This window comes from Legionella sp. 227, assembly GCF_043161935.1.
Lineage (GTDB): Bacteria > Pseudomonadota > Gammaproteobacteria > Legionellales > Legionellaceae > Legionella > Legionella sheltonii.
In genome coordinates this window covers 3,253,427-3,311,097 of sequence record NZ_CP171154.1, presented here as the reverse complement: position 1 = coordinate 3,311,097, position 57,671 = coordinate 3,253,427, and the positions used below count along the sequence as shown (strand labels likewise).

The following is a 57,671-nucleotide window of genomic DNA, read 5'->3' as shown; positions in this document are numbered from 1 at the left end:
CTGGATTCCAGAATGGTTTGATATTGGCTGGGGAGGTAAAAAATCCACAGCGAAATATCCCCATTGCGATATTGGGGGCTGTACTGATCGGTTTTATTTTGTACTTTATGTTGCAATTGAGTTTTATCGCAGCAGTTCCTCAGAAATTCCTAACTAATGGCTGGCATGCCCTGAGTTATCCAGGTGATAGCGGACCTTTAGTGGGCTTAGCTTTACTTTCAGGACTTAGTGTTGTGGCAACTTTACTGTTAATTGATGCTGCTTTTTCACCCTTTGGAACAACGCTTGTTTATACAGCCGCAACTTCGCGCATTTTATATGGGATGGCACTAAATGATCATTTACCCAAAATCTTTTTAAAGGTAAATCGACATAAGATCCCTTATGTGACACTGTATGCAAATTTATTGGTTGGAATGCTTTCATTTCTACCATTTCCTGGGTGGCAAAAGTTGGTGGCTTTTCTTTCTTCAGCAAGTATTTTGTCCTATAGTATCGGGCCTATATGTCTTTTAGCAATGCGTAAATTACAGCCACAAACACCAAGACCTTTTAGACTTTCCGGTGCCTTAGTTTGCTCTCATATTGCATTTTATTTTTGCAATTTAATGCTGTATTGGTGCGGATTTTCGATCATATGGAAACTGGATATTGCGTTACTTATTGGTATTCTGATTTATTGCGTTTACCATCGAAAAAATTCTTGGGATAATAGTGCACTTTTATATTGGTTTTTATTTTATATGATGACGATACTGGTTATCTCCTATTTGGGTGTTTTTGGAGGTATTGGTATTTTAAAGTTTCCCTTCGACTTGTTGAGTTTATTACCCTTAAGTATCTTTATTCTTTATTCATCTCAAAAATTGTTGAGTCCTGAGCGTCATGAACATATTGTCTCTCCCTCAGAAGAACCCATTGTAGTGTTAGAGGAGAAGATTCTTACTTAAAGTCATTATATTTAAGGGGTGTAGGATTCTGAATGGGAAGTATCCCTAACATTCTTAGTCATAGGGGTTGCACTTCGGCGCTGAATGGGTAAAGCTATACTTCATGTCACTTATTAGGGTAAATGTCGTGCGCTATTCTAATTATTTGTGGGCCTTTGCTGCTTTTTTCTTTAACCAAATGGGCTATTCTCAGACGCTTTCGGAAAAAATAGATGGGATTATTGCACAACAATTACCCCATGCAACGGTTGGCATCCTTATTAAAGATGCCCAGACCGGACAAGTCGTTTACAGTCGAAATGCTGATAAGCTACTATCTCCAGCCAGTGGTATGAAGATACTTACAGCTGCAGCAGCGCTTTATCAATTAAAACCAGACTATCGTTTTATAACAACACTGTCTCGGAAAAATCAGGATTACTATATTCAATTTACAGGTTCACCCTCTTTTACAGTCGGGAATTTGAATTCTTTGTTACAAAATTTGCAAAAAAATAGCGAAAAGGTAATCAATGGCAATGTGGTAATTGATAGCTCACAATATCAATCTCCGAATTATCCAAGTGGAACCTCTTATGATGATTTGGGGTGGTACTATGCTGCTCCAGATACAGCGGCAATATTGAATGAAAATAAAGTGACGTATGAATTAATTAGTGCGAAAGAATTAGGCAAGCCTGCCGAGGTTAAACCAAAAACTCTACCCAAAGCTTTAACCCTTATCAATGAAGTCGTTACTGTGAGTAAAGAAGAGGAAAAGAACCATTGTAGCCTAAATCTTGAAATTAAACCCCAAAATACAATGCGATTATATGGCTGCATGATTCAAGAAAAAAATCCAAAGTTAATAGAGCTTGCAATTCCCGACCCTATTTTATTGGTAAAACAAGTAGTCAAAAAAGCTATTGATAAAAGCAGCCTTGTTTTGAAAGGAAAGATCCTTACCGGTATATCCCCATCGGATACTGCTTTTCTTGCGAGTTTTCAATCTAAAACCCTTAATCAATTAATAAAGCATATGTTACAGCAATCCGATAATCTCTATGCGAACAGTATAACCAAAAAATTAGGTTACACGCTCACAGGAAAGGGAACTCATAAAGAAGGTGCTTTCGCGATTAAAAAAATACTATCTGAACATACACACCTGGATTTGTCTCAAATGGAGATCGTCGATGGAGAAGGAACTCGCTATAATTTGGTGACAGCGGAACAAATGGTAATCCTACTTAATGACCTTTATCAGGATAAGGACTTGAACAGAATTTTTTTCGAGTCATTACCTCAAGCTGGTGTTTCAGGCACTCTCATGGACCGAATGAAGAAGACCATGCTTGAGAAAAAAGTGTATGCCAAAACGGGTTCAATGCATGATATCTCTTCCTTATCGGGCTACATGATTAATCCAAATCAAAAGACATTTATTTTTTCTATTATTATCAATGGCTTAAATCAACCCTTAGAAAAAGCCAAGTCACTTGAAGAAAAAATATTATTGGCCTTGGATGAATACAGTTTAGAAGGTAGCCCCACTTAATTGTTTTAGGTCTAGCCGCAGTTTGTTCTGACATTAGGGCTTTGTCTAAAAAATTAGACAAAGCTGTATTGATGACTAGTTAAAAATAAATGGTTTATACGTAAAGAACCCGTTGGCACAAGTATCTCTTTAAGCACTCTCTTCTTATATATAATTTGTTCTTTGGCTTATACTAAATTTATAGCCAAGGAAAAGAATATGAATGAAAAGGTACACTATAAAACGTTTTCTTACTTAGTTGGAAATATTTGTTTCTTTATTGGCTTTTTGGATGTGTTAATATGGTGTTTCGATTCTCATTTATTTTTTGAGCTACCTGGATATGTCTATATGAAGCCAACTACGGCTTTGTGCTTTATTTTAGGAGGCTCATCATTAGTTTGTTTAAATAGAAATTTAATTAATTCCAGCCGAACGCTTAGTGGCATTCTCTTATTATTTTCTGGGCTTATTTTGATTGAACATATTTTGAATATGAATCTAGGTATTGACGCATCCATTATTAAAATTGTTCGCCTACATTTAAATCAATATCCAGGGCCTATGGCGTCTAGTGTTGCTTTTGGTTTTCTCATTATTTCTCTTTGTCTTATTATTGTTTCATTTCATTTTACAATTGCTTGGCTTTGGCTGAGCTTATTTGGGGTCTTCTTTACTTTAAGTTTGGGATTTATAGCCAGTACTAATTATTATATGGATTTCGCTACATTTTTTGGCGCTGGCAGATGGATGAAAATTTCTATTTATACTTCTGCTGGATTGATTCTTTTAAGTTTAGGGATTATTTCTTATATTAATTCAAAAAATATAAAGCATGCACTAGTTTCTCTTCCGTTAATCACGGTTTTTATCATTTTAAATATCACCATTTTAGGATGGCAGTTCACTAAAAGAAATCAAGAAAACTCATTAAACATGTTATTACAGTTGAAAATTGAAAATATAAAGGATGTAATTGAGTCTCATATTCAAGATCTTACTTCTGCTTTTTCTAGAATCACATATCGATGGATTAATCGACAAACAACGCCTGAAAATGAATGGCGTGCGGATGTGATGCATTATATTCACGATCAACCCGGATACAGAGCAATCGAATGGGTTGATAACAAATATACTGTACGATGGGTTGCACCAGAAGAAGGGAACGAATCAATCAAAAAATTCGACCTTTTTACCAATCCTGAGCGGCGTCAAGAAATGTTAAAAAGTTTGGCGAGCAATGAGCCGCAACTAAGTACCCAGTTTGATCTCATTGAGGGAGATAGAGTAATCCTTTTATTAAGCCCAATACTTAAAGAAAATGAGTTTCAAGGGTTTATGGTCGGGTTTTTAAGTACGAATTTGTTTTTAGAGGACATTTTAAAGAAAACAGAGATACAAGGATACAATTTGAACATCTCTGATGCTTCAGGACTTCTGTATAGTAATGTACAAGGCGATCATAAATTTTATGATGGTTGGAAACTGCGTGTCATACTGCCTTTGTACGGACAAAATTGGAAAATCACGCTTTGGCCTTCTACTGCACTTCATGATCAGGTGCTAACCTCCTTTTTCCCGACCATGATCTTAATTACTGGGATGGTTATGGCGCTTCTTTCTGGATTTTTAGTTTATATGCTGCAATTTATAAAAGGGAATTCGGAAAAATTAAATCGAACACAAACAGAATTGGCTAATGCTCGTGAACGTTTGCAAGGGATCATTGAAGGAAGCAATGATTTAGTTGCTGCAATTGATTTGAATTATGATTTTATTGCATTTAATACAATGTACAAATGTGAAATTTATCGTATTTTCAAAATTGATTTAGAAATAGGCATGAATTTCAGAGTTCTTTTACAAAAAATGAGTAAAGAAAATCAAAAAAAGGCCATGTCGCTTTGGGAAAAAGCGATGAAAGGTTCGACATTTACGGTGATTGAGTCATTTAAAGATGACCGACATGAGGGATTGGATTTTGAAATACATTATAACCCTATCCATGATTCAGAGGGAAAACTTATCGGGGTGAGCCATTTTGCAATTAACGTTCACCAGCGTATTCAAAATGAAAGAAATCTCGAAAAGTCCAAACATGAACTTGAAAATGTTGTTAAAAGTCTTGAAATGCAAAATAAAGAACTTGAGTTATTAAAGGAGTTAATGAGCTTGTTGCAATCAAGTCTTTCCATGAGCGATGCGGTTGAAATAATTAAAAATTACAGTAAACGAATTTTATCTGGCACTTCAGGAATCGTTTATCTTGTCTCCTCAGATAATTTAGATTTAGTGAGCAGGGTATTAAGCTGGGGTGAGCCTATTTCCAATTTATTCCTCTTTAAACCCAAAGATTGTCTCTCATTATTAAGGCATCAATCCTATTATATTTCTGATACAACAGAAGGAGTCTTGTGTAATCATATCAAAAAGGCCGAGAAAAAACCTGTAAGTTATGTGTGTTTGCCTTTATTTGCCCAAAATGAAATGCTAGGGCTATTTTATGTGGAATTTGGTCTAAATACTGATAAACAGCGATTTATTGCTTTAGCGCAAATTATTGCAGAACAGTCTGCATTAAGCATATACAATATTAAGCTTAGGGAGTTTTTAAAAGCTCAGTCTACTCAAGATAGTTTAACCGGTGTTTATAACCGTCGGTTTTTTGAAGAATATCTCCAAAATGAATTACTAAAGTCTAAAAATAATCCATTTCCATTTGCTCTTTTATTAATTGATATTGATTTTTTTAAAAAAATAAACGATACCTATGGTCACTTGATTGGTGATCAGGTTCTTTTTGAATTTGCAGCAAAAATAAGGCAAATCTGTTCTCAAGATGATTTGGTATCACGTTGGGGCGGTGAGGAATTTATTATTTTCTTAAAAACCAATAGCTTAGATGCTGCTAAAGCGAAAGCAGAAGCACTACGTGAATCCATTGAACAGTTCTCTATTGACGTGAATCAAGATGAGCCTATTTCGGTTACAATCTCCATTGGGATATCTTTTTATCCTTATGATGGGAAAAGGGTAGATGACTTGATATCAAAAGCGGATGAAGCACTTTATCAGGCAAAAAAGATGGGGCGTAATAAAGTCGTGGCAAGTACAAGTGTGCATCAAAATAGAAATCGTTAAAAGCTAAGCTTCGAATGGAGGACGTTATTAGGTTTCTCTTGTTATTAATAAAAAATTCTGGATAATCTGCCAAAAATATTATTCTAAGGTAGAAATCGGTGAATACTGAAAAACTATTTTCTTATGGCACATTACGATATGAATCGGTGCAATTAAGTAATTTTGGCAGAAAATTACAAGGAACCAAAGATAGTCTCCCAGGATTTGGAATGTCTAAAGTAAAAATAAAAGACTCAAGAGTCATTGCTACAAGTGGCGAAGAGGAGCATCCGATTATTACTTATACTGGAAAATCGGTGGATAGTGTAGAGGGGATGGTTTTTGATGTAAGCGCCGAGGAGTTAAAAAAAGCAGATTCTTACGAAGTGGCAGACTATAAACGGATTCAGGTTAAACTTGCTTCGGGGCTATATGCTTGGGTATATGTTCATGTTGAGAGTATTGATTTAACTTATTCTGATAATTAAAGCTGCAGTTCTTGCTTTTTGGGTTAACGAACGTTTGCTGCACCTTTTCATCGCTCAATTCAAAGATAAATCCTTATTTAAGTGATCCTACATAACGAATCATTAAGCTCACAGAGAGACTTAATGATTCGTTATGTCTTAATGGGCTATACGATGCTCGTCTTTGACCCACCGCATCAAAAAGGCTCCAATTATTTGGTATAAAGGCAAAATAGCCAAAGCAATATGGTAACTAAATAATGAAAAATCATGAGAAGGCCCGGCATTACTGAATGCATCAAGAAGTTTCCCTATTGCAGGCTCAGTTATTGCATCCAGAAAAGCGTCACTCGCATTGATTAAGGAGGTTACTGTGCCCGCCAGATATAATGGATTTGATTCTTTTCCAATGACAAATACTATGGGAAATGCGCCTAAACTAAAACCAAATAGAAAAAGCAATACACTCAATAGCCAGATTGGCATTGGGTGTGCGTAAATAACCAAGCTAATACATAATGCAGAAACCAAGGTGCTGTAAAACATAAAAGAACAACGATTTTGTATGCGGTTAATGAATAATGCGAATACAGGGCATGCAATTGCTAATCCTACAAAAACTAAAGAAATAAGGGAGGGAGCAACCAATTTATCTAAATGATATGCTTTCTGTAAAAAAGGGTTTCCCCATAAGCCACAAAAAATAACAATGGGAGAGAATGCTAAACCACTAAACCCTGTTAATAACCAGTTTTGTTTGTTTTTTACAATAAGTGCAATATCTTTCCATAAATGAGGGTTTTTAGAGGCATGCTGAGGTTCTGAATCGGATGCTTCAATGGAAGAGGATGGTTTGTCTTTAACAATAATTAGGAATAAGAACGACAAAATTATTCCCATCCAAGCTACATTTGCTAAACTGGCCCTCCAGCCTATCTGGCTAACTAACCAGGCCAGTGGCATTTGCCCAAAAATGGCACCAATCATTGCGGCAGTAACAAGTAATGACGTCAATAAGGCATAGTATTTTTTGGGAAACCATACTGCCGATAATTTAAAATAGGCGATGGAAGCAAAAGAAACACCAACACCCGTTAAAGAACGCCCCAAAATCGCAGTATTTAAATCCTGGGCTTGAGAAAAAATATAAATACCAATCGCACAACAAAAAATGGCCCCTGTTGTAATCCATCGTGTTCCATAACGATCGAGAACAATTCCTACAAATAGTGGTACGATAAGATACGTCCAGAAATACACTCCTGATAAAACACCAAGGCCTAGTCCCTGTAAGTGAAACGCATCCATCAATTGTTGAGGCATTACACTTGGAAAATTTTGGAGAATGTATTTATAAAATAAAAATGCAGCACATAAACTAATGATAAAGATAGCGCGATAAGTGATTTTTTTCTGCGATGCCTCTGCATCAAGTGTGTTTCCCATGGTGAATCTCCTCAAGATTGTTAGTCGTATCGCTTGATTATTTAGCCTTCTCCCTAGAGAAGCCGAATAATCAAAACACAACTCTAGGGCGAGGAAAGGAAGGCCACGACCACCACCACAACAGAAACGATAGAAGTAATAACACGCACCAACCCGAAAGAGTTGTTTAAAGAAAATTGATGTTGTGTGTTATTGTTCATGTATATTACGGAGTGTGAAATAAATTATTTATTACGAGATAGTAACAATTTGTATTAGATCTTGTCAAATGGATTATCAAAATTTATTTGATTATGCGTGGATTTCAAATTATTTCAATAACTCATTTTTATTTAAATGCTTCCTTTTAAGTGGATTGAGCGGTTGTAAATCTGTCTGATTTTTATAGGATATTTTTTATGGAAATCCGAGGCATAAATGCCTCGGATAATTGATTTAGTAGATAATGAATTGTTACTTTTTATATTTTAACTCGGAATCCAATTCAGGTGCGGGAATATCCGGCATCTGTTTTTTGGCTCTATAAAGCCAATCAAGTCTTAGTTCCGGCTCCATAATTTGAGCAGGTTTCACTTCATTGAGTAGTTCATCCAATTCAACTTTAGGTGCAGGTGCATGGGGTGGTACCAAGCATTTTAAATTAGGCATCATAAGCGAATAACTACACTTGGGTTCAAGTTTGGGCGCCGTTTTTGGGGTTGGCCTGGGTGACATTGACAACGTAGCGATTTCTTCCTGAGGTTGACTTAATAAGGCGCGTTGTGCTTCAGCACTGGATAATGCATGAAGTTGTTCAACCTTAGTTGCTTTAACTTCATTAAGGCGGTCAATGAAATTACTTTTCTTAGTGAGAAGAGGTTGTCTGCGCTGATCCAGTGAGTCAAGTTGTTGTTGCCTTCTTTCATAATAATCTGCATTGACGCAACAAATATCAGATTTCAACCTTTCGTAATTTAGTTTTGCTTGCAACCAATCATCTGCGCTCAAGCGATCTGGCTGTATATCTTCAGAAAGGACAACATAGGAGTTACCGTGTTTTCGGTAACGGGCTTTCTCATTTGGATCAATGATTAAATAAGCTTGAGTAAAATCGGTGACCGGCTCCAACTGGGAGTTGAGGAGAATTTTCTCTTTTCTCAAAAGTTGTTGTGCTTGTAAGTATGCACGTTCTTGTAATCTTAACCCTTCTAATTCACGTTCACGAAACGTCATTGGAATTTGTATTTCATTGGAGCGTTGTAACTCGTCTAAACGGGCTCTTACTTGTGCAATTAATTGCTGAACTACTTGTTCTGAACTTTGAGGCGGTTGTACAAATTGATTTTTGAAAAAGTCGATTCGATTTTGCAGCATTCGAATTCTTCTATCAGTAGGTGATTCAATCGCTTGTAGTCTACTGACATCGCCTAAGGGAGAAGTTTGGGCTGTATGTTGTGCTCTAAGCGCTGCAAGTTGTGAAGATAAAGAAGCGATTTGTTGGTTTGAATAGCTAATAAAATGAGTTATTGGTTGATTATTGAATAGGGGGGCTTGCAGGAAGACATTAAGTTCCTCCAAATGGTCAGTCATATGGACATGAGTTTCTTCCATTAACAATGCTTCTTCTTCAAGAGCATTCAATTCTTCTTCTACCTCATTCAGTTGTTCTTCGAGGGATTGCTCTTCTTCTTCTAAAGCTTTGAGTGCCTTGCTATATGCTTGAATATTAGCGTCAACAATCTGTAATGCAAGGAAGCTATCTTTTTGTCCTTCAACAATTTTTGGTTCTTTAAGTTTTTGATCGATTTGCTGTTGAATAATTTCGTTAACGTGTTTTGCAAGTTTTTTATCCTTTGCAATGAACGTCATAAGAAGGAAAAGCAAACGTTGTTGTTTGAGCTGCTCCTCTGCATTTCGTTCCCTAATTAATTGAAGTTGTGCCTCTTCTTTTACAAGCTCTTGCACTATCATATTTATTGTTTCGTTACCACCGGCTGTTTTAAGAAACTCGGTCACCTGTTTTGCATTGCGCAGTCCAAATCGAGAAAGAAATTGAGTTGCTAAATAAGGATCTTCCTCTGAAGTATTCGGATGCTCATTCCGTTCTATATTAGCAAACCATTGCTCTAATTGACTGGAGGTTAAAGTCATTGGGGTCGATTTTGGGGAGGACGATGTGGTAGGCACAGAATAACTCCAATATTAAATATCTGTTCAAATTATAAACTTTTTTGAATATGAAGTAAAGTAGTCATTTTACTAATACGCTGAGAAATCAAGATGTTATTCTTGAGTCTGTTGATTCATCATGTATTTAAACTGTTTTACATTCTTAGGTGCTATTTTTATGGCTCTTTTCCACAAGAGAGATGAAAAGCCAATGAGAAGCAAACAAACAATAATAAATAAATCATAATACAAAAGGGAACCATATTTTAACGATTCAGGAGGTATAAAACTAACCGCTAGTGAAATTGTAATGCCTATGAATCCAAAAATGGAGGAGGTAATAATTAGCCAATAAAATCGTTTTTTTTCTTGCCACGCTAAGCGGATTGCACCTGCAAACATACACCCGTACATGAATAAATACATTTGAGTTGCTAAAGTAATCATGAACCAGTATGACGCATTAATACTCGGGAATAATAAAAAAAGAGTGCTTATAAAAGATACGCCACATGCTTGGATCAGCAAAAATTTAGTAGAGGATTGATGCATCGTATTGGTGAGTTCATTGCTTGCAAATAACAGACCTTTGAGGGGAGAGATAAGCCAATTATTGGCACAGCCTATACATCCGAGAACAATTAATACATTGACAATCAAACTTAGGTTGGCAAATTGAATTTGAGTAAAAAATACTTCAAACAATGCGGGAATACCACTAATAAGATTCAATTGCTGTGGGGAAAGAACCATCGCTAAAGTCAAGGAGCCAAAGAGCATTGTAGTAAAAATAATAAGTACTGAGAGTGCAATGGCTTTAGGCAAAGCCGCTGGCTTACATTCTTGGGTATGAACCCCAGCAATTTCAATACCGCAAAAAGATAGAATAATAGCAGTTAGAGATGTCCATGAGTCTTGATGGGAAGAGGGGATAAGTTTTAAAGGTTGAGGATGAAATATCATCCAAAAAGCACCTATAGCCAAAATTAAAACAAAAGGGAGCAACAGTCCAAATATAGAGCAAAAAACAGTCACTCGATGAGACAAGTAAAAACCTTTAAGATTCACCCAGGTTAAGCACCAGATGAAGAGATTAATCAGCGAGAAAAGTAGTATTTTGTTTTCAATAAAATATGGGTTAATACAGTATAAAAGTGTGCCCGCGATAAAACTGAAAAATGTAGGATAGATAAGGATATTTTGCATCCACTGAAACCAAATAGCGATAAAGCCAGCATTTTTACCCAAACTTTTTTTTACCCACCCATAAATTCCCTCATGAGATTTAGAGGAAAACCATCCTGCAACAATTGCACTGGGTAATAAGAAAAAAAATAAAGCCAGCCCAAAATACCAAAAAATATCTGTTCCAACTAATGCGGCAGCAGGTAAATTCCGAATACTATCTACTGAACCGACAGTCATCAAAGTTAAACTAAAAACGGTGAGTTTTTTATTCATTAAAATCTCAACGACAAACAACTCAAACCACCATCAATTTTACGGAATTCACCTACATCTACAGTGACCACCTTAAAACCTAAATTGCGTACCATTTCAGTGGTTTGATGAAACCCTTGAGGCATAATGACCGAATCATTGACTCTAATACAATTCGCTGCATAAGCTTCATTATCGGAAACAACTAATTGTTTAAATGACTTAAAAGCAGGATGATTAACTAATTCACCATGGGCAAGCAGGTATCCATTGCCTAAAGAGGAAACACCTGTTTTTAAATGTAGGAATTTTTTAAGCTCGATCAATACACTTTTATAACCATACTGTGCTAATAAGAAAGACAATTGTTGCGCTCCTTCCAGATTAGTACGCTGTGAAATTCCTATATAAAAAACATCTTCAATTTGCATGACGTCGCCTGCTTCCAAGGTTCCTGGAGCTTCTATCTGATGGATACGTCCTTTATAAAAGGTTTGAATGCAGGGTTTAATTAAATCCACTTCGCCTTGTCTTGATAGGGCACCGGGTCGAGTTAGGATCGCAACTTTATCGGTAAGAAGCGCTGGGTCCTCTACGAAACATGAATCAGGGAAGTCGTCTGATGCAGGTAAGGCAGTAACTTCCAAACCACACTTTATCAGTGCATTCATGTAATTTTGATGTTGTTCTAGAGCTTTAATGTAATTTGGGCGACCTAATTCTATGGTTGATGTTAATCCATGAATCATGTTGGGGGATGGTGTGCGTACTATAGCTTGGTGAAACATAATAAATCCCTTTTATAAATAGAATTGGCATCGTTCGATATACTGATAGTCACAAATCTCATGCCTCAAATCAAGAGGATTCGTTTGTAGAAATAAATATTAAATGTTTGTAGCGGTTGTTCTTTGTATCCCGGATTAGCCAGCATAATCCGGGGATTTTTACTCGGGACGACGTATGTGCTATTGGAATATGCTGCGCTCATTCATGCTGCAGAATTATATTAGACTGCGATCACTGCCGCTCCGGTAAATCGTCCGTGACGCAGGTCATCCAGTGCTTTATTGACTTCAGTCAATGGATAAGTATGAATCTCAGTTATAACTGGAACTTGAGGCGCTAATGATAAAAACTCTTCTCCATCTTTTCTCGTGAGGTTTGCAACGGAGCAAAGTGAGCGCTCACCCCAGAGAAAATCATAGGGAAAACTAGGTATGTCACTCATATGAATTCCAGCACAAACTACGATCCCACCTTTTATTGTATTGCGAAGCGCAAGGGGGACGAGTGCGCCAACAGGTGCAAAAATGATTGCAGCATCAAGAAGATGAGGAGGGGATTTATCTGAATCTCCAGCCCATGTTGCTCCAAGTTTATAGGCAAACTCTTGGGCTTGCTGGTCTCCTGGGCTAGTAAAAGCATATATTTTACGTTTTTGATTGTTCGCTATTTGGATCAAGATATGAGCTGCTGCGCCGAAACCATATAATCCTAAGTGCTCAGCATTATTGGTTTTTAATAAAGCACGATAGCCAATTAATCCGGCACAAAATAGTGGTGCGGCTTGATAATCAGAATAGCCATTAGGAATAGGGAAACAAAACCGATGATTCGCAACACAATATTCTGCAAATCCACCGTCAATTTGATAACCAGTAAAACGAGCTTGATCACAAAGATTTTCACGTCCTGATAAACAAAATTGACAGGTCTCGCAACTTCCACCCAGCCAAGGAATACCGATTCGTTGGCCGATTTTAAAATGGGTCACTGAAGAACCGACGGTTTCAATGGTACCAACAATTTGATGACCAGGAATAAGAGGAAGTTTAGGGTTTTTTAATTCACCATCGACAACATGTAAATCGGTACGACAAATACCGCAGGCATGAACTTTTACGAGCACTTCATTGTTTTGAGGGACAGGTTTTTCTACTTGCTTATAGACCAATTTATGTCCCGATTTTTCTAAAACCATAGCATGCATCATCATTTCCTAATCTTTCCAGATATTAAGAAGTATCTATAAAAATAATATAGAAATATCAATTAAACTGTAGCCTAAATAATGAAAACTGTTTTTCTTGACAAATTACTTTTGTATATCAAACTTATTATGGTGTATTTTTTAATACGAATAAGAAATTATAATGAATGGAGTCAATAACATGAATACGCTATTAAAATGGAAGAAAGCAAATCCCTTAGCAGAACATTCTCAACATCCTTTTTTAAACCTGCAAAATGAAGTTGATAAAGCATTCCGAGATTTTTATGATATGTTTGGATCCAATAAGAGCTGGGAACAATTCGAGAACCTGAATTTAATGCCTTCAATGGATGTTGTAGAGGATAAAGATCATTTTACCATTCAGATGGAAATGCCAGGTATGGATGAGAAAGACATTAGCGTGTCTTTTAGCGGTAATATGCTTACTATTACAGGTGAAAAATCAACCTCTAAAAAAAATGAAAATAAAAAATATATTTCTCGAGAAATCAATTATGGTAAATATGAACGCTCGCTCTCTTTACCTTCAACAGTTGATATCGACAAGGCTAAGGCAAGTTTTAAAAAAGGGATGCTGTGGGTTGAGTTGCCTAAAAAATCGGAAGCAAAAGGGAAGTCTCGTGATATAAAAGTAGAACAAGCAAAATAAATAGCTAATAGCCCCATTATCCGTATGGGGCATTATTCTTCGCTTTGCATAGACTAATTATCCTTCGAAGCGGATTTTTATAAACATATATTATGACAGGCATGCACATGAGTTATATAAAAAATCGCGTCTTTGATGAACTAAAAATTGGAGAATCAGCGAGTCTAGTACGGACCTTAACTAAGGAAGATATTGAGCTTTTTGCGGTTATGTCTGGCGATGTAAATCCTGCACACGTCGATGCAGAATATGCTAAAAATGATATGTTTCATAAAATTATTGCTCATGGGATGTGGGGCGCATCACTTTTATCTACAGTTTTAGGAACAGAGCTTCCTGGTCCTGGGACTATTTATTTAGATCAAACTTTAAAGTTTGAACATCCGGTGACTTTAGGCGACACAGTCACCGTGACTCTTGAGGTAGTCAATAAAATACCAGAAAAACACATCGTTGAACTTGATTGTAAATGTATAAATCAGTTGGGAAAAATGGTCATTAGTGGTCTTGCACGGGTTATAGCGCCGACCGTCAAAATTAAAAGAAAACGCATTGAGCTACCTGAAATAGAACTTAAGCCAAAACAAGAACATTGGTATCATCGTTTAATCACTGCGAAAGATTCATTAAAACCACTTGTAACAGCTGTGGTGCATCCAGTAGATGTATTATCAATTAAAGGTGCAATTGCTTCCGCTGAAGAGGGATTAATTACCCCTGTTCTTGTTGGCCCTAAACAAAAAATTCTTGATGCTGCAAAAGAAGCCCACGTTGATATTTCAGCTTATGAACTAGTTGCCACAGAACACAGTAATGAAGCAGCTGAAATAGCGGTTAAACTGGCTGCAACAAAAAAAGTGGAAGCGATAATGAAGGGGAAAATTCATACTGAAGAACTGATGAAGCCCATTGTTTCCAAAGAGAATGGCTTGCGAACAGGACGTCGTATGAGTCATGTATTTTCTCTGGATGTACCTAATTATCCAAAACCAATTTTTCTAACTGACGCAGCAATTAATCTTTTCCCTAATCTAAGGGAAAAGTGTGACATTGTGCAAAATGCAATTGATTTGTTCCATGCACTTGAATTGGGTACCCCTAAAGTGGCTATTCTTTCTGCTATTGAAACGGTAAATGAAAAAATTCCATCGACTCTTGATGCGACCGCATTGTGCAAAATGGCTGAACGTGGGCAGATAACTGGCGGTGTTTTAGATGGTCCTTTAGCATTTGATAACGCTATTTCTATCGAGTCAGCACGTGAAAAAGGCATTTGCTCCCCAGTTGCTGGTAATGCAGACATCTTGGTTGTTCCCGATGTTGAATCAGGCAACATGCTTTACAAACAAATGACTTATTTATCTGGAATTGAAGCTGCAGGAATGGTACTAGGCGCACATGTTCCTATTATCCTCACCAGCCGTGGCAGCAATGAATTATCACGAAAAGCATCTTGCGTTATGGCCTTATTATATGCACGAAGAAAAAAATAATGAAATTAAATCAAACTGATGAAGTCATTCTAGTCATTAATGCAGGCTCTTCCAGTATTAAATTTAGCCTTTTTCTTTCTTCTTTAACGTTAATTTATCATGGTGAAATTGAAAGTATTTTTGATGATCCACAAATTACGGTTTCTAACGCGAAACATATTCAAATTGTTAAAAAAACGATTTTATCGTCTGGTTATGAATCGGCATTAAATTATTTATTTGAATGGATAGCGCAGTTACCCACTCATTACATTTTAAAAGCGGTTGGGCATCGGGTAGTTCATGGAGGAAATTTTTTTGATCATCCTGTCCTAATCAATGCGGATTCCATTGAAAAATTATCCTCATTAAATCCTTTGGCACCACTTCATCAACCATATAATGTTGCCATAATAGAAAGTATTATGAAGCTTTACCCTGAGATGCTGCAAGTTGCTTGTTTTGATACGTCATTTCATCGAACACAAGATAAACTGGCAACTCTTTTTGCTATACCTAGAGAGTTAAGTGAGGAAGGGATTGTTCGCTACGGTTTTCATGGTATTTCTTATGAATATATTGCTTCAGCATTGCCTGAACAAATAAAAAATAAAAAAGTAATCGTTGCTCATCTTGGAAATGGCGCCAGTATGTGTGCAATGGAGTATGGCAAAAGCGTTACAACTTCTATGGGGTTTACTGCATTAGATGGTTTAATTATGGGAACCCGCTGCGGGGGCATTGATCCTGGAGTAATTTTATATTTGCTCCAAGAAAAGAAATTATCTGTAGCAGAGGTAAATACCATTCTTTATAAAAAATCGGGTCTTTTAGGCGTTTCTGGGATCAGCAGTGACATGCGGGAGCTGCAATCAAGTACAGATGCCAAAGCTGCTGAAGCCATCGATTTATTTTGTTATCGAGCAGCACGAGAGTTATGCGCTTTAGCAAGTAGCTTACAAGGGTGCGATGCAATCATTTTCACTGCTGGGATAGGTGAACATTCTGCACTGGTAAGAAAAAAAATAGGTGAACGTTTGAGTTGGTTAGGTGTTCTGTTGGATGACCACGCAAATCAACAAAATGCAGCAGTGATTAGTCATAATCAAAGCAGAGTATTCGTGGGCGTCATTCCTACAAATGAAGAATATATGATCGCAAAACATACGTTAAATGTAGTATCGTGAGATTGAGCCAAAATGGTCGTAGAACATTACTTCTAGACTACTGTAAGGATCTCCAACCTGGAGACCAGAGGTACAATGAGGGATCGCTCGCTGCGCTCAAGATGCTGGTCATTGCTTACTGTAGCGTATTGCCAACCGATTCAAGTGTTAACCACATAAATTATCTGGAGTGTTATTTATGTTTCAGTGGTTTTTTAGATTACTTTTAGTCATTTCAGGATCAATTGCGAGCTGGTTTGTGGCACATGATGAACTCAAGTTTCCTATTGTTCAAATGGTCATTGCCGTCATTTTATTTACTCTTTTTATTGGGATTATTGCTTTTTGGCCTGAATTAAAAAATTGGTTTAAGCGAATTAGAAAAGATCATTAATTGGAAAAGGGCAATTTGAAATGTAGTTTTAAAATCGCCCATATGCATCAACACACCACCAAAATAAACACGTCAGCGGCATTTTATTGGTTGGGTTGTAGATATCAAACAAATGATCACAACTTGATCAATATAAATTAAATCCAACCATTATGAATTTGCACGGTTTTGTAAAAGGGAGTAATTTATTGAAAATAAAAAATAAATTTAGGAGAAATTAATGAAAAAACAACATTCACAGGGATTTTTGACACTCATAGCCGCAACTAAAAAGCATATTAAAGAAATCACACCAAAAGTCTTAAAAGAAAAAATTGAATCAAAAGAACCCATGTTTCTTATTGATGTACGTGAACTTAATGAATGGGAAACAGGGTATATTCCAACTGCAATACACTTAAGTAAGGGCATTATTGAGCGAGATATTGAAAAGAAAATTCCTAATTTAAATGATCAAATTGTTGTTTACTGTAGTGGGGGTTTTCGATGTGCGCTGGTTGCCGACAATTTACAAAAAATGGGGTATACCAATGTTTATTCATTAGATACCGGATTACAAGGTTGGCTTGATGAAGGGTATTCGATACAAAAATAAATTTTTGAATCTTTTTCTCTCATCACGATCGAAAATTCTCTCCTCTCCTCTCCTCTCTTAACACGGTTTATAGTTTTGAGCCTTTATAAGATCAAGATTGGAGAGGGAAAGTGAGTTGGAATATTAACAGCGTAAGATTACGATGGATAAAATTCGCCATTAAGGTATCTTGGGAAACCGTTAGGCCTCTTTAAATAGCAACCTTGGGAAAGAGGATTTACCTAAGCAAAACATGCCTCTCCCCGTTTCCAAAAAATCACGTTCGATGCTTGGGTTCAGTAACAATACGATTTTAGAAGAAGCTGTTTACTAAGAACGTTTTTTTGCAGTTCCAGCATTCATAAAGTGAATCGTATAAGTACTATTCCAATGCCAATGTGTTCTCTGACTTGTTGTAATAACAAAGGAATCAACTTTTTTGGCATCTAATTTATCATTCTTCTCGTAGAGCATAGAAAATTCGATTGTATTTTCAATGAGTGGCGTGAGAAGAAAAGCTGATTTTGCCATGTTTGCAACAAGTCTATAGCGTTTTGTTGCGCCATTTCTAAGATTTAAACTAATAAATAATGGCTGTGGTTTAAAGAAAATGGTAGCTAAAGTTCCCCAAATTGTCGGTTTCAAATCAATCGCAACAAAGAGTAGCTGACTCTTGGGTAAGGGAACCTGCTCACCTAGGGTATGGGTTTCGCTTTTTAATAAAGACAAGTTGACTTGATGAGGGTATTTTTTTTTATGCAGAAATAGGAAATTTCGGATTAAATGAGTCGGTTGATAATTGACTAACAACAAAGGCCAACTTGCGCCATCTTCCAAAGAGGGGATGCGTTGGTCAATGGGTTGTATTTTAAAAATAATATTATCAGGCTTATTTTTGCCTTGAAGATGTTTTTTATTATCTTTAGCTAAATGTTGATTAAAGACAGAATAACTTTGAAATACGGGACGTGGTGACCAACGGTTTTGTGACGAGATTAAATAAGTTTGATCATATGAGTAAATATCAGTCGTCCCGTGTAAAACAGGGAAGGCTGCTTGCTGACGTAAAAAATCCATAGTGAAAATAAAATTTTTTTTAAGCCAAGAAGGATCTTGTATTCTGCTTTTTAGGCCATGCCATGCTGAAGAGTATGAGGAGATGAGGTTATTTCGGATTGATATGCTGGTATAGTGGCTATTAATATAATACCAGCTACTTAATGAGATAAAAATGAGTAGAAGACTCACTCTGAAATTCAAAATAAAGGGTAAAAATAGTGTTGCCAATAAAATAGAAGTCCCAGGTATAAAGGCGTGACCTAAATGACGAGTAAAACCTGTTTTAAAGGAAACAAATAAAAACGCAAAATAAATTCCCAGCAAGAATATTTTAGCGGCAGCAGGTATTTGTTTTTGGGATGAAATAGCCAGGAAAATTAATAAGCAAGTAATTAAAAACACAATCACTTCATTCATATTTCCATCTGTGGACATTGCTTCAGTAAAACTTGAGGCAATACGTAGTGTGCTTGTGAGATAATCAGGTAAAGAAGTGAGTGGCTGTCCTGCTGCAAGCCAAAACGTAATCATCGAGATTACAGGAGAGGCAAGACATATCAATGCGAGTTTTGATTTATTCTGGGTGCAAAAAAAGCTGAAGCACAAAAAAAGCACAAGAATGCATATAATGAGCATAGACCCCTTAATTAGTGCAAGTAAGCCAAATGGGGTAAATAGAAAAAAAACCAGCAATAAAAGAGAGTTATTTGTTAGCCTATCACCATTTTCTGGAGAAATGATCCAGAAGCTCATTAACCCTGCAAGTAATGGATAGGAAAAAAATAATGAGTCTCGAGCGTATATCATGCCTAAAAGGGGGACGCAATATATGAGAAACCAGTACCATCGCTTTCCTTTCATTAAAAAAAGAAGGCAGATCCACAAAGATACAGCTAAGCCAATACACCCGATTATCATTAGGAAATCCGTAGCGGGGTGATAAGCTTTTGTGTAAACAGACGAATAGGGGCCGAGCGTAAAAATTATTTCCCGACCAAATGCTAATCCTTGAGCAACCGCTTGATTTAAACCAAGAGCCCAAGAAGGATCAATTCCTGGAGCTGGCATTTTCGGAGAAAAAGGAATGAACATGCACATGATAGTCAGTAACAGCATCAGCTTGCATAGAAAATCAAAAAACACGTTTGCTTTTTTGAGTACAATTATTTTTGATGTATTACTCAACGCACGCTTCCATAACTTTAATTTTAGGTAGTGTAACTTATTTTTTTATTAGAGAGTAAATTGAAGATTAGATGATTACCTTAAGTATTTTAAAAGAATTTGACTCAAAAATATTATCCTGGTGAGACTTTAGTCTCTTCTTGATCCTTAATTTGCTCATCACTGATCATCGTCCTAGCGCGATTCACACGGAGCAATGCATCTTGTAATACTTTATCAGTTTTACCCAGAGAGGCGTGGAAAAAAGAATTAGAAACTAATTTTTTATTTTCTGCTATTGCCGTTTCGATGGCGTGCTGGCAGGTTTTAAGTTGCTCAGAACTCAATTTTTCTTCGGGGTGAAGGGCGTCAAAGATAGTTTTTATTTTTGTTTTGGCACCTAGAACACAATTTAATTTACTTTCATTTGATACCGTGTCGAAAAGTCGTCTTAGTAGAGAATGCCTGTTTTTGGTAAGATGGGATTCAAACATCTTATCTATTATCTCTAACTCATGTTTGGAAAGCATAGAATTTGAATAATTGTTAGGTTTTATTCCATCAATAGAACGAATTGGCCTTACGGCAAAGAAATGGTTGTTGCCTTGTCTATAATAATCCGTATATTGCAATTGAGTTCCGGGGCCAAATAGTACTTCTTTTTCCCTTCTGAATTTTGATATTGCCCCTATTTTCTTGCCAAGGGTATCTGAAATTAGATCTTCATAAAATATAGTATATGTATTAGCTTTCCATTGTGAGAAGCTATTATTAGCACTTGTGCTTAAAAAACCTTTTTCAAAAAAGTCTGACTTTGTCTCTACTGCACCCATTCTTTGTTTAAAGAAATGAGAGTCTCTGTTTACTATTTCTTTTCGATAGCTTCTACTCGGTGTATTGGTTTCTTCTTTAGTCGAAATTAAAGTCGGTTTAGCCAGACCATGAGCTGCAATAGCAGAACTTAATAAAATCTCTGGAACCAGGTGCTTAAGGAAGCGTGCAGTATACGCATCATGTGAATCTTTTGTTTGGCCATATTTGCGTAAAAATTTCTGGATTTTAGAAAAAAAATTAGAAGAATAAAGTGTTATAGCCAGTTTTTCGGCATAATGAAGGTGTGAACATTCTCCTTCTTTATCCAATCTATTATAATCTTCTGATGTAGGTATGAATTCCATACCCTCAGAAATAAGAGTCGGTTTATTAAAAGCTTTTTTAACAGCGAAAACAGCGTATCTATCGAGCTGCTGTTCTGTAAATTCAATATGTTCAAAATCAGGATCATGTAACAATATTTGAGTGATATTAAAAAGCTCACCATCAATAGAAATTTCTAGTTCATTCAGCGCATTATAAGAACAGTTCATTGTTTTATAATCACTTAACAAGGCATGTAACATCCTTTCAAGTGCATAACTGGCATTATTTTTAAGTCTAGGACCATGTTTAGGTTTTCGGTCTGGTTTTTCATTCAGCACATTAAAAAATAAATTTGCACCCATTCTATTTGCTACATGTTGATATCCTACCGGATAATGCCATTTAGCTAGAAGAAGACATTTTTTTAAAGGTAGTTTTCCTTCTGAATGGTCATAAAATTCAATAATTTTGTTTAGAAAATCTTTTTCTGCATAGAGATCGTTAAGATTGCTACAAGTCCACAATGATTTATCAAGCTCGGATTCAATATTCGAGATTGCTTTTTTAATTTGTTTATATCCATACGGCAAATCATCTTCTTTTGTTTCACTCTCTGCTCGAACAGTTGTTGTCTTATAATAAGAAGAAAAACTTCCCTTCAGATGGGCGTCACATAGTTTCAATCTGATACCAAATTGCTCTTTAGCTGTCTCACTTACTGAGACATCTTTTTCACATTTTGTTACCATTTCTCTTAAAATATCTTTGAGGTAATATTCTTTATTTTGAAAAATAATTTTAGTGTCTTGCTCTATGCAGGCTTCTAAATGGGCTCTATCATAAAAAAGGTGAATTACTTTTCCATTGAGAAGAGCTTCTTCAGAAGAAAGAAATTTTTTAATAAAATCATCGAGCGAGATAGAGGCGTCAATAACAATAGCGTTCTGTGCATTTGGTTTGTAATTTATCTTGAGAACATTACAAATTTTTGTAAAACCATATAGACTTTGTCCTCATATATCATCAGGGGTATAGGTAGGAACGTATAATAGTTCATTGCTTTTATTGTCTTTTTTTATTTTAGTTATAGTGTCTTCAATCGACTGAAATAATTGAGTTAATGATTGTTTTTCTTCTGTCTTAAGTTGAAGTTCTTCTGCTTGAGGTGATATTTCAAGTAGTTCTGCTGCTTTCTTGATATTTTCAATGATTCTACTTGTATTTTCTTTAAATTTCTTCTTCTGTTCCTGATATTCTTTGCTACTATATTGTGATTCATTATTGGGCATTAATTCAATGGTTTCTAAGCCTTCATTAAAACCATAAAATAAGGCGGCAGCTAAACTGATGTAGCCTGAACTATTCCGCCAAATGGCAATTTTACTTTTTTTATCAAGATGGGTTGTTGCGGTATGAAGAGATAAAATCGCTAATATTGTTTCCGGTGTTAATAAATCTGCGATTCTTTTATCAAGTAATATCTTTCTGTTTAAAGCCGCACTTCCATAAAAGCTTTGATTAAAATAATCCTTGTTACAAATCGATTGGATTTTTTTAATATTTTCTTTTACTTCTGAGCTAATATGCAATTCTCTATTTATAAAAGGAAATTTTTTTCGCATTTCCTTTAAAAGTAGAGATATAGCAACCGTCATACCGTCTCCTGCTCACAATCCCTGATAAGCTTCATGTGTATTAAAGTATTTATTTCTTTTATTATACAGGTTGAACATTAAGTAATAATTAAGCGTTTTAATGGATCAATTTGGCGTTTGGATTTTTTGGTGGAAAAGCACTTTATAAGTGTGGAATTTTATGAGTGAACAGCTTCGAATCATGGTTTTATTGTAGAACAGTAGTATGGATTGATTTTCGTGACTTAACCGTCTCCCCGAGTGTAATAAGTGATCTACCGTCACAATACAGTGGTATAACATGGAGATCTTGCGTTGAGCTTAGGATGATGTTCAGCTGGGCTAATTGTTGTGGTTTAAAAAATTTGTTCCAAAAATTAGAACAGCAAAGTTAAACCTAAAGAAACAGTATTAGAAATATCCGGTGTAGAGCTTTCATTTTCGAGTGTTTTAAATGTTCCATAATTGTGTTCGTTTTCATATTCAACAAACAGACTTAAACCAGGAATAAGACGATAGTAGGGTCTTACTGTGTAGCGCATTTGATTCAAGCCACTGCCAATTTGGGCATTAACAACGGTTTTGGTCGCTAAAATACTGCGAATTCCTGTCCTGATTAAAAAATTATTGGTAATTAGCGTGTCGCGGGATAATTCAATATCAAATTTAATACTACCTCCATAAAAGTAAGTTCTTATATCGGTATCAATAAAAAAGGGCATTAATCCTTCCAGACCAAGTCCTGCTTGCCAATAGGGCTTATTAGCAGGTTGATTAAAATAGTTTGCTCCACCTTTAATGGCCCAAAATTGACTGATTAAATGCCAGTAAAAGATGTCTAAATCTGCGTTTTCCAGCACTCCCTTATACAGTTCAGCATCATTGGTAAATAATTGCAGTTTATTATAATCAGGGCCAAACATGCCTTTGTAGGTAAGGCGCTGTGAATTGTGAAAAGGATCAGCACCTACATCTAGAAAAGTTGATAACCAAAGGCCAGCGCCATGAGCCATGGGGTGTTTCACTAAATCCAGGTTAATCGGCTTAATGGCTTCGTCGACTCGTATTATGGGGCGGTTGTCATAAGAGGTGTCTTTAATAATATGTTCCGGCTGGGTTTTGTCTTCGGCTATTTCAATTATGGTTGTATATTGGAAGACGCGGTTCATTCCAGTCATCATGTGATAAAGCATATGACAATGGAAAAACCATTGGCCGCTTGCATCAGTATCTACATCCGCTGTGATTGTTCCTCCTGGTGGAATATCAAGCGTATGTTTTAGCGGATCAAAAGCGTCTTTTCCAGTACGAATAATAAACCAATGACCATGTATATGCATTGGATGATGCATCATGGATGGATTTGTAAATACAAAGCGATAACGTTTACCCGGTTTTAAAGGTATAGGTTTTGCTTTATAACCAGGTACTCCATTCACAAACCAAATATATTGCCCCATATAGCCAAATAATTCCAAATTAATGACTCCCTCTACCGGTTTATTGGGATCATTAGTCGGGACCGCAGCAGTCAAATCGCGATACTTTGTTTCCAATGAGGTCATATAGGATGAAGTGGTAGGGGCTATTGCATCGTTAAATCGAGTTGGTTCAGTAGGCATTTGCATGTTCATGGAGTGTCCCATAGGCATACTATGATCCATGTGCATGGTGTGCTTATGCTGTGAGTATAATGAGTGGACTTGTTCTTTTTGCATTACGGGTAAACTGCCTTGATAATGCCCGCCCATCATTATGTTCATCATTTCTCTTGTAACCGGGATGGGTTCAGGGAACGGTTTGACTTGAGCATAATCGACTGTTTGCTCATTAGTTGTTTTTAGAGCGCCATAGACACTACCCACAGTATCTTTGGAACCCGCATAAATAATATAAGGCTTATTTTTTTCTATTTTTACTAAAACATCATAGGTTTCAGCAGGAGAAATGGATAACTCCTTAATAGAATAAGGTTTTACGTCGTTTCCATCCGCTTGTATGACAGTCATCTTAGAATCAGGTATTTTAATACGGAAAATCGTGCTGCTTCCTGCATCAATAAATCGCAAGCGGACAATATCACCTATTTGAACTGGAGCAGTCCATGGATTGTTTTTAGGATGGCCGTTCATCAAAAATGCATCAAAGGCAACGTCACTAATGTCATAAATGCTCATCCGCATTTGCTGCATGCTTTTATAGTCGTCAAGAAGTCTTTGTCGTTCACTTTTTGATGCTTTTTGGTAATCATGAATAAATTTTGTCAGGGATGGTTGGAGAGGAAAGCGCGGAGCATAATAGTCGCCGGATTTTTTTAAATTAGCTAAAACTTGCTCCGGTTTGGTATTAGTCCAATCCGATAAAACGATGGTGTAATCTTTAGTGAAGGTGTAATGAGGTGGTTTCTTAGGATCAATCAAAAAAGCACCGTATAATCCCTGTTGCTCCTCTAAGCCAGCATGGGCATGATACCAGTAAGTACCTGATTGTTTTAAAATAAATTGGTAGTGAAAGGTACTACCTGGAGGAATTTCAGTTTGAGCCACACCTTCTACACCATCCATTTGCCAAGGAACCAAAACACCATGCCAATGGATCGCTGTTCCTTTATCAAGATGATTCGTAACATTTATGGTTACCTGATCACCCTCTTTAAAATGTAATGTGGGTGCAGGGATTTGATTATTTACTGCAATAGCTCTGGCTGGTTTATTAGTAAAGTAGACCGTTTTATAACCAATATCCAAATTGATAACTTTATGTGCTGCGAATGTAGAAAACGAAACTAAAAAAAATGAAATCAGGCAGGGTAAGGCAATCCAATGACATTTCTTAGATTGGACTTCATGAATATCTTTTAACATGATGCACTCCATGAATATTAAGGTTGATATTCTGTACCTAACTCCAGCCCTAAGGTTTTTCATTTTGGAAACATCCTTTTCCCTTATAACCTACTCCAGTAAAGGGTAATTTTGCTTAAATTTCATTAGCATATTCGTTATTTTGAGTAATTTCTACATAATAAAAATTTATAAATTGCAAATTTGTACCATAATTTTAGAGGGATATTATAAATTTGAAGAGACTCATTTATGTCATTATCCAGGGATGATAAGGGGCGTTTGATTGGTAAAACCGTACAAATTCATGGTTCTGTCGTAACTATTGCGTGTAAGGTTTTGCCCCCTCTACATCAAGCACTTAAAATTTTTCGAAAGGATGACAGTTATATTTTGGAAGTTCATAAACATATCGATCACGAGCATGTGATGGCTATTGCATTACATCGAACTTCAGGGCTACAACGAGGATTGGATGTATTTGATCTGGGAACCCCACTTGAAGTCCCGGTTTCTATACATTCATTAGGTAGACTTCTTGATGTGTTTGGTAAACCTTTAGATGACTTTGACGCAATACCCGCAAGCGAATCGCGCCCCATTTTATCAAAATCACCACCAATTGAAGGCATAACAACAACGCAAACAATTTTAGAAACCGGAATAAAAGTTATTGACTTACTTTGCCCCGTAGTTCAAGGGGGAAAGGTAGGATTATTTGGTGGTGCAGGAGTTGGCAAGACGGTACTCTTGATGGAGTTTATGCATGCGATTATCAAAATTCATCGTGGAGCTTCTGTTTTTGCAGGGATTGGAGAGCGAGTACGCGAGGGCCATGAATTATGGCGTGAAATGCAAGCAGCAGGATTAATGGATAATACGTTAATGGTATTTGGACAAATGGATGAATCTCCATGTGTTCGATTTCGAGTTGGATTATCCGCACTCACCCATGCAGAATATTTACGAGATACATTAGAACGTGATGTCTTGTTTTTGATTGATAATATTTACCGATTTGTCCAGGCTGGTAGCGAAATATCAGGACTGTTAGGAAGAATGTCGGCTAATGTAGGCTATCAACCGACGTTAATGACTGAAATAGCCGAAATCGAAGAACGTATTAGCTCTTCATCTAAGGGTGCAGTCACTTCAGTTCAAGCGGTTTATGTCCCTGCAGATGATATGAGCGATCCCGCAGTTGCAGGAATTATTACGCATTTGGACTCCATAGTTGTCTTGACCCGTTCGCAAGCAGGAAAAGGGATATATCCAGCAATTGATCCTTTGCTATCTAAAAGTAAATTTATGAATGTTGCTGTATTAGGGGAGCGCCATTATTCAATCGCACAGGCAGTAAGGGAACATCTGTCACATTATCGTGAGTTAGAAGACATTATTTCTATGATAGGAATCGATGAATTGTCGTCAGAAGATCAGAAAATTGTTTTAAGGGCTCGTAAATTGCAACGGTATCTCACGCAACCATTTCACGGTATGGTTGAGAGAACCGACATTCAGGGCGTATCCGTACCACTAGAAAAAACATTACTGGATTGTGAGGCTTTTTTAAAAGGTGATTTTGATTATTTGACTGAAGAGCAATGTTATATGAAAGGCTCCTTATCTGGAGTTTATTAAATGGCAACGTTTACGCTGCATTTACATAGTGCCCTGCAAGAGGAACAAGTTAATGGGTTAGTAAGTTTTGTTGGTGAGGATGATTCAGGACAATTTGGCTTATTTGCTCATCATACGCGAATGATGACTTGCTTAAATTACGGATTAGCCCGATTTCGTTATGAAGAGGGTAAAACAGAATATTTAGCAATACCCAGTGGTTTACTCTATTTTATTAATAACGAGCTTCATATTTTAACAAGGCATTACATACGATCCCCAAGCTGTCAGGATATTTTGTTTGCTATAGATCAACAGCTGCAAAGGGAAGAAAAAAAGTTAAAAACTATTAAAGAAAGCATTCATCGATTGGATCATGAAATGCTAAAGAGCTTATTAGAATTAAAGAACAAGGATTGGTATGACCTCTAAGAACTCCCAGAACAAACTCAGAAACAACGTAGAAAAATCCGTTGTTAAAATAGAAAAGTCAAAAAAAGAATCCCCTACAATTTTGGCGCAAACCATTTTTTTAGGGACATTAGGAATACTTTTTATTCTGCCCATAATTATAGGCGCTTATTTGGGCGTATGGCTGGATAATAAATTGCATGGTTATTCTATTGCTTGGACAATTAATTTGATTCTTGTTGGCGTTTTTGTTGGTGCGGTTAATGTATATTTATTTATTAGGGATTAATAATAAGCCCTTTTGTGTCGCTAAGATCCCCTCTCCCGCTTGTGGAAGAGGGGTAGTGATGAGGGTTCACTAATTAAAATCAATACCCTCATCGGCCCTAAGGGCACCTTCTCCCCAAGGGGAGACGGGTAATTACTTTATAAAATACCACTGGGTTGTACTCCAGGTTACATCATGAAATGGAGAGCCGATTGATGCTGACTCAAAGCATATTAACCAGTTGGTTAATTATTTTAATTTTACTGATATGGGCTTGGTTATCTGGGCGAAAACTAAAAAAAAGGCCAAGCTCATATCAGGTGGTTACTGAAGGGATTTATTTGGCAATGTATGATGCAGTAAATGAGGTATTGCCTGAGCATGTTGAACTTGTTTTTCCCTTTGTTGCTACTCTATGGCTCTTTATTCTGCTGTCCAATTTAATTGGAGTGATTCCTGGATTGAGTTCTCCTACAGCAGACCTATCAGTTACATCAAGCCTTGCTGTCGTAACTTTTTTTTCCGTTCATTGGTTTGGTATACGTGCTGAAGGAATTAAAAATTATTTACGACATTATATTTCACCGAGTCCTTTGTTACTGCCTTTTTATTTAATTAGTGAGCTATCACGAACATTGGCATTAGCAGTACGATTATTTGGTAATATGATGAGTCTTCAGTTAACTGCTATGATTGTACTTATGGTTGCAGGATTATTGGCTCCTGTCCCTATTTTAATGCTGCATTTATTAGAAGCGGTTATCCAAGCGTATATTTTTGGAATGCTTGCATTAATTTATATCGCAAGCGGGATTCAATCACAGGTAATACGAAGAGAGAAGGAGTATCTTCATGGATAACATGAGTTGGTTTACCTTGGTGTCCACAGTTGTAGCTGGTTTGGCTATTGCCTTAGGAACTATGTTACCTGCCATTGCAATGGGGCGAGCAATTAGTAAAGCACTGGATGCAATCGCAAGGCAACCCGAAGCAGAAAAATCAATCACACGCACTTTATTTATTGGTTTAGCAATGATTGAATCCTTAGCAATCTATTGTTTGGTGATCGTATTGATTATTTTATTCAGAAATCCCTTATTGGCTTATTTAGTCAATCATTGAAGAGGATTTGAAAATGGAATTTTCCTGGTCAAGCTTTATTCTTGAGTTGATTAACTTTATTGTACTGGTATGGATTTTAAAGTTTTTTTTCTATAGTCCAGTGCAGCAAGTGATTTTAAAGCGTAAGCAGGCAGTTCAGAATGATCTTGATAAAGCGCAGGCGATGTATGATGAAGCCCACAAGTTACAAGAACAATATACAAATCGTTTGCAAATTTGGGACATTGAAAAGGAGCAGGAAAGAAAAAAAATACAGCGCTCACTGCAAGATTGGAAAATAAGTCAGCAAGAGGCTTTTAAAAAAAACTTGGCTCAAGAAAAGGAAAAAATAATAGAGCAAGAAAAGCAAAAATTATCCTCCATAATCAATCAGAATGCGCATGAAGCTTTATTAAACGCCAGCAGGTTTTCTACAAAATTTTTGCTGAATTTTGCTGATATTCATCTTGAAAAAAAATGTATTGATAAAACCCTTGCTGAATTGTCTTCTTTATCAGATGAGCAAATAACCTTATTACAGAAGGGTTTACATGAAAATAAAGAGATAATTATTGAGAGTGCATTTCCTTTAGAGGAACAACAAAAAAATACGATAGCTCATACAATACACAATAAATTTGTTCTGCCTACGGTGTTAGTATTTAGACAAAACCCCGATCTGCTTGCTGGATTAAACATTAAAATAGGACATTTTTTTTTACGAGCCAACTTGCGTGATGAATTAGCCTTTTTTGTGGAAACTGAAAATGAAAAATGCTAAACAGGGGACCCCTACCTTCAGGCACGCTCATCTTGGAGCCGTAGGAACGCCACACGATTTGAGAATGCAGCAGAAGAAGGTGGACTCATATGCTTTTAAGGTACGTATTCAAGAGTTTGGCTCCATTAGTTCTGTTGGCGATGGAATTCTCTGGATACAAGGGTTACCTTCAGCTGCAATTGATGAAATTTTGATTGTCGAAGACGGAAGTAGGGCCATGGTTTTCCATCTAACGGAACATCTGATTGGTGCTATTTTGTTGGAGCAATCGGATACAATTAAAGCATCGATGCGAGTTTTTCATTACAGTCGCTCATTAAGTATTCCGGTTGGTGATTGTCTTTTAGGACGAGTTATTGATCCACTAGTGCAACCTCTTGATGGTTATGAAGTACCTCAGTGTTTTGAGTATGGTTTGCTTGATGTTCTTTCACCACCAATAACACATCGTGATTTTATTAATCAGCCACTTTATACGGGTAACAAGATAATTGACAACCTAATTCCCATTGGCAAAGGACAGCGAGAATTAATTATTGGTGATAATGGCCTAGGTAAAAGTTCGTTAGCGATCGATATTGTTATTAATCAAAAAAATAAAAATGTACGTTGTATTTATGTCTTAATTGGACAAAAAAGATCAACTGTTCTTACCACCATTCAATTGCTAAAGGATGCACAAGCACTTGAATATACAACCGTTGTTGTTGCGGAGGCGTCTGCATTGCCTGGTTTGCATTATCTCGCGCCCTTTAGTGGTTGTGCTGTTGCCGAATATTGGATGAAGAATGGTTGTGATACATTAATTATTTATGATGATTTGAGTGCCCATGCGAATAGTTATCGAGAACTTTCTCTCTTGTTACGACAACCCCCTGGGAGAGAGGCATTTCCAGCAGATATTTTTCACTTGCATGCACGACTACTTGAACGTTCGAGCTGTCTCTCTCCCGAACTGGGTGGGGGCACCATGACCGCTTTTCCCATCATCGAAACCAAGGAAGGGGAGATTGCTACGTACATTCCAACCAATTTGATTTCAATTACTGATGGGCAATTATTTTTTAATGAACAGCTTTTTTCAGGTGGATTCTTACCGGCAATAGATATTACACGATCTGTCTCACGTATAGGGGGAAGTGCACAACATCCACAAATCAAACGGGAAGCGAGTAAAATCAAACTGGATTATATGCAATTTATTGATTTGGAGGTGTTTACTCGCTTTGGCTCTAAGCTCGATGAAACTATGGAACTTCAGGTCCAGCGTGGACGGATATTACGTGAAATTTTAAAACAAAATCAATTGTCCCCACTCCCTATTGAGTTTCAGCTTGCTTGGCTTATTGGATATAACGAGGGTTTTTTTAATGAAATAAAACTTGATGAAATAGCAAAATATTTAAAAAGGATAGAACAACAGGTGTCTCACTGTGATTTGACATTAGATACCCCTAGAGAACAATGGAAAAATAAAGTGTTTAGCTGGTTGAACCAATCATGACAAAAAAAACACGTTTTAAAGCGCACCTGCAAACTCTAAACAAAATTGGTACCATGATGACTGCCATGAGAAATCTTTCATTCATTGAAATGAATAGGGTGACTAAATGTCTTGCGACTCAAGAAAAAATGAATGCAATGATTCAACAGATGGGGATCGATTTTTTATCAAGTTATCCACAATTACTCACTCAGATGGAAGTTGTTGAGTCCAATGTTTATATACTTATAGGGGCAGAACGAGGATTTTGTGGGGGGTTTAATGATAATCTTGTACGTTATTTGGAGACACATTTACTTCATCATTCGATAAATAATCCAAAAATTATTATAGTTGGACAAAAATTGGCGGCTAAAATGATGAATGACCAACGAGTAATCCAAGTCATAGCAGGTCCAAATACAGTAGATGAAATTTCAAATATTATTTTAAATGTAATTAATGCATTAACTTTGGTTTTTACTCAGCTCAAGCTCAGTTCCTGGAATATAGTTTTTAATAAGAAAATTAAAACTAGGGTAGAAGCTACCGTTAAACAACCTTTTATGGAATTTAGAAATATAAAACAATCTGATTTTACCATTTCACCTCAGCTCAATTTATCTCACCAACAATTCATGATTGAATTTATGAATCAATACGTTTTCTTTATGTTGTATTCACTTTTTTATCAATCGTTTTTTGCTGAAAACTATAATCGGGCAAATCACTTAGATAGCGCTTTAGAACGGTTACAAAATAAAGTGACTTGTCTTACGCATAGCATTAACTTATTACGACAAGAGGAAATTACTCAAGAAATTCAAAATATTATGCTAAGTACGCGAATTATTTTAGAAGAAATCGATAATGAAATAAGTAGTTGAATTGGAGAAACTACCTTCGTCGTCCCGATTGGATATGCTAAAGGGTGGAGATCCTCGTTATACTGGAAATGAGTAGAGTACTTACAACCATGCTTACAGTGAATAGTGTCTATGTTATATGGCAAATTTTGGTGTTTCAGATGATATTTCGGCTTCAGCATCTGATTTTATTTCATGATCATAAGTCTTTTGAATTAAGGCAGCCTCATTTTTCGCTTCATTTGTAGCAATTTCCAATTCTAGTGGTGACAATTGTAAATATTTTTGTGATCGGAGTAATGCTTGTGAAAAACTGGTTATTTGTCCATTACTGGCTTCTGATAATGTTTTTCCCTGATACGCATTATTGAGCATTGAATTAGAGTATGACTCCAATCTTTTAGCAACACTTATTGCTTGAAATGATAGAAGACGTAAATTCAGTCCAACTAGGCTGGGTTGATTTTGGTATTTGAGTAATTCTTGATAAGTATTTGCCAAGAGTAAATAACCCGGTGATAAATAGTATTTTGCAGCGACTTGTGCATAAAGTATGGCTTTTCTAGCAATTTCTTCATTGAATTCATCTTTTAATAAATCTAATCCACCCTGGCATAAGGCGTTTAAGGCAAAAAAACACCCATAGAGACCTGATGCTGCTAAATACTCTTCTGCATCTCTATAAAATTCATCTGTGCGTTCTTTATCTTTAAAAGTCTTCCTATAAATCTCATAGAGATACAGCCCTTTTAATAGATCAAAACATGAGGGCACAGTGCACATTGGTTGATATTCATGAACTGGCATCCCATTTTGTTCCGCACTGTCTTTAGGGTTAACGCCACAAAGACGCCATAAATCTTCCCAGTGTGATTTTAATTCAGGTGATTTACAGATGGTATCAATTTCTGGATTCATCATTGCAAGCTTGAACAGTAAGTCATGATCGAGATTTTTAATGACTCGATTAAAAAAACCGGCGTTCAGGTTTTTTTTTAAGGTCAAAATTTTAATTTGCTGGTTTTTTTCTCGATCATTTAACTCAAGAAACTTAGCTAGTTTCATGCTTACTTCCAATTGAAATGAATATGTACTGATAGTAAGTTACTGAATCTTTTACAAATAAGAACATAAGAAGACACTTATGATCTAATTTCAGTAATTAATTGTACACCGTATTCTTCATTTTCCACAGTATCTTTGGTGGTTTTTGCAGCTGTCGCTGATGAAATAAAGATACTCGCGTCTTCTGTTTCTCGTTGAGTACCCATCCAAGATAAGAGTTGGGATTTGGATTTACCAGCGTCATGTTTGCCTGCTTTAGCGGTACTGTCCATCTTCTTCAATATCAAGTGCGCATGTCCTTTAATTTCAATAATAGTGTCCAGATTGTGTTTCTTCAAAAGTTCTAGAATCATTGAATGAGATGCGCCACTGGTACTCGATTTTCTTGCTTTTAATAAGTCATCTACAAAATTCGCAACAATGGTTTTTTCAATTCCGGCCTTTTCGAGATAGTTTATAATGAGTTGATGGCTATCAATATTCGCATTGATGCTTGTTGGATTAATGCCTCTCCAAAAATTATAACACTTGATTTGTGCTCTGGTAGGAGGCATTGAGCCAGGACCTACGTCACCACCAATATTTTCTGAATGGAGCCATTTCCAGGTTGCATCCATATATTCCTTTTCTCGAACGGCCATTGCTGCTGCACCGAAGAAAATTACTTTTTTATCCGCTGAGCATACATTAAGTACCATGCCATTTTTGTCATAGTTGAGTGATAGATCAGTTTCAACTTCCCGGCAAATGTTTCTTGTAACTTTGTCATCTTGTCCGACAGAGTAAATCAATTGGTCACATTCAATTTCAAAAGTAGGAGCTTTGGAATTATTTGTTTTAAAAAATAATAATAGTTTGCCGCTAGGTTTTGGTTCAATTTTAATTAACTCAGCTTCCATTAATTCGCTACGTGATTTTGCAGTGTATAATGCCGTAGTAGCAAGCTTACCGGTGCCTGCTTTCTCAAATTGTTTTGCTATCCAAACAACAGAGTTTTTTTGATTTTCTTTACAGAACGCCCTATCCTCAGTACGAATATCATGACCAAAAAATCCTTTTCTGTAACATGCAGCAGCGGTTCCACCACCTCCATAGATCACAATTTTTCTGGGTTCCTTTCCGTGTTCTTCTGTATCCGATAAAATGAATTGATTGCCATCTACGACGGGAGTAAATCCCTTACGAGGATCAATTTGGTTAAGGATATGGAATTCATTCTGTGTTAGTAACGTGCCTGAAAGTAAGTTTCGTGCAGGACCTAGGCCAGTACAAATATTTAATTCATTGGTATAGATATTTTTTATTCCATCAGGAGTTTTCACTACTAACCGATATTCCTGATCTGGAACTTTCCAATCGATATGATTAGTCCTTTTTTCAATCATTAATACGGTCGCACGCAACAATGGCGCCTCAGTCAAGGCAAGGGTCGCTTGATTCGCCTGATATACGTGTCGACCATTGGCATGAGGATTTTTTCGATAATAATCTGATGGTAAATATATAGATGGATTTTCTTTGGCTGTTGTGCGCTCAAGAATACTGTGAGGTTGAGCAAGGGTATAATCATGTTTCCAACTTCCTGAATGTTCACCAAGCATGAGCACGGAAGGAAGTTCTCCCTTTGCTAATTGGGCCTGGCTGGTTCCATGATGTACTTTGAATTTTTCAAGCCAAAGTGTTGTTCCAGTATCACCTGAACCTATAATGACTTGCGGAACGATAGCGAATTCTTTATCTTTCAATAAACGCAAGATGTCTTGATTGATTTTCTTTTTTTTCAGGTGAAGTAATTCAAGTCGATCATAACCTTTTGTAACTTTAGTCAAATCATCTTCAATTGAGTCAGTGGTTGATTCCCAAGTGTTTTTATTGTTTCTAGCCAAGATAAGCTTGGGCATAAGCTCTTCATTTAATGTTATTTTAAATACATAGATGTCACTGTAGGTTGCTATCGCTTTTTTTAATATTTGAAAACATTGCTCGGAAGTATATTTTTCTTTGAAAATTTGCGGATTTAAACGAATTTGTTCAATGAGTTTGTCAAAATTAGCTATTAAATCCTGGGTGGTAGAGATGCGATTATGATTTAACACTTTACAAATATAATTTATTTCATTTTGTCTTATATCTTGGGGAACAGCATCTTTACCCATTATTTACCTCATTTCTATGGATATTATTCGAACATGTAGCTCGTCATTTTATCAAAAGAGTATTAAGGGAGTATTAATAGTACATAATGGCTAAATATTGGTTATTTGTGGGCGAGGTGAAGGGTATTCGCATTAATGAAACAGTGTCTTAAATTGTTGGCATTTAAAGTGCGGTTTGAATAATATAGCAGTAAAATTTTATGCAGATTTTACTGACTATGTCACGAACTGAGCGATTATTGGACTTAATTCAGATATTAAGACGTCACCGGTTTCCTGTAAGCGGCGTAACTCTAGCACAAGAGTTAGGAATTAGCCTTCGTACTTTATATAGAGATATTTCGATGCTGAAAGGACAAGGGGCTCCAATCGAAGGGGAGTCAGGCATAGGATATGTGCTACGTCCAGGATTTACACTGCCTCCGCTTATGTTTTCTGCAGATGAAATCGAGGCCCTCGTACTTGGTTCGCGTTGGGTAATTGACCGAGCAGATACCCAGCTCAAATTTGCTGCGCAAAACGCTTTGGCGAAAATAGCAGCAGTACTTCCAAATGAATTACGTGAACACTTAGAACTTCCAGGCCTACTTATTGCCCCAGGACAGGTTGCTGCAAGCAAGGACTCTGATTTAATTTTAATCAGAAAAGCAATGCGATTGGAAAAAAAACTGCAATTAGGTTATCAGGATGTCAATGAAACAGCATCACAACGAACGATTTGGCCACTAGCATTAGGTTTTTTTGACCAAGTTCGTATTCTTATTGCCTGGTGCGAGCTAAGACAAGATTTCCGTCATTTTCGAACGGATCGTATTCTTGAAATAAGTCTAATGGACACAGGTTATCCTGATCGTCGCCAATCGCTTTTAAAAAAATGGAAAAAGCTTACCTTGAAAACGACAAGCACAAGTATTTCGTGCCCTCCGTCATCCCAATGATGACGACAAAAGGTCGAAGACTCCAGTACATTACACCCGCTGACTCTATCAACTCACTTTATTTCGTTGGCGCCATAAATTCGGGACCAACAGGTCTGGAGCAAAACGCAGTTTTTTAGTAACAATAAGGTTTGATTTTTATCAATTGATGCACTAATTGATTTATTTTTTAAACGATACTATAAAGCAATTTATAATCATACACTTAAGGGATTAACTCATGCTTGAAGAATTTACTCACAGACTGGATCAGATTGATATTCCACCCTTTATATACGGTACTGCCTGGAAAGAAGAGAGTACCCAAGAATTAACTTTTCAGGCATTAAAAAGCGGATTTGTTGGAATTGATACCGCAAATCAACGAATGCACTATTTTGAAGAAGGTGTTGGGCATGGAATTCAACAATTTTTAAACGCTACGGGAAAAAGTCGTGGTGATTTATTTTTACAAACAAAATTCACACCTGCCCTTGGTCAGGATCATCGCAAACCCTATGATGAAACAGACTCACTTCAAAATCAGGTGCGTCAATCTTTTTTAAGTTCTCTAAATCACTTACAAACAGATTACCTTGACTCCTATATTCTTCATGGACCTACCTTTCGTTCTGGACTTGTTCAAGATGATTTAGATATTTGGGCTGCAATGGAGGATTTATACAATCAAGGAAAAATTAGGTTGCTTGGTATTTCGAATGTAACTCTAGAACAATTGGAAACCCTATATCGCGTTGCCACTGTGAAACCCTCATTTGTACAGAATCGATGTTTTGCCAGCAATCAATGGGATTTATCGATTCGAGAATTTTGTAAAAAAAATGGATTAATCTATCAGGGATTTTCTTTGCTTACTGCAAACCAATCCGATTTACTTACCGATCGGATGCATGTACTTGCGAAAGAATACAAGAAGACAATACCACAAATTATATTCCGTTTTGCATTGCAAATAGGCATGCTGCCATTGACCGGCACCAGTAATCAACAACACATGAGGGAGGATTTGGATTTAGATTCATTTGCGCTTACTGTAGACTCAGTGAAATTTATAGAGGAAATTAATAAAGGCTAAGGCCGTTTTCTACTGACACAAACTGTCACTAAGGTAGATTATACTCATCATTTATTTGAACGTCTGGCAAAAAATCATGAGTAAATGTTGGTTGGCTGTTGCTTCGGCAGAGCATGTGCGTTTGGGCAAGCAAATGGGAATAATGCAGGTCTGCCATGGTAGGCTTGCTCCTTTAAAACGAATTCAACCCAATGACTTTGTCATTTATTATTCACCAACGCGTATTTATAAAGCAAAGGATAAGCTGCAATCATTAACCGCTATAGGGATTGTTAAGGCTGGTGAGCCCTATCAGGTAGAGATGGATGACGATTTTCATCCTTTTCGACGGGATGTAGAGTGGGCCAAGGCAGTTGAGACTCCTATCGCGCCTTTGCTTTTTGATCTTGATTTCACTAGAAACAATAAAAACTGGGGTTATTCATTGCGGTTTGGGCTAATTCCACTCAGTGACCACGATAAGTCAATTATTGCTAATGCCATGCAGGCTCAATGGCTATAATCCACTAAAAGAGAGAATGAGATGATCCACATTAAACCACAACAAATTAAAGTTGAAGCATTTACCGTGACGGGACTGAGTGTACGCACTAAAAACGCCGATGAATTTAATTCTAAAACAGCAAAGTTACCAGAGCTTTGGCAAAGATTTTATGCCTCACCCATATCAATAAAATCGAGATCACCGATTTATGGAGTGTATTCTGCGTATGAGTCAGATCATAATGGATTTTATACGGTCACTGCTGGAGTCGCGACACAAGATCCACAAGTAAATGATTTTGATAAGATTAGCATCAAAAAAGGTAATTATCTTATTTTTAAAAATTCTGGCCCGATGCCCAAAGCGATCATCGAAATCTGGCAAGCAATTTGGCACTATTTTGATACTCAATCTACTCTTGCTAGAGCGTATGAGACTGATTTTGAAGTGTATATGGAACAAGAACAATGTGCGGTCTATATTGGTATTAGAGAATCGCTTTAGAAAAAGTTATTGTGACGGTAGAAGGTCTGCAAGTAAATGAAAACAATAGCTTTTCATATAAATTGATTATAGATGCTGTCTTTATAAATGGGAGATGCGAATAGAAAAAGCCTCTCCCGTCATCCAGAGTTAGTTAAGATAGTAGATACCGCGTATCAAGCGACACAATTTCATAAGATGAATGAAATTGATCAAGAAGAACAGACTATGCAATTGATAAAATAAGGCCTCCATCCACGCGAATAGGAGCACCATTAGTCGCGGAAGACAGAGGGCTAGATAAAAATGCAACCATATTCGCAATTTCTTCAGTATGAGCCAATCGTTTGATTAATGAAGTGGGTCTTAAGTTTTCAAAAAGTTCCTCTTCGACTTGTTTTGCTGTTTTGTTTTGCTGTTTTCCAAGATCGGCCACAAACTGGCTAACACCTTCGCTGCTTGTAGGTCCAGGGAGAACTGAGTTGACCGTGACATGAGTTCCTTTTGTTAGTTCAGCGATACCTCTGGCAACTGCCAGTTGTGCTGTCTTGCTCATACCATAATGAATCATCTCTTTAGGTATTTGTAATGCAGATTCGCTGGAAATAAAAATGATTCTGCCCCAGTTTTGTTGCAGCATTGGGGTAAGGTAATGACGGCTTAATCGGACACCACTCATTACATTGACTTCAAACATCTGCAACCACTCGTCATCCGAGATATCAACAAAAGGTTTGGCATTATAAATACCCGCATTATTGATAAGAATATCTACTCTAGGAATTTGTTTAATCAATTCATCGGTATCTTTTTTTTGATTTAAATCAGCAGGAGCGGCGATCAAATTGGCTTCAGGATTGCTTGCTTTGATTTGTTGTATTGCCTCAGTTACTCTTTCTCTAGAACGACCATTAATCACCACCGTTACACCTTCACGAGCTAATATTTGTGCAATTGAAAAACCAATTCCTGCAGTGGAACCAGTTACTAATGCTGTTTTTCCTTTAAGTTTTAGATCCATGATTTTTTCCTTGAAATCAATTTGAAGAGTTTTAGGATTGACACACTCCTTTTAATACTCAGCTTAACAAATATTTCTATTTTTTTAATCTATTTTTTATAGGGATATATTTTAATGATGAGGCGTGATGTATAAAAATCGGTATTCATCCATTTTACTTCAATGACATGTCTTATCTGCAGGAGCGTCAGATGTATCTTGAACAGGAGCCTCCTTCTCGAGCCTAATTTTAAACATATGTCCTCTCATTTGCTCTTGCAATGTTTTTCGCGCTTTGTGTTCTTGACCGGCATTAAATGTAGCCCACCCGCGGGATGTTAAGTCGGATTTAACATTTACTTTACCACCAGAAATTTTGGATACTGCTGATAAGACTGCATCTATGATAGTACCCGCAAATATTTTCATTGCACCTCTTAAAATTTTTAAATCAGGGAAGTTAATCGAAAGTTCATCATGAAGTTTTTTATATTGTTGGCAACTTTTGATTGACTGAGTTTCGGGACTAATTGCCATTGAAGTAGTTCTAAGGGTAGTTTCTAATAATAAACGTTTCCCACTACATTGTTTTTGTTTATCTACTTCATTTAAAACGTCAACTCCTTTTGAGAGAGCATCTAATTTTTTTGATATGGTTTTGGTTTGCTCTTGTAGTTTGTTAAGTTTTGCTTGCAGTTCATCTAGTTCTGGTTCTTCTTGTCGCGCTTGTAGTTTTTTTTGAAGTTCGTCAATTTTGTTTTGAAGTTCCTCTAGTGTTGGTTTTTTCTGAGGAGCTTCTAGTGTTGGTTCTTTTTGTGGTTCTTCTAGTGATTCTTGTAGTTCTGTTTCTAGCTCTTGTAGCTTTGTTTGTAGGTCTTGTAAAAGCTTGTCCTGGTGAGTCGATAATTCGGTCTTACACTCACCTAAGCGTTTTTCTAATAAAGCATCGACACGTTCATGAGGGCAATTATAATCTCTCCATTCAATTAACCAAGCCTGATCTTTGTTATTTATTAATTGATCATAATGTTCATTGACATAAGCATCAATAGCGTTCCAGATGAGGTCGATATGATGATTCATACCACGACCTTTAACCATTGTGGGTGCAGCATGTAAGGCTTGTTCAAACTCCTCCCTACTCATTGGGACTTTCATTATTCCGGCCTTTGCTTCCTTTTCAGTTGTTTTTTCAAATGATTTCATTAAGTTGAAATAAGCAGAAGCAACTCCACCGCGGTCAATTGCATCTTTACAGGTAAAGTTGATACTTTTAGGGTTTAAGGATTCAATAATGTGATTTGTCAGTTCATATTTTAAAAAATGAAACCATACCGCTTGTCGTTGAGCATCTGATAACACAGTATCTTGCGAATATCCTAATGCTTTGAAGCTCCTGTCCAGTAAATCATTGATGATTTTGGTTTCAGTTTCAGGTGTATATTTTCCATCTTCATTACGAAATACTTTCTCACGAACCCGCTTACTAATATGAAAATCTTTAACTTTGGTTAGAGGAGGGGTGTGACCACCATTTTCTGTGATCCATGTTTTAACTCGGTAATCATCAAGTAATACAGGGCTCTCAAGTTTCCTTTCTTTGATTTTCTCAAATATAGAAAAATCCTTAATGTTTACTGCTTCCTCTTCACCATTTAATTTGATATAGAATAGTTTTTTATCGTTACCGCTGTCGGTATATATATAGCTCCCTTTATATTGTGTACGATCAACAGGTAACTGGTCCATCAAATGAAGGTCACGACCCTCTCGTGCAATTCGTAAAAACTCTTCTTTCACATCGACAATATTATGTTTTGCCTGGGTACTTGCATAATGTTCGTGGCTCATTAGCCCCTTGTCGGCAGGAAGTGTGATGACTGCCACATTTTTATGGCCTGCTGGATTATTTATAGGATCGAACTCAAGCTTTTCTAACTGTTCGGTTAATGCGCCTTCCTTTGCTCTCTCATGTGCTATGCTTTCCTTTATTCCTGGAACAATATCACGACCCAGCACATTAAAATAAATATGGGTTATTCTATCTTCATCAATATCTTCATCCTCATCAGCAGGTTCTTCTTTTTGTAATAAGGCTTGATCTACTTCGGCTTGGATTAGTGCGGGCTGGTCTAACTTAACTTGATCTTCCTGCTTTAATTTTTTTTCAGAGCGTTCTTTTTTGATTTGTTCTATCCTGGCTTGTTCTCTGTTTTCTTCTATGGCTAGGAATCTTTCGAATAAAGGGCTAACTCGGGCCTCGCCGTGGTGACGTTGCCCCTGTGTTCCAAAACGGTATTCAGTAAAACTTAAATTAGAGCGGTACCGTCTTATGGTTGCCAAACTGGTACCATGTTGTGGTTTATAAACATCAGCGTAAAGTGCTGAGACTTTGCTTGTTGTTGATTCTTGCTCTGCTGGTGATTGGGTTTCACTGTTAATTGACTCCCCTTTATCGCTTACATGACGAGCAATGGATTTTTGAATGCCAGGCGAGTTTGGGGTATGGCCTAATGTAATGTGCTCAATTTCTTTATAAGTATCTTCTAAAATGTCATTATCATTAGCATAAAGAGAAAAAATAAAGTCTTCTAAAACTTCGATTTCTTTTCCAAGACGTTCGACTTTTAGGTCAAGCTTTTGTTCAAGTGTTTTTTTACAGACGTTTGTAGTTATTAATTGAGTCACTTCATCGTTATTAAGATGTAGCAGTTTTCTGTTTTGTTTATTAATCTCTTTTAAATTAAGGTCAAATTGCTCGAAATCGTTAATATTTATTATCTTACAAGTACCATCTGCTTCAATATGATACAATTTCTTGTTTTCATTATTGTTTTTAGAGTCCTCGCAATATATATAGCTTCCTATATATGTTGTAAGATCATCAGGTAATTCAGGTAACACATGGAGGTCAGCATTCTGATCCCGTAGGTTATCTGTTATCAAGGTAGTAACTTGATCCTCTTTAAGAAGAAATGGGGTAATTTGCTGCTCATTTATCTTGGCTAGATTTTCGTTAAATTTTCGCTCATCAATACTCAGTTCATTTCGAGTGCCATCTGGACTAATATAATAAAGTCTCTTTCCGCCGGAGTTATTGCAGTATATATAGCTTCCCTTATATTTTGTAGGATCCTTAGGTAACTCAGACAGCAAATGGAGGGCAGTATGGGAATTTTTTATGTAATCTAAAACGCCTAACTGTTTGACAAAAAATCGTATAGATTGTTGTAGCTTATCATTTTCTTTTTTAGGTAGATTTTGATAGTTTTTAATTTGCTCGAGGGCATTACCTAGGGCTGATCGAGGGGCATCATAAATTGTCTTAATATGTTCATCAAGATAATCAAAAAATTTAGTGTACAAATCACCATATGGGAAATTTGGATCATAGTCCTTTTTCTCTTTACCGCGAAGCGATTTTAAATCTTTAGCCAGATCGGCGGGAAGCTTATCTAGTATCAAATCAGGAAACTTAACATTTCTTAAGTAATTAAAACAGTTTCTATTATGCAGCTGATCACTGGTAATTGACTTGTTTGTTTCTTCTTTAGAACCAGACATATATTAATCTCGAATAACTATTTGAACACCCTAGTGATATATATAGTTTAGTTGATTTTCCTTAAAAAAATATGAAGAAAGTGTGCTTTTGGATGAAATTCTGTTGTTATTTGGGATAAGGATAAAAAAAAGTTGCTTCATGTTTGTTATAAAACAGGTTAGTGATAAAAGAATTGGGTATTTTTTGAAATAGTTTTATTGTAGATAACTCCACCTTACCTTGTAATTTAATCGTAAAAATCATTTGCTTCGCTTTTCCAGACTCTATCCATTTCATAATGAGTGCATAAGCACGATCAGGGTAACATGCAACATCTGATAAAACCCAATCATAGTTTTGCTCCAATTTGGCCGGCTCTATAGCAAAAGCACTTTGTTGTACGTAGTTTATGTTAGGTAACTTGGCTATTTGAGGATCTAATAAAGCCTTATCAACAGCAGTGACTGAGGCACCTAATGATTGCATGACATAAGTCCATCCTCCCGGAGAAGCGCCTAAATCCAGAACTTTATCTCCTGACTTTGGATATTTTTCAAGAAGAGTGAGTGCCTCCCAGAGTTTTAAATAGGCACGGTTTGGAGGATTGATTTTATCTTCAATAAAATAGCATGTTCCTTGAGGCCATTTTTTTTGACGTGTGGCGCTATAAATCAAAGTGTTTTTATCCAGCAAACTGAAAACTCCAATGGGTGGAATCTCAGATTCCAGGGGGAAATGCCGCATGAGCGGAGGAATGGCACGTAATTGTTCTGCAATTAATCGAGAGCGTCTAATATGGGAAATAGGATGTAAGTACCAGAATTTTCCGGCTTGGCGTAGAATTTTTACCGCTTCAGAAATCGATTGGAATGTTACTACCTGAGGTTCTAACCAAATATCTTGTGCAAAACATACATCCAATTTTTTATGAGGTGAACAGACCAAATCTTCGGCAATATTTGAAACATCACCTAATTCTTCTGAAAGCAGTGAAAGAAACTCGGGTTTGGTGACATAAATTGCAGCAATTTTGTTTTCCATGAGTTGAACCTAAAAATTGGATTAAAAAAGCGGTATCTTACCATTATGACTTTATGGGAAACGAGTAGTATTTAGTTAAATAGAATAATATACCACGTGATGAGACTTTGAATTTATTTGTACTATACTCGATGGAATGATGTTTTCAATACAAAAGGGAATTTAAAATGAAAAAGAGAACGGTTCTAATTACAGGTGCTCTTGCTGGAATTGGTAGAGCAACTGCTTTTGCTTTTGCGCAAGAAGGTGCAAATATCGTAATTTCTGGCCGTAAAAACGAAATAGGGGAGTCTTTAGCAAAAGAGCTACGCACTAGTGGAGTTGATGCTGTATTCATTCGAGCTGACGTTCGTTATGAAGAAGAAGTAAAATCCCTTATAGACAATACAATAAAACGCTTTGGGCATTTGGACGTTGCTGTGAATAATGCTGGCACAGAGGGACTACCAGTTTCCATTATTGATGAAACTTTGGAAAACTATCATGCTACTTTTGATACAAATGTACTGGGTGTCTTTTTATGTCTTAAATATGAGCTCAAAGTGATGATGGAGCAAGGTTCTGGATGTGTTATTAATCTTTCATCAATTGCCGGTCACACAGGAGTGCCAGGCGCATCGATTTATTGCGCAACAAAGCATGCAGTTGAAGGATTTACAAAAGTCGCCGCACTTGAGGCCGCTGCAGCTAATGTTCGCGTCAACGCAGTTGCTCCTGGCCCGATTAGTACAGATATGTTTGAGCGCTTTACAGGCACTGAGGAAAATAAAGCAGCTTTTATCGAGATGGTACCTTTAAAACGTGCAGGTCTTCCTGAGGAAGTCGCTCATACTATTGTTTTTTTGGCTTCGGATAAGGCATCTTATATTACAGGAAAAGTCCTCGGAATCGATGGTGGTATGGCCTGAGATAGTGCATGCAAGGTAAGAATTTAAGATTTTTGATGGAAAAGACAGAATGTCTTTTCCATCAAAGTTAATTATTGTACGTAAACAGTGCTCGCTGCGGGACCATCGTTGCTTTTGGCTTCAACAAAGAGAACTCTTTTTCCGACTTCTAATTTATTGAAATCATAATCGATGACACTTTTACTGGTAAAACGGAGTCTTCTTCCATCAATGGTTTCAATAAAACCGTAATCCGCAACAGGTGCGATTTCGCGAATTAGTCCTTCAGGTGGTAGTTCATGGTATTTTACTTTTCCTCGCTGTTTGTGAACATACTTCTTAAGTTGTCGTGTCATGGCAAGAAAAGCATCTCTTATTGCAACATAGACGTCTTCATGTGCATGATGGTCTGCAAGATCACGATTTACTACAAGTTCTGCATTGGGCACCGAAAGATCTATACGTATATGATAAATTTTCCCTTTATTATGATGTCGATGCGTTTCAATCCCTACGTTACAACTCATAATGCGATCACAATACGTTCCTAATTTTTCAGCATGCTTACGAACATTGCCCTCAATAGCTCGAGAGTGCCTTAGATTATTGAATACAATTTTTATAGGAAAATGTACTGAATTGTTCATTGCTTGCTCCTTATATCACAGACATCAATATCGTTTTTTAAAGCTATGTTCTTTGTCTCGCTTCTTTTTTTTGTTGAAGCTTAACTACATCAACTATATGGGTCATTGTTTCAGTCAGAATTTCAATAAGATCATCTAAGGTAATTATGCCTATAAGCGCTTTGTTTTCATTGATAACAGGTAAGCGACGAATTTTTTTGGAATGCATTATTTCTAGCGCATCAAAAAGACTATCGTTTTCAAAAACACAACTAAAAGGATCGGTGAGAATATCTCGGACTAATAGTGACTCTGGTTGAACTCCTGCTGCCATAACTTCAATGACTAAATCACGATCGGTAACAATGCCTATGGGTATTTTTTGGTTATTATGTTCTTCAACTAAAACCAAATCTCCGACATGGTGGGTACGCATGAGCTCTGCAGCGTTTTTTACCGATTCATTGCCATTGATAACCACTACATCCCGGTTACAGTATTCGCCAACTCTCATAGAGGTCTCCTAAAATAATGCCTTTTTAGTTTTTACCTCGTAAATAAAGTACTTTTTAGAAAAAAAAACACTTCATCTTTACCCCATCGAACTACGAATTGACCGCAGGAAAACAAATGTTAAATATTTATTAACTGTTTTTAGTATAGTATATAAAACCTGTATTCGGTTGAGTTGAACGAGTTAATCCTTTTATTTATGCTGAAATGGAGGTGGTATACTGCTGATTTTTGAGGAACTCAAAATAGAACAAACTTAGATTAATGAATAAAAACAATATCATTAAGCCCAAAGATAAAAATAGATGCATATTTGATGGAATCAAAATAAATACGATTAAAATCGAACGCATTATCTCAGTAATTAAAATTTTTTGTTTTCCATTGGCGACCGCTCCAAGAATATAGAGGGTAAATAATATGAAAACTCCAAGAAGCCATGAATTCAATGAATTCAATGTAAATATTAATGAAAGATAGGCATATAAGACGATTGCAAGAGCGGTGTTGAATAACATGTAAAATTTAGGTGATTTGCTGTTTTTTTGTTGAACGATTCGTTTAGGGATGTTTATATTCTCTTGTTGTAAGCGATTTATTATCCACTCCGGAGGCATAAGAAAAGCACGGATGACATCCAGCTTATTTTTCAGGTTTTTTCCATAATACAATACATCCTTAATCACTTTAATATTTGCATAAAAAGGGTTCCATGAGTCTAATGGTTCAGTAACTCCGTACTCAGCAGGAATATTTTCTGGTTCGAAAGTTCCAAACAGTTTATCCCAGACAATTAAACTTCCCGCGTAGTTTTTGTCTATATATTGTGGGTTTTTACCATGATGTACTCTATGATGAGAAGGGGTATTGAAGAGGGTTTCAAACCATCCCATTTTGTTGATTGATTGCGTATGAATCCAAAACTGATAAATCGTATTGCAAGAAGAAACGATTAAGAACATCCAAGTCGGAAAACCAATAAGGGCTAAAGGTAGATAAAAAATCCAGGATGTAAGGGTTTGCCAATAGCCTTGCCTTAAGGCAACCGATAAATTAAAACGCTCACTTTGATGATGAACAGAGTGTCCTATCCAAAAGAAATTGCATCGGTGACTTGTCCGATGATACCAGTAGTAACAAAAGTCTACGCAAAGCCAAAGTATAATCCAAGAACCAATAAAGTGAGGGTTAATAGAAAAAAGAGCACTATGTTCGTAGATATAGTAATAACCGAAAATTATGAGTCCTCTTGCTGGCAGTGTAGCAATTTGCTCAAAGATGCCCGTACTGAAATTATTTATGGAGTCGTTGAATTGATATGTTTCTGATTTTAAGAAAAATTCGATACCGATTAAAATAAGAAATATTGGCGCAGCAAATACTATTAAATTAATATCCATATCCATCCCTTAGAATTATACGCCTACTTCCTCAGTCACAGATGATTTTAAAAATTGCTCATATTCCGTTTCGTATCCTATGCATGCAGGTAAATGCGCAACTGAACGGATGTTGTATTTAACGGGAGCCTCTAAAGACATGTTATCTAATGATTGATTATTAATAAAGCAATAATCAATCCCAAAATTTCGTGCTCCGTACCCATCGTTAACCATTGAGTCACCAACCATTAATATGGAGCGTTTGTTAATTGATAGTTTGTGCTTGTTCGCAATTTCTTGCAGGGCAATATTAAAGATTTCAACATTAGGTTTTGCAACACCCACCTCATCAGAGACAATATAACAGTCAAACCAGTTATTTAGTTGAAGGCGTTGCTGCTTTTTTCCCTGCTGTTCAACGTAACCATTGGTAATAATGCCTAAAATATGTCCTTTATGATGTAAAAACTCAATGGCGGTTTTAACATTGGGTATCCAGTGAGCATGCACGCTAAGATTTAAATCATATTCTGCCGCTATTTCTTCTGCAGAAGCAGAACTTGGAATTTTTTGATTTAATTGTATAAACCGTAACAATCTTACTTCGCGTGGGGTGAGCGCATTGCTTTTGGCGCCAACTTGATTCCATAGATGGGTATTTATTTCTTTATAAAGACGCTCAAAAATTGGATATTCAACTGCTGAGTAATATAGTTCATATATATTTTTTAAGCCCGCTCGTTGGGAGTATGCAAAATCGATAAGTGTGTCGTCTAAGTCAAATAAAATAACTTGATAGGGCATTTATGAATCCTGTTCTTCATCTTATTTAAAGGGTCATTCTGCATTAATGAACAGCTGTATTGGGTAGAATTTATTAAATGTTCAGACATATCTGGGAACTGATTGCCATCTTACATCCAAAGATGCAAATACCAGTTCACGATACTATGCCCCCAAAATAAAGAAATTAATCCACTGATACATAAAAAAGGACCAAAAGGAATCGTGGTATCTTTGGATTTATTTTGCAAATGCAAATACAATAAACCAATAATTGTACCACTTATTGAGGAAAGAAGAAGAATTAACGGCAAAAATACCCAACCAAACCAGGCTCCAAAAGCAGCAAACAATTTAAAATCGCCATTGCCCATGCCAATCTTACCAGTACATAAATAAAATATTTTTATAAATAACCATAGTCCTATATAACCTCCAGCTGCACTGAGCACTGCTTGAGGCAGGGGCGCAAATAGATTTTCCGTATTGGCAATAAGTCCTATCCATAACAGGCTCAACGTGAGGCTGTCTGGTAAAATTTGATAATCTAAGTCAATGAAAAATAAGCAAATTAAGATCCAAATCGCAGCCAATACAAAAATGAGTTGTAACGTAAAGCCAAAATGCCAGCTCGCGTATAGGGAAAGAACCATTGTGCCTAGTTCGATTAAAGGATAACGAACAGAAATAGGACTTTTACATTGATAACAGCGCCCACGCAAAAATAAATAACTTAAAACAGGGATATTTTGCCAGGCCTTAACCATGGTTTTACATGAAGGGCAAAATGATCTTGGAAAAAATAAATTAATCGGTTTTTGTTCCTCTTCCTTGATACCCGCTAGCTCATTATATTGTTGCTTCCATTCTCTTTCCAACATAATAGGCAGGCGATAAATGATGACATTGAGTAAACTGCCCACAGCCAGGGAAAAAAGGGCAACTACGACATACATAAACCAAGTATGATTGATGATTAGGTCATATATCATTATTGATCCCACATAAAATATTGTAGCTTGGGTGATAGGCACACTGTCATTAAGATAATCATTTACCTTTTCCCCATGGGGAAAAGGTGCTCGATAGGGCGGATGAGGGCATTATTTTTAGTTCATGTGCCCTCATCACACCCCCCACGAATGGGAGAGGAGAGTTCTTTTTTACTTAATGGAAGTGAGTGACATTTATCCCCTAGACTACAAAGAAATATAATGAGCGTCTTATATTGCAGATCCCAGTTTGAAAATGGGTAAATACATTGCAACAACAAGTCCACCTACCAAAACACCTAAAACAACCATAATAACAGGTTCTAATAAACTACTCAGTGAATCGACCGCATTATCCACATCTTCTTCATAAAAATCAGCAACCTTACTTAACATTTTTTCTAAAGCACCTGACTCTTCTCCAATGGCTACCATCTGGATTACCATGTTGGGGAATAATTGAGTATTTTCCATGGCTTTATTCATTTGTTGCCCCGTTGATACCTCTTCTCTAATTTGATCAGTGGCTTTGGCGAAAATAATATTTCCTGTCGCTCCTGCCACCGATTTAAGTGCCTCAACTAAAGGCAAACCTGCAGCAAAAGTAATCGATAGTGTTCTTGAAAATCGAGCGATTGCAGCTTTCTCAATAATGGGACCAATAACGGGTAACTTTAATAAAGTTCTATCCACATTTTGTGCAAATTGAGGGGAGTGCTTTTCTGCATAAATAAACGCGTAAATCCCCCCACCCAGTGCGCCAAAAATTAAATACCAAAAGGATTGAAAAAATTTGGACATGCTCACTACTGCTTGGGTCATAGCTGGTAGATCAGCACCAAAACCTTTAAATAATGATTCAAATTGAGGAACAACAAAAATAAGTAATCCCGTCGTAACAATCAGAGCGACAACCATAACAGCCATAGGATAAGTCAGGGCTTTTTTAATTTTCTTCTTGATTGTTTCTATTTTTTCCTTATATGTGGCGACTTTATCGAGCATGATATCAAGAGAACCTGATTTTTCTCCGGCTTCCACCAAATTGCAAAATAATTCGTTAAAATGAGCAGGATGTTTCATCAATGCTTCTGAGAGGGTTAATCCTGTTTCAACATCGTGTTTAATATTTTCAATTAATTCCTTAAGCCGTTTATTTGACTGTCCTTTTGCAACAATATCAAAAGATTGCACTAAAGGGATCCCAGACTCTATCATCGTAGCCAGTTGGCGACTAAATACCGTAATATCACCCGACTTGATTTTTTTGCTTTTGAAATTGAAAAAAGGAGCGCGTTTTTTAGCAATTTTACTTACAATAATTCCTTGTCTGCGTAATTCTACTTTAGCTAAAGCAAGACTTCTGGCGTCGATATCGCCATTTATTTTTTGAGCCGCTTTATTAACGCCTGTGTAATGAAAAGTTAAAGTAGTATTGGCATTTTTTTTCATTTTTTGTGTAGTTAATCAACGGTTACCCGATTGACTTCCTCTATAGTTGTAATACCTTGTTTTATCTTCTCAAGCCCAGATTGATAAATAGTAATCATGCCTTCTTCCTGAGCAATCTTTAATATATCTAAGGAATTTCCTCCAGACATGATTACCTGGCCAAGTGTTCTGGTCATAGGCAATACTTCAAATAAACCTATTCTACCGCGGTATCCATTGGTACATTTAGGACATCCTCCAGCTTTATATAATTTAATTCCATCTAAATCTGCTTCAGTAAAACCTAATTCCAGCAAGCCTGGCTTATTGAAGTCATCCCTCAATACTTTACAATGCTCACATAATTTTCGAGCTAAACGTTGTGCAATAATAAGTGTTACTGAACTGGCAACATTAAATGTTGCAATCCCCATATTCACCAAACGGTTCAGTGTTTCAGCTGCACTGTTTGTATGCAATGTTGAGAGTACTAAGTGTCCTGTTTGCGCTGCCTTAACTGCTATTTCCGCGGTTTCCAAATCACGTATCTCGCCAACCATGATGATGTCAGGGTCTTGACGTAAAAACGATCGTAACGCGTTGGAAAAGGTTAAACCTGCTTTGGGATTAATATTAACCTGATTGATCCCTGGCACTTTAATTTCAACCGGGTCTTCAGCTGTAGAGATATTAACTTCTTTAGTATTAAGTATATTCAATGCGGTATACAAGGTTACCGTTTTACCACTACCGGTGGGACCTGTCACTAGAATCATACCTTGAGGTCGTTCAATAGAACGGACAAAATGTTCTTTTTGGTTCGGGCTAAAACCTAAAGCCTCAATACCAAGTTTTGCTGAACCAGGATCTAAGATACGCATAACAACTTTTTCACCTGATGTAGTAGGGCAGGTGCTTACGCGAAAATCGATGGATCGGGTTTTGGATATTTTCATTTTAAATCCCCCATCCTGGGGTATTCGCCTTTCTGAAATATCTAAGTTGGACATGATTTTTATGCGAGCCGTAATTCGCGTAGCCAAACTTCCTGGCGGTGTGGCAATTTCGTGTAAAATACCATCTTGTCGATAGCGTATGCGATATTCTTTCTCGTAGGGTTCAAAATGTATGTCGGATGCTCCTTGCTTAATGGCATCAAGAAGTATTTTATTGACGAATTTTACAATGGGAGCATCTTCGGTGAGTGAAGTTGCTATATTTGTTTCGTGCTCTTCTTCCTCATTAATGATAAGCCCATCAAATTCATCACTTTCCCCACCAACAAACTCGGATAAACCCTGAGTTTCTTGTAATGTGAGTAAGTGATCAATTAGCGCGCTCAGCTTATCAGCCTCTACGACAATTGCATGAGTATTAAGCCCAGTATGGAATTGAATTTCTTTTAAAGATGCTTGTATACTTGGATCCTCTGTTGCCAGGTATAAATTATTGCCTCGGTAAAATAAGGGAACCATTGAATGTCGACGAATTAATTTCTCATTAACCAGATTCACGGGGATAGAATCGACTTCAATGCAGTCAAGATCTAGAATGGGAACGCCAAAATTACGCGACGCTGCAAGTGCAATTTGTGTGGCTGATAAAATGTTATTTTTTACAAGATATTGAACCAAAGATATTTTTTCTGCAGCTGCTTGTTTGCAGAATTCGACAGCTTGAGCTCTATCTAACAACTTTTCAAGAACAAATAGCTGTCCTATTCCATGTAATTTTAATTCATCCGTTCCTAACATAGGCTTCTATCAGCTCATAATAATATTAACTATAGTTAATCCATTTAATAAAATCACGTGTTTCAGTCAACATTGCTGTTTACGTTGTGCAGGTTGGACGAAAACAATGCCAAAACAATCATACCTTTTATTTAAATAGCATCTCTGGACAATTCGACTATCCAGGCCATTTTGACTCAGTCTTATGAGTTGCCAACAACCTCAACGGAAGATATTTAAGTTCAAAAAAAGAAAATGGATTGTATGTATGAGAAACTCGTTGTATTGTAGTTTAATTCAGGATTCACTATTTTAAAAGGCATTATTTTGTTGATTGAACGACAATTAAAACAATATCGCGCCCTGAATAAATGGTTCCAATCACCCCTGGGGCTTTTTGCAGCCCATGAGTTTTTAGTTAATCTTGAATCTGAAAGTGATTATTCACATGGCGATACATTACTGCAATTAGGCAATTGCGGCGATAACATTTGGCTAAAAAAATTCAATTACACTCATAAATGGATTGCTTCTCCTTTTTTATTGGCTGATAAAGTGCAAATTAAATGTGCTTTAAATCAACTTCCACTTGACCGTAATAGTGTGGATTGTATTATTGCCCCACTTACTCTGGAGCCTTTTAGTAACAGCTTGAGTCTAATCGATGAAATCGATCGCGTTCTTAATCCCATGGGCTTTGTTGTTTTATTAAGTATTAACCCTTGGAGCCTTTGGGGTGGGGCAATAAAAACTGGATTATTACATTGTTATAGCGATCAAAAAGTTAAAATGAGAACCCCATTCAACATAAATCGAATTTTTTTACAAAGAGGGTATAGACAGTATTCTTTAAGTAATTTTTGTTATATCCCGCCAGTCAATAACTCATCACTAATTAAAAAATTTACTTTTCTGGATGAAATAGGCAAGATGCTTTGGCCTTTCCCTTCAGGATTTTATTGTTATATTGCTCAAAAATATCAGGCTATACAACCTAATTTGCAATATAAACCAGTTGAAGAGCCGATAAAAGATTATCAGGCTCCTTTGCAGCCTGTTATTTTTTCTTCCCAAGTATCTAATTTGCGTCGATCAGATAAAATCAAATGATGTATGAATAGCTCAGATGGCATATCAAAAACTTGAGAGAACGATCAAGTGTTAAGCCCAGGTATAAGATATTCTCAATTTGGACACCCCTTGATCCAGAGTGGTCATTTATATGGAATGTTATTTCTGATCCTTGGGTTTGGGTGTTGTATTAAACGGATTTGGGCTTTTCATCTCTCCTAGAGTAGGAGATTCTGTTTCTATGGAGTCAGTCGATTGACTTCTTTGAGTGACTGTTGCGTCGAAGGTTTTTAAACTATCCATTAGTTGTTTTTGACCTGAACTGCCAAAAGGTACTTGATTGATACCTTCTTTTATTGCGCTGCCTATTTCTTTTTGACTTCCCTGATAGAGTTCACCATTTCCAGAAGAATACACATAATCATCTTTAGGGACAAAAGCAATGTCTCTTATAAATGCAGCACTCAATGGGTTCATACCACCACAACAAAATTGCTGACAATTTTTTGCCTCATCATCATAGAATTTTTTTTTCTGTTTCTCATCGCGAAAAGAAAGAATTGGAGGGAACTCCATCAGTAGCGCATTTCGCTGCTGTTTGATATGCTCATCCCTTTCCTCATCAAGAACATTGGATCGATAATGATCGATTAAAGGAGATTGCTGTTTGCCGGGAACTAGATTTTGAAAAAAAATCATTTCATTAAATTGGATAGGTTGTTCCTGCTTGTTTTGTGTCATAGTATATTATCCCCAATAAACTCTTAATAATTTAAAGGTTAGCATTTATAGGATGAAATGCGAGTTCAGACGCTAATTAACTCATGTTAATTTAATTTGAACAGTGTCCCCTTATTTTTGTATACTTCGCTTTGTCATAAGAACAGGTTAATTTTATGAATAAAAAAACAATATTCAGAATCACTTTTGCTAATCAAGAAGCAATTTATGAAATTTATGCACGCTCTGTTAAAGAAAGTGATATGTTTGGGTTTCTCGAGGTTGAAGAACTGGTGTTTGGTGAACAGACTGCATTGGTTGTTGACCCTTCTGAAGAACGATTAAAAATTGAATTTAACGGTGTAAAGCGGACATTTATTCCCATGCATTCAATTTATCGTATTGATGAAGTGACAAAACAAGGAACAGCTAAAGTTAAAGATAATCCAGGTTATGGAAGTAAAGTTAGCCCTTTTCCTGGCACAGGAAAAATAAAAGATTAAATGAACGTTCCCTTATATCCCACTCTTTGTCCCAAGGATTCAAATAATGACTATTCCAGATAAAATTAAAAAAGTGTATGAGAAGTCAACTTGCTTGTTTACTACAAATGAAGTTGAAGCTGCTCTTGATCGTATGGCGATAAATATACATAAAGAATTGCAAGAGCAAAATCCAGTCCTTCTTTGTGTTATGGTAGGTGGCTTAGTTCTTTTAGGCAATTTATTGCCACGTTTGGACTTTCCGCTAGAAGTAGACTATGTCCATGCAACCCGTTATCAGGGCGAGACAACGGGAGGCGATATCGTGTGGAAAGCGAAACCTTCGGCTAATTTAAAGGGAAGAACTGTTCTTGTGGTTGATGATATTCTTGACGGTGGCATCACATTAGCTGCAATTATTGATGAAGTAAAAAAACTGGGCGCGGAAAAAGTATACAGCGCGGTTTTGGTTGATAAATATAGGAAGCGCGTTGTAAATGGTCTTCAAAAGGCTGATTTTGTCGGTTTACAAGTAGAAGATCACTATATTTTTGGTTATGGAATGGATTATAACGAATACTTGCGAAACGCACCGGGTATATTTGTTGTGCACCCAGAACATGAATAGCTAAAACTGCAAATGAACTACATAATCGAGCTCGCATAGAGCTCGATTTTCTCATACTGAACTCTTTATTTTCTTTAAGATAACAAAGTTATAAATATCAACTATACTCATCTTATATGAAATGTATGGGCATGTGACATGTGATGAAGACTTTATTCACAGAACACCCGTATTCTGTTAACAAAATTTGTATTCAACTTATATTTTTTGCAGCAAAAGCAGGCTGCAAATCAATTCCCAGATGTTGTGCTGTTTTTTTCCATAAGCTTTCTTCTTTTATTTTTAATAGGCCCGCTTCCTTATTTTTAAAGGGAGTTCATTATGGGGCAATTTAAGTTAGCTAGAGTCCAGACTACCAAAGATGCTAAGGATTTTATTCGAGTCAATGTGAAAATAAACAAAAATAATGCTGATTACATCCGCCCCTTGAATAAAGACATCGATGATGTATTTGATCCACAACGGAACAATACATTTCGACATGGGTGGATTCAACGTTGGATTTTACGTGATACACGGGGTGAGCTTGTTGGTCGAATTGCCGCTTTTATTAATTTGCAATATCAAGTTATTGCGGGTAATTATTTAGTAGGGGGAATTGGCTTTTTTGACTGCATTTACGATCATCAAGCTGCGAAAATTCTTTTTGATGCGGCAAAAGACTGGCTTCAATTCCAGGGGATTGAAGCCATGGATGGGCCGATTAATTTCGGAGAACAAGACAGATGGTGGGGATTATTGGTTGAAGGTTTTCAGAACCCACCCTACCTTACGAATTATAATTTACCTTATTATCAAGAATTGTTTGAAGCATACGGATTTCAAGAGTTTTATCATCAATTAGGTTATAGCATCGCTTTAGATACATCCTTAAAACCAATCTGGCATAAAATTAATTCTGAATATGAAAATAATCCTGACTTTTCGATTCAACAGATTGATACAAATAACTTCAAAAAATTTTCCTATGATTTTACAAAGATGCTTTATGTAGATAAACTGGATTTAGGGCTTAATGGACCAGTTGAGTCTGATCTTGTAATTGATATGCTAAGAAAAATGTTGCTATTTGGGAATAATCCACTGGTTTTATTAGCTCAATATCAACAGCGTCCAATAGCTGCATTGTTTTCTATTCCAGATTTAAATCAATTAATTAAATATTTAAATGGGAAGTTTGGTATTGTACAAATTGTGAAACTGTTTTGTTTGAAACATTTTAAACCCTGTAACAAAATAATGGGTTTAATTTATGCCATCATCCCAGAGTTTCAAAAAACAGGAATTACTGTTTACTTAACTATCGAATTATTAAAGAAAATAAATAAATCTCCAAAATTTAGGTACACGGAGTATGAAATGAAATGGATTGGTGAAGTTAATCATAAAATGCATCAACAAATGGAAAATATTGGTTTAATGCATAAAAATAGAGTGCTTACAACATACAGATATTTATTCGATAAAAGCAAAACGCTTAAATCTTCTCCACTAATCATTTAATTGAGATTCAAGCAAGCAAAGGAGCTAAAAAGATGCGATCTGCTGTGGTTACTGGTGTTTCATCTGGAATTGGATTTGCTATTGCTCAAGAGTTAGTTACTCATAATATTCGCGTTTTTGGAAGTGTTCGTAATGAAGAGGATGCATTAAGAATAACAAAAGAGCTGGGTACTCTTTTTGTTCCTCTTCTGTTTGATATAACTGATGAAATGGCAGTTAAAAAAGCAGCACAAGAAGTTCGTACACAATTACAGGGAAAAAAACTTTGGGGATTAATTAACAATGCAGGCGTTGCTGTTGTTGGCCCATTGACCGAATTGCCCCTTGATGCGTTTCGCCGTCAATTTGAAGTAAATGTTATTGGGCAAATTAGGGTAACCCAAGAGTTCATCTCTTTGCTTGGAGCCGATAAAACACTGGAAGGAGCCCCGGGTAAAATCATCAACATAGGATCTATATCCGGTACAATTTGTAGGCCTTTTTTTGGTCCCTATTCTATTTCAAAATATGGAGTGGAAGCATTTTCAGATACTTTGCGCATTGAATTGATGATTTATGGTATTGATGTAGTTCTTATTAGACCGGGAATGGTCGATACTCCCATTTGGCATAAAAATGAACATCAAGTCAGTGAGGATACGCTGAGTCAGTCTATTTATGGGAAGTCTCTTCTAAAATTTAAAAGCTATATTTATCATAAAGTAGAACTCTCTGCTTTACCTGCTAAAAAAGTAGGCGAGCTTGTAAATAAAATTTTATCTAACCCACATCCTAAAACGAGTTATGTTTTGGTTCCTAATCTCTTCGCAGATTGGATATTGCCCATGTTATTACCTAAACGTTTTATGAATAAAAAAATTGCAGAAGCACTTGGTTTTTTAAAAGACAATGGAATTAAATAATACATTGCCCCTGTGTAGGCTTAAGTTCAGAAAACTTAAGCAGTTCATCTCATTGACGAAAATGCAAGTTCTGATTCAGGACTTTCAGATTTTCTTTTGATATCATTGCTCATTTAATAACCTTGGTAACAAACTATATGAAACTTGCTTTTTTTATTAGTAGTGCTGGAGATACTGACTTAGCATTAAATACGATCAGAGTCCTAGAGTCTCACGGTAAACATGAGGTTTTACTGATTTCATTAACTAAAACCGCACAGGATCGAGTCGCTGTTTTTAAATCAAATTTAGTATCGACTAAAATATCATTACCCGAATTAATTAATACTGAAAATAACTCTTTTGCAGTGAGTAACTGCAATGAAGAGCAACTTAATAGGGTAATAAAATACTTGGAAATGGAGAAGGTTGAGCAAGTATATTGTGGTGTTCCCTCGGTGAGCAATAAAGTTCCTTTTCAAATCGCATCGGCATTAGAGGATGTGCCTGTACTTATGGCT

The 57,671-nt window shown here is 36.5% G+C and carries 51 protein-coding genes (2 of these 51 running past the window's edge); 29 read left to right on the top strand and 22 right to left on the bottom strand.

All coding sequences use genetic code 11. The features are described from left to right. From ACF8MK_RS14390 to ACF8MK_RS14375, 4 genes are all read left to right on the top strand, one after another. On the top strand, positions 1-950 hold the 3' portion of the coding sequence (locus ACF8MK_RS14390; RefSeq protein ID WP_392537238.1) for an APC family permease. Its footprint begins 631 nt before the window's first position; only the last 950 of its 1,581 coding nucleotides appear in the window; the start codon falls outside the window, past its left edge; it ends in the stop codon at positions 948-950. A 127-nt stretch (positions 951-1,077) separates the two neighbouring features. Then, positions 1,078-2,487: a D-alanyl-D-alanine carboxypeptidase/D-alanyl-D-alanine-endopeptidase gene (gene dacB / locus ACF8MK_RS14385; RefSeq protein ID WP_392537237.1), complete on the top strand. Its 1,410-nt coding sequence runs from the start codon at positions 1,078-1,080 to the stop codon at positions 2,485-2,487. A gap of 198 nt (positions 2,488-2,685) precedes the next feature. Then, positions 2,686-5,610, top strand: coding sequence for a diguanylate cyclase (locus ACF8MK_RS14380; protein ID WP_392537236.1), 2,925 nt, complete (start codon positions 2,686-2,688; stop codon positions 5,608-5,610). Between the two features lie 98 nt (positions 5,611-5,708). Beyond that, positions 5,709-6,077: a gamma-glutamylcyclotransferase family protein gene (locus ACF8MK_RS14375; RefSeq protein ID WP_392537235.1), complete on the top strand. Its 369-nt coding sequence runs from the start codon at positions 5,709-5,711 to the stop codon at positions 6,075-6,077. 138 nt (positions 6,078-6,215) lie between these two features. Here the strand turns inward: ACF8MK_RS14375 and ACF8MK_RS14370 are convergent, their stop codons facing one another. From ACF8MK_RS14370 to ACF8MK_RS14350, 5 genes are all read right to left on the bottom strand, one after another. Further along, on the bottom strand, positions 6,216-7,502 hold the full coding sequence (locus ACF8MK_RS14370; protein ID WP_392537234.1) for an MFS transporter: 1,287 nt from the start codon (positions 7,500-7,502) through the stop codon (positions 6,216-6,218). 453 nt (positions 7,503-7,955) lie between these two features. Then, a complete protein-coding gene (locus tag ACF8MK_RS14365; protein WP_392537233.1) occupies positions 7,956-9,668 on the bottom strand; it encodes a hypothetical protein in 1,713 nt (570 codons plus the stop codon). Between the two features lie 96 nt (positions 9,669-9,764). Continuing rightward, the gene (locus ACF8MK_RS14360; RefSeq protein ID WP_392537232.1) at positions 9,765-11,111 is read right to left on the bottom strand and encodes an APC family permease; all 1,347 of its coding nucleotides are present in this window, start codon (positions 11,109-11,111) and stop codon (positions 9,765-9,767) included. Then, positions 11,111-11,878 (bottom strand): dimethylarginine dimethylaminohydrolase family protein, encoded by a 768-nt coding sequence (locus tag ACF8MK_RS14355; protein ID WP_392537231.1) that lies wholly within the window; start codon positions 11,876-11,878, stop codon positions 11,111-11,113. The genes ACF8MK_RS14360 and ACF8MK_RS14355 overlap by 1 nt, the downstream gene beginning before the upstream one ends. A gap of 221 nt (positions 11,879-12,099) precedes the next feature. Next, the gene (locus tag ACF8MK_RS14350; protein ID WP_392538975.1) at positions 12,100-13,083 is read right to left on the bottom strand and encodes a zinc-dependent alcohol dehydrogenase family protein; all 984 of its coding nucleotides are present in this window, start codon (positions 13,081-13,083) and stop codon (positions 12,100-12,102) included. Positions 13,084-13,264: 181 nt separating this feature from the next. Here ACF8MK_RS14350 and ACF8MK_RS14345 point away from each other — a divergent pair, with 181 nt between their 5' ends. The 5 genes from ACF8MK_RS14345 to ACF8MK_RS14325 all read left to right on the top strand — a co-directional run bounded on the left by ACF8MK_RS14345 (position 13,265) and on the right by ACF8MK_RS14325 (position 17,383). Then, positions 13,265-13,756 carry an Hsp20/alpha crystallin family protein gene (locus tag ACF8MK_RS14345; RefSeq protein ID WP_392537230.1) on the top strand — a complete coding sequence of 164 codons (492 nt, stop codon included), beginning with the start codon at positions 13,265-13,267 and terminating at the stop codon, positions 13,754-13,756. Between the two features lie 107 nt (positions 13,757-13,863). Then, positions 13,864-15,249 carry a bifunctional enoyl-CoA hydratase/phosphate acetyltransferase gene (locus ACF8MK_RS14340; RefSeq protein WP_392537229.1) on the top strand — a complete coding sequence of 462 codons (1,386 nt, stop codon included), beginning with the start codon at positions 13,864-13,866 and terminating at the stop codon, positions 15,247-15,249. After that, positions 15,249-16,415, top strand: a complete 1,167-nt coding sequence (locus ACF8MK_RS14335; RefSeq protein ID WP_392537228.1) for an acetate/propionate family kinase — start codon at positions 15,249-15,251, stop codon at positions 16,413-16,415. Before ACF8MK_RS14340 ends, ACF8MK_RS14335 begins: the two co-directional genes overlap by 1 nt. Before the next feature lie 178 nt (positions 16,416-16,593). Next, positions 16,594-16,788, top strand: a complete 195-nt coding sequence (locus ACF8MK_RS14330) for a hypothetical protein (RefSeq protein ID WP_392537227.1) — start codon at positions 16,594-16,596, stop codon at positions 16,786-16,788. 220 nt (positions 16,789-17,008) lie between these two features. Beyond that, on the top strand, positions 17,009-17,383 hold the full coding sequence (locus ACF8MK_RS14325; protein WP_392537226.1) for a rhodanese-like domain-containing protein: 375 nt from the start codon (positions 17,009-17,011) through the stop codon (positions 17,381-17,383). Positions 17,384-17,692: 309 nt separating this feature from the next. Here the strand turns inward: ACF8MK_RS14325 and ACF8MK_RS14320 are convergent, their stop codons facing one another. The 4 genes from ACF8MK_RS14320 to ACF8MK_RS14305 form a co-directional block, all read right to left on the bottom strand. Beyond that, entirely contained in the window at positions 17,693-19,606 is a 1,914-nt protein-coding gene (locus ACF8MK_RS14320) for a hypothetical protein (protein WP_392537225.1), read from the bottom strand. 113 nt (positions 19,607-19,719) lie between these two features. Then, complete coding sequence (locus tag ACF8MK_RS14315; protein ID WP_392537224.1) at positions 19,720-21,474, bottom strand: hypothetical protein; 1,755 nt, start codon at positions 21,472-21,474, stop codon at positions 19,720-19,722. 264 nt (positions 21,475-21,738) lie between these two features. Further along, the gene (locus ACF8MK_RS14310; protein WP_392537223.1) at positions 21,739-22,380 is read right to left on the bottom strand and encodes a hypothetical protein; all 642 of its coding nucleotides are present in this window, start codon (positions 22,378-22,380) and stop codon (positions 21,739-21,741) included. Between the two features lie 356 nt (positions 22,381-22,736). After that, positions 22,737-25,223, bottom strand: a complete 2,487-nt coding sequence (locus ACF8MK_RS14305; RefSeq protein WP_392537222.1) for a multicopper oxidase domain-containing protein — start codon at positions 25,221-25,223, stop codon at positions 22,737-22,739. A 231-nt stretch (positions 25,224-25,454) separates the two neighbouring features. Here ACF8MK_RS14305 and atpD point away from each other — a divergent pair, with 231 nt between their 5' ends. The 8 genes from atpD to ACF8MK_RS14265 all read left to right on the top strand — a co-directional run bounded on the left by atpD (position 25,455) and on the right by ACF8MK_RS14265 (position 31,753). Further along, positions 25,455-26,843, top strand: coding sequence for a F0F1 ATP synthase subunit beta (gene atpD, locus ACF8MK_RS14300; RefSeq protein ID WP_392537221.1), 1,389 nt, complete (start codon positions 25,455-25,457; stop codon positions 26,841-26,843). Beyond that, entirely contained in the window at positions 26,844-27,254 is a 411-nt protein-coding gene (locus ACF8MK_RS14295; RefSeq protein ID WP_392537220.1) for a F0F1 ATP synthase subunit epsilon, read from the top strand. Then, positions 27,244-27,522 carry an AtpZ/AtpI family protein gene (locus ACF8MK_RS14290; RefSeq protein ID WP_392537219.1) on the top strand — a complete coding sequence of 93 codons (279 nt, stop codon included), beginning with the start codon at positions 27,244-27,246 and terminating at the stop codon, positions 27,520-27,522. The genes ACF8MK_RS14295 and ACF8MK_RS14290 overlap by 11 nt, the downstream gene beginning before the upstream one ends. A gap of 194 nt (positions 27,523-27,716) precedes the next feature. Further along, on the top strand, positions 27,717-28,361 hold the full coding sequence (locus tag ACF8MK_RS14285) for a F0F1 ATP synthase subunit A (RefSeq protein ID WP_392537218.1): 645 nt from the start codon (positions 27,717-27,719) through the stop codon (positions 28,359-28,361). Next, the gene (locus ACF8MK_RS14280; protein WP_028380582.1) at positions 28,354-28,623 is read left to right on the top strand and encodes a F0F1 ATP synthase subunit C; all 270 of its coding nucleotides are present in this window, start codon (positions 28,354-28,356) and stop codon (positions 28,621-28,623) included. The genes ACF8MK_RS14285 and ACF8MK_RS14280 overlap by 8 nt, the downstream gene beginning before the upstream one ends. Positions 28,624-28,636: 13 nt before the next feature. Then, positions 28,637-29,383 (top strand): F0F1 ATP synthase subunit delta, encoded by a 747-nt coding sequence (locus ACF8MK_RS14275; protein WP_392537217.1) that lies wholly within the window; start codon positions 28,637-28,639, stop codon positions 29,381-29,383. A gap of 64 nt (positions 29,384-29,447) precedes the next feature. Beyond that, positions 29,448-30,887, top strand: coding sequence for a F0F1 ATP synthase subunit alpha (locus ACF8MK_RS14270; RefSeq protein ID WP_392538974.1), 1,440 nt, complete (start codon positions 29,448-29,450; stop codon positions 30,885-30,887). Further along, positions 30,884-31,753, top strand: coding sequence for a FoF1 ATP synthase subunit gamma (locus ACF8MK_RS14265; RefSeq protein WP_392537216.1), 870 nt, complete (start codon positions 30,884-30,886; stop codon positions 31,751-31,753). Before ACF8MK_RS14270 ends, ACF8MK_RS14265 begins: the two co-directional genes overlap by 4 nt. A gap of 114 nt (positions 31,754-31,867) precedes the next feature. Here the strand turns inward: ACF8MK_RS14265 and ACF8MK_RS14260 are convergent, their stop codons facing one another. After that, on the bottom strand, positions 31,868-32,797 hold the full coding sequence (locus tag ACF8MK_RS14260) for a DUF5630 domain-containing protein (RefSeq protein WP_392537215.1): 930 nt from the start codon (positions 32,795-32,797) through the stop codon (positions 31,868-31,870). A 77-nt stretch (positions 32,798-32,874) separates the two neighbouring features. Then, positions 32,875-34,953 (bottom strand): hypothetical protein, encoded by a 2,079-nt coding sequence (locus ACF8MK_RS14255; protein WP_392537214.1) that lies wholly within the window; start codon positions 34,951-34,953, stop codon positions 32,875-32,877. 218 nt (positions 34,954-35,171) lie between these two features. Here ACF8MK_RS14255 and ACF8MK_RS14250 point away from each other — a divergent pair, with 218 nt between their 5' ends. The 4 genes from ACF8MK_RS14250 (at position 35,172) to ACF8MK_RS14235 (ending at position 37,954) form a co-directional block, all read left to right on the top strand. Beyond that, positions 35,172-35,891, top strand: coding sequence for a helix-turn-helix transcriptional regulator (locus ACF8MK_RS14250; protein ID WP_392538973.1), 720 nt, complete (start codon positions 35,172-35,174; stop codon positions 35,889-35,891). Between the two features lie 220 nt (positions 35,892-36,111). Next, positions 36,112-36,966 carry an aldo/keto reductase family protein gene (locus ACF8MK_RS14245; protein WP_392537213.1) on the top strand — a complete coding sequence of 285 codons (855 nt, stop codon included), beginning with the start codon at positions 36,112-36,114 and terminating at the stop codon, positions 36,964-36,966. Positions 36,967-37,042: 76 nt separating this feature from the next. Continuing rightward, the gene (locus ACF8MK_RS14240) at positions 37,043-37,468 is read left to right on the top strand and encodes an EVE domain-containing protein (protein WP_392537212.1); all 426 of its coding nucleotides are present in this window, start codon (positions 37,043-37,045) and stop codon (positions 37,466-37,468) included. 21 nt (positions 37,469-37,489) lie between these two features. Beyond that, positions 37,490-37,954 carry a GyrI-like domain-containing protein gene (locus tag ACF8MK_RS14235; RefSeq protein WP_392537211.1) on the top strand — a complete coding sequence of 155 codons (465 nt, stop codon included), beginning with the start codon at positions 37,490-37,492 and terminating at the stop codon, positions 37,952-37,954. 205 nt (positions 37,955-38,159) lie between these two features. Here the strand turns inward: ACF8MK_RS14235 and ACF8MK_RS14230 are convergent, their stop codons facing one another. The 3 genes from ACF8MK_RS14230 to ACF8MK_RS14220 all read right to left on the bottom strand — a co-directional run bounded on the left by ACF8MK_RS14230 (position 38,160) and on the right by ACF8MK_RS14220 (position 43,518). Then, positions 38,160-38,954, bottom strand: coding sequence for an SDR family NAD(P)-dependent oxidoreductase (locus tag ACF8MK_RS14230; protein WP_392537210.1), 795 nt, complete (start codon positions 38,952-38,954; stop codon positions 38,160-38,162). Positions 38,955-39,113: 159 nt separating this feature from the next. Further along, entirely contained in the window at positions 39,114-42,497 is a 3,384-nt protein-coding gene (locus tag ACF8MK_RS14225) for a hypothetical protein (protein ID WP_392537209.1), read from the bottom strand. A 106-nt stretch (positions 42,498-42,603) separates the two neighbouring features. Further along, the gene (locus ACF8MK_RS14220; RefSeq protein WP_392537208.1) at positions 42,604-43,518 is read right to left on the bottom strand and encodes an SAM-dependent methyltransferase; all 915 of its coding nucleotides are present in this window, start codon (positions 43,516-43,518) and stop codon (positions 42,604-42,606) included. A gap of 167 nt (positions 43,519-43,685) precedes the next feature. On the opposite strand from ACF8MK_RS14220, the gene ACF8MK_RS14215 reads away from it, so the two are divergent. After that, on the top strand, positions 43,686-44,426 hold the full coding sequence (locus tag ACF8MK_RS14215; protein WP_392537207.1) for an SDR family NAD(P)-dependent oxidoreductase: 741 nt from the start codon (positions 43,686-43,688) through the stop codon (positions 44,424-44,426). Positions 44,427-44,497: 71 nt separating this feature from the next. On the opposite strand, the gene ACF8MK_RS14210 is transcribed toward ACF8MK_RS14215, so the two are convergent. From ACF8MK_RS14210 to pilB, 7 genes are all read right to left on the bottom strand, one after another. After that, positions 44,498-45,052: an HPF/RaiA family ribosome-associated protein gene (locus ACF8MK_RS14210; RefSeq protein ID WP_392537206.1), complete on the bottom strand. Its 555-nt coding sequence runs from the start codon at positions 45,050-45,052 to the stop codon at positions 44,498-44,500. Positions 45,053-45,095: 43 nt separating this feature from the next. Next, entirely contained in the window at positions 45,096-45,545 is a 450-nt protein-coding gene (locus tag ACF8MK_RS14205; protein ID WP_392537205.1) for a CBS domain-containing protein, read from the bottom strand. Positions 45,546-45,741: 196 nt separating this feature from the next. Then, positions 45,742-46,944 carry a sterol desaturase family protein gene (locus ACF8MK_RS14200; protein WP_392537204.1) on the bottom strand — a complete coding sequence of 401 codons (1,203 nt, stop codon included), beginning with the start codon at positions 46,942-46,944 and terminating at the stop codon, positions 45,742-45,744. A 15-nt stretch (positions 46,945-46,959) separates the two neighbouring features. Further along, on the bottom strand, positions 46,960-47,730 hold the full coding sequence (locus tag ACF8MK_RS14195; protein WP_392537203.1) for an HAD family hydrolase: 771 nt from the start codon (positions 47,728-47,730) through the stop codon (positions 46,960-46,962). A 110-nt stretch (positions 47,731-47,840) separates the two neighbouring features. Then, the gene (locus ACF8MK_RS14190) at positions 47,841-48,701 is read right to left on the bottom strand and encodes a prepilin peptidase (RefSeq protein ID WP_392537202.1); all 861 of its coding nucleotides are present in this window, start codon (positions 48,699-48,701) and stop codon (positions 47,841-47,843) included. A gap of 231 nt (positions 48,702-48,932) precedes the next feature. Then, positions 48,933-50,153: a type II secretion system F family protein gene (locus tag ACF8MK_RS14185; RefSeq protein WP_265704775.1), complete on the bottom strand. Its 1,221-nt coding sequence runs from the start codon at positions 50,151-50,153 to the stop codon at positions 48,933-48,935. 11 nt (positions 50,154-50,164) lie between these two features. Then, positions 50,165-51,886: a type IV-A pilus assembly ATPase PilB gene (gene pilB, locus ACF8MK_RS14180; protein ID WP_265704776.1), complete on the bottom strand. Its 1,722-nt coding sequence runs from the start codon at positions 51,884-51,886 to the stop codon at positions 50,165-50,167. A gap of 306 nt (positions 51,887-52,192) precedes the next feature. Between pilB and ACF8MK_RS14175 the strand changes: the two genes are divergently transcribed. Further along, positions 52,193-52,975 (top strand): methyltransferase domain-containing protein, encoded by a 783-nt coding sequence (locus ACF8MK_RS14175; protein ID WP_392537201.1) that lies wholly within the window; start codon positions 52,193-52,195, stop codon positions 52,973-52,975. Between the two features lie 120 nt (positions 52,976-53,095). Here the strand turns inward: ACF8MK_RS14175 and ACF8MK_RS14170 are convergent, their stop codons facing one another. Further along, positions 53,096-53,677: a hypothetical protein gene (locus tag ACF8MK_RS14170; protein ID WP_392537200.1), complete on the bottom strand. Its 582-nt coding sequence runs from the start codon at positions 53,675-53,677 to the stop codon at positions 53,096-53,098. A gap of 155 nt (positions 53,678-53,832) precedes the next feature. Here ACF8MK_RS14170 and ACF8MK_RS14165 point away from each other — a divergent pair, with 155 nt between their 5' ends. The 6 genes from ACF8MK_RS14165 to ACF8MK_RS14140 form a co-directional block, all read left to right on the top strand. Further along, positions 53,833-54,159 carry a DUF1820 family protein gene (locus ACF8MK_RS14165; RefSeq protein WP_265704781.1) on the top strand — a complete coding sequence of 109 codons (327 nt, stop codon included), beginning with the start codon at positions 53,833-53,835 and terminating at the stop codon, positions 54,157-54,159. 46 nt (positions 54,160-54,205) lie between these two features. Then, entirely contained in the window at positions 54,206-54,766 is a 561-nt protein-coding gene (locus ACF8MK_RS14160; protein ID WP_265704782.1) for a hypoxanthine-guanine phosphoribosyltransferase, read from the top strand. A gap of 143 nt (positions 54,767-54,909) precedes the next feature. Continuing rightward, positions 54,910-55,101: a DUF6356 family protein gene (locus ACF8MK_RS14155; RefSeq protein ID WP_392537199.1), complete on the top strand. Its 192-nt coding sequence runs from the start codon at positions 54,910-54,912 to the stop codon at positions 55,099-55,101. After that, positions 55,088-56,269 (top strand): hypothetical protein, encoded by a 1,182-nt coding sequence (locus tag ACF8MK_RS14150; protein ID WP_392537198.1) that lies wholly within the window; start codon positions 55,088-55,090, stop codon positions 56,267-56,269. Before ACF8MK_RS14155 ends, ACF8MK_RS14150 begins: the two co-directional genes overlap by 14 nt. 32 nt (positions 56,270-56,301) lie before the next feature. Next, entirely contained in the window at positions 56,302-57,171 is an 870-nt protein-coding gene (locus ACF8MK_RS14145) for an SDR family NAD(P)-dependent oxidoreductase (RefSeq protein WP_392537197.1), read from the top strand. 137 nt (positions 57,172-57,308) lie between these two features. Then, positions 57,309-57,671, top strand: the 5' portion of a protein-coding gene (locus ACF8MK_RS14140) for a hypothetical protein (RefSeq protein WP_392537196.1). 834 nt of this gene lie beyond the right edge of the window; 363 of the gene's 1,197 nt are visible here — the first part of the coding sequence; its start codon is at positions 57,309-57,311; the stop codon falls past the right edge of the window.

Coding starts and splice junctions, on each gene's coding strand:
- ACF8MK_RS14380 (WP_392537236.1), top strand. CDS start 2,686: ATGAATGAAAAGGTACACTATAAAACGTTTTCTTACTTAGTTGGAAAT.
- ACF8MK_RS14370 (WP_392537234.1), bottom strand. CDS start 7,502: ATGGGAAACACACTTGATGCAGAGGCATCGCAGAAAAAAATCACTTAT.
- ACF8MK_RS14360 (WP_392537232.1), bottom strand. CDS start 11,111: ATGAATAAAAAACTCACCGTTTTTAGTTTAACTTTGATGACTGTCGGT.
- ACF8MK_RS14355 (WP_392537231.1), bottom strand. CDS start 11,878: ATGTTTCACCAAGCTATAGTACGCACACCATCCCCCAACATGATTCAT.
- ACF8MK_RS14350 (WP_392538975.1), bottom strand. CDS start 13,083: ATGCATGCTATGGTTTTAGAAAAATCGGGACATAAATTGGTCTATAAG.
- ACF8MK_RS14345 (WP_392537230.1), top strand. CDS start 13,265: ATGAATACGCTATTAAAATGGAAGAAAGCAAATCCCTTAGCAGAACAT.
- ACF8MK_RS14340 (WP_392537229.1), top strand. CDS start 13,864: ATGAGTTATATAAAAAATCGCGTCTTTGATGAACTAAAAATTGGAGAA.
- ACF8MK_RS14335 (WP_392537228.1), top strand. CDS start 15,249: ATGAAATTAAATCAAACTGATGAAGTCATTCTAGTCATTAATGCAGGC.
- ACF8MK_RS14330 (WP_392537227.1), top strand. CDS start 16,594: ATGTTTCAGTGGTTTTTTAGATTACTTTTAGTCATTTCAGGATCAATT.
- ACF8MK_RS14325 (WP_392537226.1), top strand. CDS start 17,009: ATGAAAAAACAACATTCACAGGGATTTTTGACACTCATAGCCGCAACT.
- ACF8MK_RS14315 (WP_392537224.1), bottom strand. CDS start 21,474: ATGGTAACAAAATGTGAAAAAGATGTCTCAGTAAGTGAGACAGCTAAA.
- ACF8MK_RS14310 (WP_392537223.1), bottom strand. CDS start 22,380: ATGACGGTTGCTATATCTCTACTTTTAAAGGAAATGCGAAAAAAATTT.
- ACF8MK_RS14305 (WP_392537222.1), bottom strand. CDS start 25,223: ATGTTAAAAGATATTCATGAAGTCCAATCTAAGAAATGTCATTGGATT.
- atpD (WP_392537221.1), top strand. CDS start 25,455: ATGTCATTATCCAGGGATGATAAGGGGCGTTTGATTGGTAAAACCGTA.
- ACF8MK_RS14295 (WP_392537220.1), top strand. CDS start 26,844: ATGGCAACGTTTACGCTGCATTTACATAGTGCCCTGCAAGAGGAACAA.
- ACF8MK_RS14290 (WP_392537219.1), top strand. CDS start 27,244: ATGACCTCTAAGAACTCCCAGAACAAACTCAGAAACAACGTAGAAAAA.
- ACF8MK_RS14285 (WP_392537218.1), top strand. CDS start 27,717: ATGCTGACTCAAAGCATATTAACCAGTTGGTTAATTATTTTAATTTTA.
- ACF8MK_RS14280 (WP_028380582.1), top strand. CDS start 28,354: ATGGATAACATGAGTTGGTTTACCTTGGTGTCCACAGTTGTAGCTGGT.
- ACF8MK_RS14275 (WP_392537217.1), top strand. CDS start 28,637: ATGGAATTTTCCTGGTCAAGCTTTATTCTTGAGTTGATTAACTTTATT.
- ACF8MK_RS14270 (WP_392538974.1), top strand. CDS start 29,448: ATGCAGCAGAAGAAGGTGGACTCATATGCTTTTAAGGTACGTATTCAA.
- ACF8MK_RS14265 (WP_392537216.1), top strand. CDS start 30,884: ATGACAAAAAAAACACGTTTTAAAGCGCACCTGCAAACTCTAAACAAA.
- ACF8MK_RS14260 (WP_392537215.1), bottom strand. CDS start 32,797: ATGAAACTAGCTAAGTTTCTTGAGTTAAATGATCGAGAAAAAAACCAG.
- ACF8MK_RS14255 (WP_392537214.1), bottom strand. CDS start 34,953: ATGGGTAAAGATGCTGTTCCCCAAGATATAAGACAAAATGAAATAAAT.
- ACF8MK_RS14250 (WP_392538973.1), top strand. CDS start 35,172: ATGTCACGAACTGAGCGATTATTGGACTTAATTCAGATATTAAGACGT.
- ACF8MK_RS14245 (WP_392537213.1), top strand. CDS start 36,112: ATGCTTGAAGAATTTACTCACAGACTGGATCAGATTGATATTCCACCC.
- ACF8MK_RS14240 (WP_392537212.1), top strand. CDS start 37,043: ATGAGTAAATGTTGGTTGGCTGTTGCTTCGGCAGAGCATGTGCGTTTG.
- ACF8MK_RS14235 (WP_392537211.1), top strand. CDS start 37,490: ATGATCCACATTAAACCACAACAAATTAAAGTTGAAGCATTTACCGTG.
- ACF8MK_RS14230 (WP_392537210.1), bottom strand. CDS start 38,954: ATGGATCTAAAACTTAAAGGAAAAACAGCATTAGTAACTGGTTCCACT.
- ACF8MK_RS14225 (WP_392537209.1), bottom strand. CDS start 42,497: ATGTCTGGTTCTAAAGAAGAAACAAACAAGTCAATTACCAGTGATCAG.
- ACF8MK_RS14220 (WP_392537208.1), bottom strand. CDS start 43,518: ATGGAAAACAAAATTGCTGCAATTTATGTCACCAAACCCGAGTTTCTT.
- ACF8MK_RS14215 (WP_392537207.1), top strand. CDS start 43,686: ATGAAAAAGAGAACGGTTCTAATTACAGGTGCTCTTGCTGGAATTGGT.
- ACF8MK_RS14210 (WP_392537206.1), bottom strand. CDS start 45,052: ATGAACAATTCAGTACATTTTCCTATAAAAATTGTATTCAATAATCTA.
- ACF8MK_RS14205 (WP_392537205.1), bottom strand. CDS start 45,545: ATGAGAGTTGGCGAATACTGTAACCGGGATGTAGTGGTTATCAATGGC.
- ACF8MK_RS14200 (WP_392537204.1), bottom strand. CDS start 46,944: ATGGATATTAATTTAATAGTATTTGCTGCGCCAATATTTCTTATTTTA.
- ACF8MK_RS14195 (WP_392537203.1), bottom strand. CDS start 47,730: ATGCCCTATCAAGTTATTTTATTTGACTTAGACGACACACTTATCGAT.
- ACF8MK_RS14190 (WP_392537202.1), bottom strand. CDS start 48,701: ATGATATATGACCTAATCATCAATCATACTTGGTTTATGTATGTCGTA.
- ACF8MK_RS14185 (WP_265704775.1), bottom strand. CDS start 50,153: ATGAAAAAAAATGCCAATACTACTTTAACTTTTCATTACACAGGCGTT.
- pilB (WP_265704776.1), bottom strand. CDS start 51,886: ATGTTAGGAACGGATGAATTAAAATTACATGGAATAGGACAGCTATTT.
- ACF8MK_RS14170 (WP_392537200.1), bottom strand. CDS start 53,677: ATGACACAAAACAAGCAGGAACAACCTATCCAATTTAATGAAATGATT.
- ACF8MK_RS14165 (WP_265704781.1), top strand. CDS start 53,833: ATGAATAAAAAAACAATATTCAGAATCACTTTTGCTAATCAAGAAGCA.
- ACF8MK_RS14160 (WP_265704782.1), top strand. CDS start 54,206: ATGACTATTCCAGATAAAATTAAAAAAGTGTATGAGAAGTCAACTTGC.
- ACF8MK_RS14155 (WP_392537199.1), top strand. CDS start 54,910: ATGAAGACTTTATTCACAGAACACCCGTATTCTGTTAACAAAATTTGT.
- ACF8MK_RS14150 (WP_392537198.1), top strand. CDS start 55,088: ATGGGGCAATTTAAGTTAGCTAGAGTCCAGACTACCAAAGATGCTAAG.
- ACF8MK_RS14145 (WP_392537197.1), top strand. CDS start 56,302: ATGCGATCTGCTGTGGTTACTGGTGTTTCATCTGGAATTGGATTTGCT.